58 protein-coding genes, 1 tRNA gene and 2 riboswitches (2 of these 61 cut by a window edge) are annotated in these 55,743 nt (G+C 52.2%); of the genes, 24 read left to right on the plus strand and 35 right to left on the minus strand.

Features of this window, described 5'->3' with window-relative positions:
- Positions 1–372 carry the 5' end (the start) of an asparagine--tRNA ligase gene (gene asnS, locus DTHIO_RS01095; RefSeq protein ID WP_008868515.1) on the minus strand. Its footprint begins 1,008 nt before the window's first position, so only the first 372 of its 1,380 coding nucleotides appear in the window; it begins with the start codon at positions 370–372; its stop codon lies off the left edge, out of view.
- Between the two features lie 682 nt (positions 373–1,054).
- Between asnS and pgi the strand changes: the two genes are divergently transcribed.
- Positions 1,055–2,701, plus strand: coding sequence for a glucose-6-phosphate isomerase (gene pgi, locus DTHIO_RS01105; RefSeq protein WP_008868517.1), 1,647 nt, complete (start codon positions 1,055–1,057; stop codon positions 2,699–2,701).
- 95 nt (positions 2,702–2,796) lie between these two features.
- Here pgi and priA read toward each other — a convergent pair whose 3' ends face one another.
- The 7 genes from priA to ftsH all read right to left on the minus strand — a co-directional run bounded on the left by priA (position 2,797) and on the right by ftsH (position 12,159).
- Complete coding sequence (gene priA, locus DTHIO_RS01110) at positions 2,797–5,133, minus strand: replication restart helicase PriA (RefSeq protein ID WP_008868518.1); 2,337 nt, start codon at positions 5,131–5,133, stop codon at positions 2,797–2,799.
- A 121-nt stretch (positions 5,134–5,254) separates the two neighbouring features.
- Entirely contained in the window at positions 5,255–6,124 is an 870-nt protein-coding gene (galU, locus tag DTHIO_RS01115; protein ID WP_008868519.1) for a UTP--glucose-1-phosphate uridylyltransferase GalU, read from the minus strand.
- 78 nt (positions 6,125–6,202) lie between these two features.
- On the minus strand, positions 6,203–7,558 hold the full coding sequence (glmM, locus tag DTHIO_RS01120) for a phosphoglucosamine mutase (protein WP_008868520.1): 1,356 nt from the start codon (positions 7,556–7,558) through the stop codon (positions 6,203–6,205).
- Positions 7,559–7,577: 19 nt separating this feature from the next.
- Positions 7,578–8,477: a CdaR family protein gene (locus DTHIO_RS01125; RefSeq protein WP_008868521.1), complete on the minus strand. Its 900-nt coding sequence runs from the start codon at positions 8,475–8,477 to the stop codon at positions 7,578–7,580.
- Between the two features lie 81 nt (positions 8,478–8,558).
- Positions 8,559–9,311: a diadenylate cyclase CdaA gene (gene cdaA, locus DTHIO_RS01130; protein ID WP_008868522.1), complete on the minus strand. Its 753-nt coding sequence runs from the start codon at positions 9,309–9,311 to the stop codon at positions 8,559–8,561.
- Positions 9,302–10,138: a dihydropteroate synthase gene (folP, locus tag DTHIO_RS01135; protein ID WP_008868523.1), complete on the minus strand. Its 837-nt coding sequence runs from the start codon at positions 10,136–10,138 to the stop codon at positions 9,302–9,304. Before folP ends, cdaA begins: the two co-directional genes overlap by 10 nt.
- A gap of 86 nt (positions 10,139–10,224) precedes the next feature.
- A complete protein-coding gene (gene ftsH / locus DTHIO_RS01140) occupies positions 10,225–12,159 on the minus strand; it encodes an ATP-dependent zinc metalloprotease FtsH (protein WP_008868524.1) in 1,935 nt (644 codons plus the stop codon).
- 74 nt (positions 12,160–12,233) lie between these two features.
- Here ftsH and DTHIO_RS01145 point away from each other — a divergent pair.
- Positions 12,234–12,327, plus strand: a tRNA-Sec gene (locus DTHIO_RS01145).
- On the opposite strand, the gene argH is transcribed toward DTHIO_RS01145, so the two are convergent.
- The 3 genes from argH to argF form a co-directional block, all read right to left on the minus strand.
- Positions 12,312–13,721, minus strand: coding sequence for an argininosuccinate lyase (argH, locus tag DTHIO_RS20240; RefSeq protein WP_008868525.1), 1,410 nt, complete (start codon positions 13,719–13,721; stop codon positions 12,312–12,314). The genes DTHIO_RS01145 and argH overlap by 16 nt on opposite strands.
- Before the next feature lie 67 nt (positions 13,722–13,788).
- Positions 13,789–14,988: an argininosuccinate synthase gene (locus DTHIO_RS01170; RefSeq protein ID WP_008868526.1), complete on the minus strand. Its 1,200-nt coding sequence runs from the start codon at positions 14,986–14,988 to the stop codon at positions 13,789–13,791.
- Positions 14,989–15,068: 80 nt separating this feature from the next.
- Entirely contained in the window at positions 15,069–15,968 is a 900-nt protein-coding gene (gene argF / locus DTHIO_RS01175; protein ID WP_008868528.1) for an ornithine carbamoyltransferase, read from the minus strand.
- 471 nt (positions 15,969–16,439) lie between these two features.
- On the opposite strand from argF, the gene DTHIO_RS01180 reads away from it, so the two are divergent.
- On the plus strand, positions 16,440–17,084 hold the full coding sequence (locus tag DTHIO_RS01180; protein ID WP_279614611.1) for a class I SAM-dependent methyltransferase: 645 nt from the start codon (positions 16,440–16,442) through the stop codon (positions 17,082–17,084).
- Between the two features lie 164 nt (positions 17,085–17,248).
- Here the strand turns inward: DTHIO_RS01180 and DTHIO_RS01185 are convergent, their stop codons facing one another.
- The 3 genes from DTHIO_RS01185 to DTHIO_RS01195 form a co-directional block, all read right to left on the minus strand.
- The gene (locus DTHIO_RS01185) at positions 17,249–18,325 is read right to left on the minus strand and encodes a class I fructose-bisphosphate aldolase (RefSeq protein ID WP_008868530.1); all 1,077 of its coding nucleotides are present in this window, start codon (positions 18,323–18,325) and stop codon (positions 17,249–17,251) included.
- Between the two features lie 67 nt (positions 18,326–18,392).
- The gene (locus DTHIO_RS01190; RefSeq protein WP_008868531.1) at positions 18,393–20,441 is read right to left on the minus strand and encodes a ribonucleoside triphosphate reductase; all 2,049 of its coding nucleotides are present in this window, start codon (positions 20,439–20,441) and stop codon (positions 18,393–18,395) included.
- Positions 20,442–20,454: 13 nt separating this feature from the next.
- The gene (locus tag DTHIO_RS01195; RefSeq protein ID WP_008868532.1) at positions 20,455–21,093 is read right to left on the minus strand and encodes a radical SAM protein; all 639 of its coding nucleotides are present in this window, start codon (positions 21,091–21,093) and stop codon (positions 20,455–20,457) included.
- A 73-nt stretch (positions 21,094–21,166) separates the two neighbouring features.
- Positions 21,167–21,463: riboswitch (cobalamin riboswitch) on the minus strand.
- A gap of 150 nt (positions 21,464–21,613) precedes the next feature.
- Here DTHIO_RS01195 and DTHIO_RS01200 point away from each other — a divergent pair.
- From DTHIO_RS01200 to DTHIO_RS01235, 8 genes are all read left to right on the plus strand, one after another.
- On the plus strand, positions 21,614–22,960 hold the full coding sequence (locus DTHIO_RS01200; RefSeq protein ID WP_008868533.1) for a sigma-54 interaction domain-containing protein: 1,347 nt from the start codon (positions 21,614–21,616) through the stop codon (positions 22,958–22,960).
- A 195-nt stretch (positions 22,961–23,155) separates the two neighbouring features.
- A complete protein-coding gene (locus DTHIO_RS20245) occupies positions 23,156–23,749 on the plus strand; it encodes a NifB/NifX family molybdenum-iron cluster-binding protein (RefSeq protein WP_008868534.1) in 594 nt (197 codons plus the stop codon).
- A gap of 32 nt (positions 23,750–23,781) precedes the next feature.
- Entirely contained in the window at positions 23,782–24,024 is a 243-nt protein-coding gene (locus DTHIO_RS21555; RefSeq protein ID WP_161598609.1) for a DUF5320 domain-containing protein, read from the plus strand.
- Between the two features lie 105 nt (positions 24,025–24,129).
- Positions 24,130–24,510: a CGGC domain-containing protein gene (locus tag DTHIO_RS01215; protein WP_008868535.1), complete on the plus strand. Its 381-nt coding sequence runs from the start codon at positions 24,130–24,132 to the stop codon at positions 24,508–24,510.
- Between the two features lie 17 nt (positions 24,511–24,527).
- Positions 24,528–24,887 carry a NifB/NifX family molybdenum-iron cluster-binding protein gene (locus tag DTHIO_RS01220; RefSeq protein WP_008868536.1) on the plus strand — a complete coding sequence of 120 codons (360 nt, stop codon included), beginning with the start codon at positions 24,528–24,530 and terminating at the stop codon, positions 24,885–24,887.
- Between the two features lie 21 nt (positions 24,888–24,908).
- Positions 24,909–25,772, plus strand: coding sequence for a P-loop NTPase (locus tag DTHIO_RS01225; protein ID WP_008868537.1), 864 nt, complete (start codon positions 24,909–24,911; stop codon positions 25,770–25,772).
- 5 nt (positions 25,773–25,777) lie between these two features.
- Complete coding sequence (locus DTHIO_RS01230) at positions 25,778–26,671, plus strand: ATP-binding protein (protein ID WP_008868538.1); 894 nt, start codon at positions 25,778–25,780, stop codon at positions 26,669–26,671.
- Complete coding sequence (locus DTHIO_RS01235; RefSeq protein WP_008868539.1) at positions 26,664–27,944, plus strand: iron-sulfur cluster carrier protein MrpORP; 1,281 nt, start codon at positions 26,664–26,666, stop codon at positions 27,942–27,944. The genes DTHIO_RS01230 and DTHIO_RS01235 overlap by 8 nt, the downstream gene beginning before the upstream one ends.
- A 50-nt stretch (positions 27,945–27,994) precedes the next feature.
- Here DTHIO_RS01235 and DTHIO_RS01240 read toward each other — a convergent pair whose 3' ends face one another.
- Positions 27,995–28,999, minus strand: a complete 1,005-nt coding sequence (locus DTHIO_RS01240; RefSeq protein WP_008868540.1) for an Lcl C-terminal domain-containing protein — start codon at positions 28,997–28,999, stop codon at positions 27,995–27,997.
- A 508-nt stretch (positions 29,000–29,507) separates the two neighbouring features.
- Here DTHIO_RS01240 and DTHIO_RS01245 point away from each other — a divergent pair.
- Both DTHIO_RS01245 and DTHIO_RS01250 read left to right on the plus strand, forming a co-directional pair.
- A complete protein-coding gene (locus DTHIO_RS01245) occupies positions 29,508–31,232 on the plus strand; it encodes an ATP-binding protein (RefSeq protein ID WP_008868541.1) in 1,725 nt (574 codons plus the stop codon).
- 283 nt (positions 31,233–31,515) lie between these two features.
- Positions 31,516–31,767, plus strand: coding sequence for a ribbon-helix-helix protein, CopG family (locus DTHIO_RS01250; RefSeq protein ID WP_008868542.1), 252 nt, complete (start codon positions 31,516–31,518; stop codon positions 31,765–31,767).
- 74 nt (positions 31,768–31,841) lie between these two features.
- Here the strand turns inward: DTHIO_RS01250 and DTHIO_RS20250 are convergent, their stop codons facing one another.
- Together DTHIO_RS20250 and DTHIO_RS01260 are read right to left on the minus strand one after the other, a co-directional pair.
- Positions 31,842–32,138 carry a HEPN domain-containing protein gene (locus DTHIO_RS20250; RefSeq protein WP_083803898.1) on the minus strand — a complete coding sequence of 99 codons (297 nt, stop codon included), beginning with the start codon at positions 32,136–32,138 and terminating at the stop codon, positions 31,842–31,844.
- Entirely contained in the window at positions 32,135–32,452 is a 318-nt protein-coding gene (locus tag DTHIO_RS01260) for a nucleotidyltransferase domain-containing protein (protein ID WP_008868543.1), read from the minus strand. The genes DTHIO_RS20250 and DTHIO_RS01260 overlap by 4 nt, the downstream gene beginning before the upstream one ends.
- 856 nt (positions 32,453–33,308) lie before the next feature.
- Between DTHIO_RS01260 and DTHIO_RS01265 the strand changes: the two genes are divergently transcribed.
- Positions 33,309–34,433, plus strand: coding sequence for a metallophosphoesterase (locus tag DTHIO_RS01265; protein ID WP_008868544.1), 1,125 nt, complete (start codon positions 33,309–33,311; stop codon positions 34,431–34,433).
- A 441-nt stretch (positions 34,434–34,874) separates the two neighbouring features.
- Here DTHIO_RS01265 and DTHIO_RS01270 read toward each other — a convergent pair whose 3' ends face one another.
- The 5 genes from DTHIO_RS01270 to DTHIO_RS01285 form a co-directional block, all read right to left on the minus strand.
- Positions 34,875–35,585, minus strand: a complete 711-nt coding sequence (locus tag DTHIO_RS01270) for a TVP38/TMEM64 family protein (protein ID WP_161598610.1) — start codon at positions 35,583–35,585, stop codon at positions 34,875–34,877.
- A gap of 58 nt (positions 35,586–35,643) precedes the next feature.
- A complete protein-coding gene (locus DTHIO_RS01275; protein WP_008868546.1) occupies positions 35,644–35,928 on the minus strand; it encodes a nucleotidyl transferase AbiEii/AbiGii toxin family protein in 285 nt (94 codons plus the stop codon).
- Complete coding sequence (locus DTHIO_RS01280) at positions 35,925–36,656, minus strand: type IV toxin-antitoxin system AbiEi family antitoxin domain-containing protein (RefSeq protein WP_008868547.1); 732 nt, start codon at positions 36,654–36,656, stop codon at positions 35,925–35,927. The genes DTHIO_RS01275 and DTHIO_RS01280 overlap by 4 nt, the downstream gene beginning before the upstream one ends.
- A 188-nt stretch (positions 36,657–36,844) precedes the next feature.
- Positions 36,845–37,018, minus strand: coding sequence for a glycosyltransferase family 1 protein (locus DTHIO_RS20905; protein ID WP_008868548.1), 174 nt, complete (start codon positions 37,016–37,018; stop codon positions 36,845–36,847).
- 259 nt (positions 37,019–37,277) lie between these two features.
- Positions 37,278–37,811 carry a glycosyltransferase gene (locus DTHIO_RS01285; protein ID WP_083803899.1) on the minus strand — a complete coding sequence of 178 codons (534 nt, stop codon included), beginning with the start codon at positions 37,809–37,811 and terminating at the stop codon, positions 37,278–37,280.
- A gap of 24 nt (positions 37,812–37,835) precedes the next feature.
- On the opposite strand from DTHIO_RS01285, the gene DTHIO_RS01290 reads away from it, so the two are divergent.
- Entirely contained in the window at positions 37,836–38,177 is a 342-nt protein-coding gene (locus DTHIO_RS01290; RefSeq protein ID WP_208596357.1) for a glycosyltransferase, read from the plus strand.
- On the opposite strand, the gene DTHIO_RS01295 is transcribed toward DTHIO_RS01290, so the two are convergent.
- The 10 genes from DTHIO_RS01295 to DTHIO_RS01340 all read right to left on the minus strand — a co-directional run bounded on the left by DTHIO_RS01295 (position 38,174) and on the right by DTHIO_RS01340 (position 45,112).
- Positions 38,174–39,337, minus strand: a complete 1,164-nt coding sequence (locus tag DTHIO_RS01295) for a Fic family protein (RefSeq protein ID WP_008868550.1) — start codon at positions 39,335–39,337, stop codon at positions 38,174–38,176. The genes DTHIO_RS01290 and DTHIO_RS01295 overlap by 4 nt on opposite strands.
- A gap of 1,136 nt (positions 39,338–40,473) precedes the next feature.
- Positions 40,474–40,704: a hypothetical protein gene (locus tag DTHIO_RS01305; RefSeq protein WP_008868551.1), complete on the minus strand. Its 231-nt coding sequence runs from the start codon at positions 40,702–40,704 to the stop codon at positions 40,474–40,476.
- On the minus strand, positions 40,688–40,969 hold the full coding sequence (locus DTHIO_RS22840) for a BrnT family toxin (protein ID WP_008868552.1): 282 nt from the start codon (positions 40,967–40,969) through the stop codon (positions 40,688–40,690). Before DTHIO_RS22840 ends, DTHIO_RS01305 begins: the two co-directional genes overlap by 17 nt.
- A gap of 149 nt (positions 40,970–41,118) precedes the next feature.
- Positions 41,119–41,610, minus strand: coding sequence for a hypothetical protein (locus DTHIO_RS01315; RefSeq protein ID WP_008868553.1), 492 nt, complete (start codon positions 41,608–41,610; stop codon positions 41,119–41,121).
- A gap of 545 nt (positions 41,611–42,155) precedes the next feature.
- Positions 42,156–42,581: a PIN domain-containing protein gene (locus tag DTHIO_RS01320; protein ID WP_008868554.1), complete on the minus strand. Its 426-nt coding sequence runs from the start codon at positions 42,579–42,581 to the stop codon at positions 42,156–42,158.
- On the minus strand, positions 42,571–42,801 hold the full coding sequence (locus DTHIO_RS01325; protein WP_008868555.1) for a hypothetical protein: 231 nt from the start codon (positions 42,799–42,801) through the stop codon (positions 42,571–42,573). Before DTHIO_RS01325 ends, DTHIO_RS01320 begins: the two co-directional genes overlap by 11 nt.
- Positions 42,802–42,997: 196 nt before the next feature.
- Positions 42,998–43,135, minus strand: a complete 138-nt coding sequence (locus DTHIO_RS21770; protein ID WP_008868556.1) for a hypothetical protein — start codon at positions 43,133–43,135, stop codon at positions 42,998–43,000.
- Positions 43,136–43,149: 14 nt separating this feature from the next.
- Positions 43,150–43,473 (minus strand): ArsR/SmtB family transcription factor, encoded by a 324-nt coding sequence (locus DTHIO_RS01330; RefSeq protein WP_008868557.1) that lies wholly within the window; start codon positions 43,471–43,473, stop codon positions 43,150–43,152.
- A 74-nt stretch (positions 43,474–43,547) separates the two neighbouring features.
- Positions 43,548–44,486, minus strand: coding sequence for a nickel/cobalt transporter (locus DTHIO_RS01335; protein ID WP_008868558.1), 939 nt, complete (start codon positions 44,484–44,486; stop codon positions 43,548–43,550).
- Positions 44,483–45,112, minus strand: coding sequence for a DUF1007 family protein (locus tag DTHIO_RS01340; protein ID WP_008868559.1), 630 nt, complete (start codon positions 45,110–45,112; stop codon positions 44,483–44,485). Before DTHIO_RS01340 ends, DTHIO_RS01335 begins: the two co-directional genes overlap by 4 nt.
- 288 nt (positions 45,113–45,400) lie before the next feature.
- Positions 45,401–45,633: riboswitch (cobalamin riboswitch) on the plus strand.
- A gap of 132 nt (positions 45,634–45,765) precedes the next feature.
- Here DTHIO_RS01340 and DTHIO_RS01345 point away from each other — a divergent pair.
- From DTHIO_RS01345 to DTHIO_RS01385, 9 genes are all read left to right on the plus strand, one after another.
- On the plus strand, positions 45,766–47,751 hold the full coding sequence (locus DTHIO_RS01345; protein ID WP_008868560.1) for a TonB-dependent receptor: 1,986 nt from the start codon (positions 45,766–45,768) through the stop codon (positions 47,749–47,751).
- A 41-nt stretch (positions 47,752–47,792) separates the two neighbouring features.
- Positions 47,793–48,422 (plus strand): MotA/TolQ/ExbB proton channel family protein, encoded by a 630-nt coding sequence (locus DTHIO_RS01350; protein ID WP_008868561.1) that lies wholly within the window; start codon positions 47,793–47,795, stop codon positions 48,420–48,422.
- Positions 48,422–48,832, plus strand: coding sequence for an ExbD/TolR family protein (locus DTHIO_RS01355; RefSeq protein WP_008868562.1), 411 nt, complete (start codon positions 48,422–48,424; stop codon positions 48,830–48,832). Before DTHIO_RS01350 ends, DTHIO_RS01355 begins: the two co-directional genes overlap by 1 nt.
- Complete coding sequence (locus DTHIO_RS19370) at positions 48,829–49,674, plus strand: energy transducer TonB (protein ID WP_008868563.1); 846 nt, start codon at positions 48,829–48,831, stop codon at positions 49,672–49,674. Before DTHIO_RS01355 ends, DTHIO_RS19370 begins: the two co-directional genes overlap by 4 nt.
- Positions 49,675–49,811: 137 nt before the next feature.
- Positions 49,812–50,630 carry an ABC transporter substrate-binding protein gene (locus DTHIO_RS01365; protein WP_208596358.1) on the plus strand — a complete coding sequence of 273 codons (819 nt, stop codon included), beginning with the start codon at positions 49,812–49,814 and terminating at the stop codon, positions 50,628–50,630.
- Positions 50,620–51,627 carry a FecCD family ABC transporter permease gene (locus DTHIO_RS01370; protein ID WP_008868565.1) on the plus strand — a complete coding sequence of 336 codons (1,008 nt, stop codon included), beginning with the start codon at positions 50,620–50,622 and terminating at the stop codon, positions 51,625–51,627. Before DTHIO_RS01365 ends, DTHIO_RS01370 begins: the two co-directional genes overlap by 11 nt.
- Positions 51,624–52,415 carry an ABC transporter ATP-binding protein gene (locus tag DTHIO_RS01375; RefSeq protein ID WP_008868566.1) on the plus strand — a complete coding sequence of 264 codons (792 nt, stop codon included), beginning with the start codon at positions 51,624–51,626 and terminating at the stop codon, positions 52,413–52,415. The genes DTHIO_RS01370 and DTHIO_RS01375 overlap by 4 nt, the downstream gene beginning before the upstream one ends.
- Positions 52,416–53,003: 588 nt before the next feature.
- Positions 53,004–53,180: a hypothetical protein gene (locus tag DTHIO_RS21285; RefSeq protein ID WP_153305053.1), complete on the plus strand. Its 177-nt coding sequence runs from the start codon at positions 53,004–53,006 to the stop codon at positions 53,178–53,180.
- A gap of 12 nt (positions 53,181–53,192) precedes the next feature.
- Entirely contained in the window at positions 53,193–53,492 is a 300-nt protein-coding gene (locus DTHIO_RS01385; protein ID WP_008868568.1) for a DUF2325 domain-containing protein, read from the plus strand.
- 56 nt (positions 53,493–53,548) lie between these two features.
- On the opposite strand, the gene DTHIO_RS01390 is transcribed toward DTHIO_RS01385, so the two are convergent.
- The 3 genes from DTHIO_RS01390 to DTHIO_RS01405 all read right to left on the minus strand — a co-directional run.
- Positions 53,549–53,740, minus strand: coding sequence for a ribbon-helix-helix domain-containing protein (locus DTHIO_RS01390; protein ID WP_008868569.1), 192 nt, complete (start codon positions 53,738–53,740; stop codon positions 53,549–53,551).
- A 489-nt stretch (positions 53,741–54,229) separates the two neighbouring features.
- Positions 54,230–54,565, minus strand: a complete 336-nt coding sequence (locus tag DTHIO_RS01395; protein ID WP_008868570.1) for a hypothetical protein — start codon at positions 54,563–54,565, stop codon at positions 54,230–54,232.
- A 430-nt stretch (positions 54,566–54,995) separates the two neighbouring features.
- Positions 54,996–55,743 carry the 3' portion of an ATP-binding protein gene (locus tag DTHIO_RS01405; RefSeq protein ID WP_208596359.1) on the minus strand. 626 nt of this gene lie beyond the right edge of the window, so 748 of the gene's 1,374 nt are visible here — the last part of the coding sequence; the start codon falls outside the window, past its right edge; it ends in the stop codon at positions 54,996–54,998.

Genomic DNA, 55,743 nt, shown 5'->3' on the forward strand with positions numbered 1-55,743 from the left:
CCGCAGGTGTGCAATACCGCGCAAAAATTCATCAGAGTGGCGCTTTTTCTGCAAGGGATAACTTTCCTGGTCTGCGCTGCCTATAAGCTCCACCTGCTCTGCCTGAACCTCCCACTTCTGGCCTTTGCCCGGGGAGGCCTGCAGGTTGCCTGTCACCTTGATCGCGGCCCCGGTGCCTGTCCCGTCAAGGCTATCAATCCCGGCAACACCCGGGTCCACCACAATCTGCAGGTTGGTTCTGCAGGAACCGTCATTGAGCTCTAAAAAAACCACACCCTTGGATTCCCTCTTGGTCCGGACCCACCCCTTGAGCATAATGCCCTCAACAGGTGCTTCCGCGTTCAAGGCCTGCTTCACCCTGGTTCTTTTCATCTGACCTCCATAATTCCAAAGTGTCCGTGCTTACGCTGATAATCGGTGTCGGGGTCGGTATCGGGTTCGCAGTCAGAATCGAATCCGGAGGCAAAGTCAAGTGGGACGCTGCCCGGTATTTTCGATCCCGATTCCGATACCGACCCCGACAAAGGCAGTAGCATGAAAACAACAAAAACGGGGGCAACATTGTCAGTGCCATGAGCTGCCCCCCTGCCCGAGTCTTGGCTGCCCAATGGTGCTTTGCATTTCACGCTACAAAGAGTTAAGAACTGGACTTTGCCTGCAAAAAAATCGAGGCAGGCTCCGTGCTTAAATTGATGCTGCATTTTTAGATGATTTGCAACTATTCACCATCTGATAAAATTGGTCAATCTATGCGCACCGCTGATATCCAGGGTCCGGGGGCTTTGCAAACTGGGCGTAAACTGTCTGAACGACGTAGGAAGCGTTAATCAAAACCGTAAAACACCGAACTTTATTTAAAGCATGTTATCGAGGTTATTCTGGCTTAAAAACTCGTGTATAGGTTTTGATTTACGCTTCCTTGGAGTGAGTTTTTACGTCCTGTTTGCGAAGTCCCCGGACCCTGGTGAATAATTACGATGATTTTTATTTATTCAGGCATCCGGGGCATATGTCCTGTAAATTTTGCCTGCACCCACAAACCAAGGAGGCTCGAATGTCTGGACTTACATTAAGCCCTTACTGGACAAAACTCAAAGAACATTTTTCCAGGATCAGTGACATCCATATGCGGGACATGTTTACCGCTGACCCCGAGCGCTTTTCAAGCTTCTCCCTGCAGGCCGGCCAGATATTTCTGGATTATTCCAAAAACAGAATAGACCGGGAAACCATGAGCCTGCTCTTTGGCATGGCTAGGGACATGGGCCTTGAAGATAAAACCACAGCCATGTTTTCCGGCCAAAAGATCAACACCACTGAACAAAGAAGCGTTCTCCATGTGGCTCTTCGCAACAGGTCCAACAGGCCCACTTACGTGGACGGGGAAGACGTCATGCCCCAGGTAAATCAAGTCCTGGACAGGATGAAAGACTTTGTCCATGGTGTCCGGGAGGGGCACTGGCGGGGCTGGACCGGAGAACCGGTAAAGGACGTGGTCAACATAGGCATCGGCGGCTCCGACCTTGGCCCCAGAATGGCCGTCAAGGCCCTGGACGGCTTCAGCGGACCCGACCTCAGGGTGCATTTCGTATCCAACGTGGACCCGTCCCACCTGGAAAATACCCTGGCCCGGCTGGACCCCAGGACCACCCTTTTCATAGTCGCCTCCAAGACCTTCACCACCCAGGAAACAATGTTCAACGCAGCCAGGGCCAAAGACTGGCTCCTGGAAAGCGCAAAAAACCAGGAACACATTGCCAGACATTTTGTAGCCGTGTCCACAAACACCCCCAAAGTGCAGGAGTTTGGAATCGACCCCCAAAACATGTTTGGTTTCTGGGACTGGGTAGGAGGACGTTTCTCTCTGTGGTCCGCCATCGGGCTGCCCATAGCCCTGTCCATCGGCATGGAGCGCTTTGAGCAGCTCCTGGAAGGCGCCCACGAGATGGACGAACATTTCCTGAACACCCCGCTGGAAAACAACCTGCCGGTTATCCTGGGCCTTTTAAGCATCTGGTATACCAATTTCTTCAAGACGGAAAGCCACGCCCTCCTGCCATACAGCCAGTACCTGGAAGAGTTCCCGGCTTATATGCAGCAGGGGGAGATGGAAAGCAACGGTAAAAGGATTACCCTGCAGGGAGCGGAGGTGGACTATGAAACAGGCCCGGTGATCTGGGGCGCTCCAGGGACCAACGGCCAGCATGCCTTTTACCAGCTGCTGCACCAGGGTACCAGAATGATCCCCTGCGATTTTATTATATTCGCCCGGCAACCCGGCCATGATCCTGTTCAGCACAGGCTCTTGATGGCCAATTACCTGGCCCAGACCGAGGCTTTGATGCTCGGCAAAACCAGCGCCCAGGTCAGGCAGGAGCTTGAGTCCCAGGGCAAATCCAGCCATGAGATTGAAAAAATCCTGCCCCATAAAGTGTTCCCGGGCAACAAACCCTCCAATTCCATAATACTGCCGGAACTCACGCCCCGTACTCTGGGAGCGCTCATTGCTCTCTACGAACACAAGGTTTTTGTACAGGGAGCACTCTGGGATATCAACTCCTTTGACCAGTGGGGAGTGGAACTGGGCAAACAGCTGGCCAGAAAGATCGAACCGGAACTGGAAGACGACTCAGAAGTCACTGACCACGACTCTTCCACCAACGGGCTGATTAATAAATGGAAAGCCATGTACTGGTCCTGAGGAACTTTCAAGTCAAGTCAGAGGTAACCATTCAGGGGAGCTCGGTGATGACTATTGGCACAAGGCCAAGGGACTGTCCCCCTGAATGGTTACAATCAGAGCATATTCACCGGATCCAGGTCCAGGCTGGCCCGGACCTGCCTGTAACGCTCAAACAGGGGGCGAAGCTCCAGGTACGCCTGCTTGATGCCGGCCCAGTCGCTGGATTTCACCAGAAACTGGTGCCGCTCCCTGTTTTTCAGCCTGGAGAGCACCGCGGGAGCAGGCCCAAGCATGGTCACCTTGCTGACTGCTGCCGCCTGCTTGGCCTTTTTGCGCAAGCCGGCCAGAAAGTCTGCCTTGCCCTCCCAGGTGTCCGGAAAGGAAAAGCGAATCAATCCCAGCCGAACAAAAGGCGGATAGCCGAACTTCTGCCTGCGGCTTATCTCCTGTTGAAAAAAGCCCTTGTAATCGCAGTCGCGGATATATTGCCAGCAGAAATGTCCCGGGTTGCGTGTCTGGATAAACACCCTGCCTGGTTTTTCTCCGCGGCCTGATCGCCCCGAAAGCTGGACCAGCAGCTGAAATATACGCTCGCTGGAGCGATAATCCGGCAGTCCCAGCCCCAGGTCCCCGTCCAGGACTATGGCCAGGGTAACTTCCGGAAATGAGTGACCTTTGCTGAGCATCTGCGTGCCCACAAGAATCCGGGCCTGTCCTTGTGCAAAGTCCTGCAGTATCTTTTCAGCTTTGCCCGGACTCCTGGTGCTGTCGCGGTCTAAGCGCAGAACCTGGGTGTCAGGAAGGTGTCTGGCCAGAAACTCCTCCACCTTCTCAGTTCCCTGGCCCACGGGTATAAATTCCGAGCCCCGGCAATGCCTGCATACAGGCGGAAAAGAAACTGATATGCCGCAGTAATGGCAGACTAAGCGGTTTCTTTTTTTATGGTATGTAAGTCCCACCTGGCAGTTTGCGCACTTCACCGTCTCAGAGCACGACTCGCACATGAGCACCGGGGAGTACCCCCTGCGGTTGTGCATGATCACGGCCTGCTCTCCACGCTTGACTGTCTCCTTCAGGGCCTCGGCGCAGGTCTTGGCCATGGCTCCGAAAACAGGGGGATCATTTTTAAGATCCACAAAATCCACCTGAGGCAGAGTGCTTTTGCCGATGCGGCTGTGCATCTCCACCAGGCTCACATGTCCTGCTTGAGCCGCATGAAAAGTCTTTACATCCGGAGTGGCCGAACCAAGAACCAGCAGGGCCTCTTCCCTGGATGCCAGGTACCAGGCAATCTCCTTGGCCTGATAAATAAGGGTCTGGTCCTGCTTGAAAGATTCGTCGTGCTCCTCGTCCAGGACTATAAGCCCTGTATCCTGCACCGGCATAAACAGCGCAGACCTGGTTCCAATCAAGAGAACAGGTTTTTTTTCCTGACCAAGCTCCACAAATGTCTTTTCTTTGCTGCTGGGGCCTTTGCTGCCATGGTGCAGGTAAATGGCCGCACCGGGAAGATATTGCCTGGCCTGCTGGTAAAGCTGCCTGGCAATGGCTATTTCCGGGGCGAGCAGTATCGCAGATCTCCCCATTTCCAGGCTTTGCCGGGCCAGATCTAAGTAAACAAGGGTCTTGCCGCTGCCGGTTATCCCGTGCAGCAGGCAGGCCCCGAAGCCCTGCCGCAATCTTGGAGACAGATGTTTCAGGGCTTCTTTTTGTTCCGGGCTGAAACAAAAATCCTGCCCTGCTTCCAGGCTTCCCCCCTCTGGTTCATCCCCGGGTTTGCAGGGACACACCAGTTCCTTGTCCTGCAGGGCCTGCAGGGCCTTTGTACTGCCCTGGCCGAGCTCCGCCCTTATACTGGAAGCGGTTCTGGGGCCGTGGGCGTAAAGAAGATCCATTACAGCCCACTGTACCCTGGCCTGTGGTCTTATGGGCCATGGGGGGTCACTGGAGACGGTCAAAGCAGGTTCTTTGCCGCCTGGACTTTTTACATCCAGTTCTCCCTGCATCCAGAACTCAGCCAGTCTGGAAAGAAACTCCCTGTTATCCCGGCCGCTGGAAAAAGGAATCTTCTTGTTTTTTCTGTCCCGCCAGCCGTCAGGAACCCTGCGCAGGGAAGCAGGCAAAACAGATGCCAGCACCCGGCCCAGGCTGGTCAACTGCCGGGCGGCCACGTTTTCCAGCATTTCCAGGTAGTCGGCACTAAGTACTGCCTCTTTTTCCAGAGGCCAGAATATGCTTTTAAGCTTTTTTTCTGTGGGAAGGGCGGGGACACTGCGCTCCAGAACAGCACAGCAGAGCTTGTTGCTTTGTCCCATGGGCACAAGCACCCGCATGCCCGGGTGCCAGACGTGCACGGGCAGATAAGGGGGCAGAGCATAGCTCAGGCTGGAGTAAGGCTGGCAGAGTATTGCAGCGGACCAGACTGAAGCGCGGGCATCTTGTGTTTGCATACGCGGGTTGCATAGGAATTGAGTAACCATTCAGGGGAGCAGATACCCTGGAGACCTCTGACCTCTCCCGGGGGACAGTCCCGAAGCCGGGACAGCCCCCCTCTGACATCTGACTTCTGACTTAGCGCCGGGGAAGAAATTCCTCCAGGTTTTTCAAAAGATCGGATTTAAGCTCATCATCCTGCAGTGCGAAATGTATGTTCGCACTGAGATAGTCCACCCAGTTGCCGATATCATAGCGCTGGCCCTCCAGCTTCACCGCCAGGAGCCTCTTGTTGCGGGCCATGGACTGCAGGGCGTCAGAGAGCTGATACTCCAGGTTGTGACCGGGTTCCAGGGTTTCCAGGTGTTCGAATATCTCCGGAGTCAAAACATAGCGTCCCACTATGGCCAGACGGGAAGGAGCATCTTCCACCCTGGGCTTTTCATAGACATTGCGGATGCGGTAAAGGCCGGGGGAAATCTCCTCTCCCTGGATGATGCCGTAATTGGAGACGCTCTCTCTGGAAACCTCAACCACGCCCACCACCGACATATGCTCGGTCTTGGCTGCTTCCAGAAGCTGCTTTATGGCCGGGCGACGGCTGAACATGAGGTCGTCCCCCACCATGACAGCAAAGGGTTCTTTTGAAACCACCTCCCGGGCGCAAAGTACAGCATGTCCAAGGCCCAGCTGTTCTTTCTGACGCACGGAAATGATATTGGCCATTTCGGCCACCTGGCGCACTTCCCGCAGAAGATACTCTTTGTTTGTCCGCCTCAGGACTGCTTCCAGGGCCAGATTGTAATCAAAATGATCCTCAAGGATCCTTTTTTGCTGGTTGGTCACAAACACAACATTGGTCAGATCCGCCTCGATAGCCTCTTCCACTACGTGCTGCACCGCCGGCTTTTTATATATGGGGAGCATTTCCTTGGGGATGTTCTTGGTTGCAGGCAAGGACCTTGTTCCCCAACCAGCTACAGGAATTACAACTTTTTTGGCTTCCATGATCATGCTCCTTGTTTGTCTTAAAAAATAATTCACAGGCAGAGCCGCCACCTGAAGCAGGCTCTGCTCCATATCCCCCTATGCACGAAGACCTTCCTCCACAGCCCTGGCCAGTTTTATGGCCATGTCCTCCACCAGGGTATCATCCTGGCCTTCCACCATGACCCTGGCTACGGATTCGGTGCCGGAATACCTGAGCAGAACCCGGCCCTTGCTGCCCAGCTGAGCCTCGGCATCTTTGACCGCTTCCTGAACCTGCTGCACCTCTTCAAAGGGCATTTTCCTTTCCACATGCACATTGATAAGTCTCTGTGGAAACGGTGTCAAAAGCCTGGAAAGCTCGGACAGGGGCCTGTTCTTCTGCAGCATGATCTTTAAAAGCTTGATGCCGGCCAGGATGCCGTCCCCTGTGGTTGCGTAATCCAGGAAGATGAGGTGTCCTGACTGCTCTCCGCCAAGGACGGCTCCTTCCTTGCGCATGGCCTCCACCACGTAGCGGTCCCCGACCTTTGTGCGCAGCAGCCTTCCTCCATGTTCCTGCATAAAGACTTCAAGGGCCATATTGCTCATGACCGTACTCACCAGCAGGTTGCCCGGCAACGCATCACGTTCCATGAGATCCATGGCGCATATGGCCATTATCTGATCCCCATCCAGAATCACCCCGTTTTCATCTATGGCGATAAGCCGGTCCCCGTCCCCGTCCAGGGTCAGGCCCAGATCCGCTCCGTGCTCCAGGACCATGGAGGCTGCCACTTCAGGATACAGTGAGCCGCACTTCTTGTTGATGTTCACTCCGTCGGGCTCTGTACCGGCCATGATTACCTTGGCTCCCAGTTCTTCAAAGATAAGCGGGGCCACCCTGTAAGTGGCACCGTGGGCACAGTCTATCACTACCTTCATCCCCTGCAGGGACATGGTGTTGGGCAGGCTGTTCTTCAGGTGAACAATATATCTTCCAGGACTGTCCACGATTTTTCTGGCCCGACCTATGGCTTCGGGCTGGGGATGCTTCCAGTTTACATCCGGGGACAGAACCAGTTCGGATATATCCTCCTCCACCTGATCTGAAAGCTTGAATCCCTTGTGATCGAAAAACTTGATCCCGTTATCCATGAAGGGATTGTGCGAGGCGGAAATGACCACTCCCAGGTCGGCGCGCATGTTCTTGGTCAGAAAAGAAATGGCCGGGGTGGGCATGGGTCCCACCAGAAAGACATCCATGCCCGAAGCACAGAAGCCGGAGGTCAGGGCGTTTTCAAATACATATCCCGAAAGCCGGGTATCCTTGCCGATGAGCACCCTGTGCCGCCTGTGTCCGTTGCGGAAATACTGGCCTGCTGCCAGGCCAAGCCTGAGCACTATCTCAGGAAGCATGGGAAAAATATTGGCTTGCCCTCTCAGGCCGTCTGTACCAAACAACTTTTTACGCATGCCGGATTCTCCTGTCTGTTTAATCTATTGAAATTTCAACTTTTTCTGGACGCATCTCCAGGACTTGTCCATGCTCGGGCAACTCTGCATACACTTGCAATTCATGTACCCCCGGACCTGCCCCTGGATTTTTTTCCACGTAGTAATGAATTTTTTCACGCCAGCCATCCTCCTGGAGCAACTCCCGGGGGAGATCAAGGTAGGCCCTGACATAACCAGGGTCCAGGCTGTAGTTTACCCCCTGTGCACCTCTGACCTCAATGGGTTTTCTTACCCAGATATCCTCCAGCACCGGCCCGAAGACAAGTTCCACGCGCACGTCAGAGGGAGTGCTTTCCAGTTCCGGGCGCAGATCAAGCCCCGCCTTGCGCTGAAACCTGTCCGGCCTGTCTGAATCAACAGCCACAGGTCTTGTTTTCACAGTATCCATATTTTTCAGGATCTTTTCGGGTCCGCGCACATGCAGTGCTGCCGGCTCAACCATCTTGTTTTTCAGCTCGTAATAAGGACTTATTGCCCCTGTCCAGACAACCTCTACAGGCAGCTCGCGGCTTACAATCCTGTCCACCTCCAGTTCCAGCCTGGCAGGTGTGATTTCCACCGCCTGCACCGCCCGGGGCAGGTTTATTCTTTTTGGGTCCAGGACAATGGTGTTTTCTCCCTGCTCCAACCCTGACAAATCAAGATTATAAGCCAGGCGGGCCATGTCCATACGGCTCAGCATGGTCTTGGTGGCCCTGCACCTGACAGTGACCTTGCTGACCATGCCGGAAATCACTGTATAATCCTCCGAAAGATGCGAGACCTCCACCGGGACATCCACCCACATCTCCACCTTTTCCTGGCCGCTTATAAGGTACCAGAAAAAAACAGCCATAACCACGGCCAGTATCCTGTACTGCCAGTTGCTTTTGAGCATGCTTTTATTTTAACTGTAAAAAATCATTAGTAAAAGCCACGTTCCTGTCCTCTGTCATTCTGTCATCCTGTCTCTGTCCACTTATTTTTCCCAGGCCGATGTGAGTACTCTTCTAAGGCGTACCTCATCAAGTCCAGGAATCAGTTTGCCTGACATGGCCACTGAAATCATCCCCTTCTCTTCCGAAACCACCACTGCAAGGGCGTCGCTCTCTTCTGTTATGCCAATGGCCGCCCTGTGCCTGGTGCCGAAGTTCCACCTGGAAGGCACGCCCACGGCCAGGGGGAGGATGCAGCCGGCATAGGCGATTTTGTTGGCCCTGACCACAACAGCCCCGTCGTGCAGTCTGGTACTGGGATAAAATATGGTCTCCATAAGTTCCCTGGAAAAATCGGCATTGAGTTCCACACCGGACTCCACAACATCTCCCAGCGGAGTTCTTTTTTCCAGGACAATAAGGGCACCGATTTTTTTCTCCGCCATATGCACCGCTGCCAGAATCAGTTCGTCCAGAACTTTATTCGTGGGCCGGGGATTGAACCACAGCCTGCCCGCACCCATTTCCGCCAGTGCCTTGCGGATATCGCTCTGAAAAAGGATGATCACCACCAGAAACAGGGACCCCAGAAAATTGGTCAGCATTCCATGCAGGGTATACAGGCCGAACTCATCCGCAACGTAATAAACCACCATGAGAATAAGCAGGCCGTAAACCACGGAAACTGCTCTGGTACCTTTCAGAAAGAGCATGACCCTGTAAGCGATGTAGGCCACCACCGCTATGTCCACCAGATCTCGCCAGCCGATCTGAACAATACCCAGGTCTAAGAGCATATATTTTCTACGATTTTCAAAGTGTTTGCGGTATCCGCAACATCATGCACCCTGTGTATGCCCACCTGCTTGGCGGCCATGAGTGCCGTCCCCACCTGGGTGGGCATCCCTCTACCCTCAAGTTCCACCTCCAGCAGACCGCTCCACAGGGACTTGTAGGACAGACCCACATACAAAGGACGTCCCAGAATATGGAAGCATTCCATGTTTCTCATTATTTCCAGGTTGTGCTCTAAGTTCTTTCCAAAGCCGATCCCGGGGTCAAGGACTATGTGGCTTTCAGGAATCCCGGCCTGCACCAGCCTGGCAAGGTGGGTTTCAAAAAAGGACAGAATTTCCCGGGTTACATCCCGGTACCGCGGATCCGTCTGCATGCTCTCGGGACGGTCCAGGGTATGCATCAACACATAGCCCGGCTTGTATTGCACCAGAACGTCCAGCAGCTGTGGATCAAAACGGCAGGCTGAAATATCGTTTATGATACACGCCCCGGCCTCCAGACACCTGGCAGCGACACTTGCCTTGTAGGTATCAACTGAAATGGTGGCTTCAGGGCGGGCCTTTAAAATTTTCTGCAGGACCGGCATGACCCTGTCCATTTCCGTGTCAGCCTCAACCCGCTCGGAAAAGGGCCTGGTGCTCTCTCCGCCCAGATCCAGGATATGCGCCCCCTGGCTGAGCAGTTCCAGTCCGTGATGCGCAGCAGCCTCCAGTGAATAATGTCTTCCACCATCGTAAAAGGAATCCGGAGTAATATTCACCACACCTGCAATCAAAAAAGGGGCGGGGCCAATCACCCCGCCCCCTCTTACAGACCATCTTACCATGTTTTAGCACCCTGGCTGAATGTAATATGGTTGACAATCAGGCTTCTGCATCCGGAAAATAAAGATTTGCCGGATGAAGAAGCCATTCAAGACTCTATCTTGAAACCTGAATCTTCATCCTGGTCTGCGGCGCTGTCCCTTTCACTGTCACCTTTATCGCCACCGTCGTCGGACTCCTTACTGTCTCCGGACTTGCTTTGATCCTTCTTGAGCTCCTCTTCTATGGGAGGCAGATCCTCGCCCTGCATGAGTTTATCCACTTCCTTACCTGAAATGGTTTCTCTGTCCAGAAGAGCTTCTGAAATGCGGTGCAGGGAGTCCATATTTTCCTTGAGAAGCATCTTGGCCCGGTCATATCCGTCCTGGACTATCCTTTTCACCTCGGCATCGATGAGCTTGGCCGTATCCTCGCTGTATTCCTTGTGCTGGACAAACTCCCGGCCCAGAAAAACCTCGTCTCCCTTGCCCCCGAAGGAAAGCGGCCCCAGGGTCTCGCTCATGCCCCACTCACAGACCATCTTCCTGGCCATCTTCGAGGCCCTCTCAATATCATTGCCCGCGCCGGTGGTCATCTGGTTGAAGACCAGTTCCTCGGCCACCCGTCCTCCCAGAAGAACAGAAAGGTTGTTTTCTAAGTAGGTCTTGGAGTAGTTGTGCCGCTCATCCTCGGGAAGCTGCATGGTCACACCCAGTGCGCGTCCCCTGGGAATAATGGAAACCTTGTGAATGGGGTCGGTCCCGGGCAGAAGCTTGGCCACCAGTGTATGACCGGCCTCATGATATGCCGTGGTCTTCTTCTCTTCATCGCTTAAGATTATGCTCCTTCTTTCCTTGCCCATGAGCACCTTGTCCTTGGCCTCCTCGAAATCCTCCATGCCCACCTGTTCCTTGCTCTTTTTTGCCGCCTGCAAAGCCGCCTCGTTGACTAAGTTTTCCAGGTCGGCCCCGGAAAATCCCGGGGTTCCCCGGGCAATGACTTCCATATCCACTCCGGTAGCCAGCGGAGTTCTGCGGCTGTGCACTTCCAGAATATGCTTACGCCCGGCCAGGTCGGGATTGGGCACCACCACCTGCCTGTCGAAACGCCCGGGTCTTAGAAGCGCTGGATCCAGCACGTCCGGACGGTTGGTGGCGGCGATTAGTATAACCCCTTCGTTGGACTCGAAGCCGTCCATCTCGACCAGAAGCTGGTTCAGAGTCTGTTCGCGCTCGTCGTGTCCACCGCCAAGGCCGGCACCTCTCTGGCGGCCAACGGCATCAATTTCGTCGATAAATATCAGGCAGGGGGCATTTTTCTTGCCCTGCACAAAAAGATCCCGCACCCTGGAGGCTCCCACGCCCACAAACATTTCCACAAAGTCCGAACCGGAAATGGAAAAGAAGGGAACTCCGGCCTCACCGGCCACCGCTCTGGCCAGCAGGGTTTTGCCAGTCCCAGGGGAACCCACCAGGAGCACTCCCTTGGGAATACGCCCGCCCAGGCGGGTGAATTTCTTGGGGTCGCTTAGAAAGTCCACCACCTCGGTGAGTTCGTCCTTGGCCTCGTCCACCCCGGCCACGTCGGAAAAAGTCACCTTGCTGTCTTCCTGGGCCACCAGCTTGGCCTTGGACTTGCCGAAGGACATGGCCTTGCCTCCACCACCCTGCATCTGGCGCATGAAGAAGATCCAGACCGCTATGAGCAGCAGGATGGGAAACCAGGAAATAAACACGGTCATGAGCATGGACCTTTCTTCCTCAGGCTCGGCCTCCACCTGGACGTTGTTTCTTAGAAGCATGTCCACGAAATTGGGATCCTCTGGATGAAAGGATATAAATCTCTGTTCGTCGAAAGTGACCCCGGAGACCTCCTGCCCCTTTATCTTGACCGCCATGACCTCGCCCTGCTCAATTTTGTTCAGAAGCTCGGTATATGTTAACTTTTCCTGTTGTTCCTGGGGCTGGTTGAACATGTTGAAAAGCATGATCAACACAATTGATATGGTCGCCCAGAGCAACAGATTCTTGGAAAAAGTGTTCAATATATTCCCTCCGAAAAAAGGACCAGTTTTTAACCCTTGCCTAATCCCGTAATGATTGTTAGTTATCTGTCTGCGGAAGCGTTACGTCACCGGTGTGGCGCCTGGACTTCAAATCCAGTGGAACGGTTAACCCCGTTCGGTAGGTTCGACTCCTATACGCTTCCGCCATTTTTTCTATCCATCCACCCTTTGATATCCCTTATCTGCTCATCCACCGAATCCGGCCCGGTGCCTCCGGGAGTCACTCTGCGTTTTACAGCCTGCTGATAATCCAGGACATGGTAAACATCGCTGTCAACAATTTCGGAGAAAGAACGGAAAGTATCCAGGTCAATATCTTCAAGTCCCAGGCCCTTTTCTTCTGCAAAGGCCACCAGCCGTCCTGTAATATGATGCGCCTGCCTGAAGGGCATGCCCCTGGCAACCAGGTAATCCGCCAGTTCGGTGGCATTGAGGTAGCCATCTTTTAAGGCCCCAAACATCCTCTCCCGGTCAAATTCCGTTTGCGCAATCATCCCGGCCATGACCCGCAGAGATGAGCTCACACTCCTGTGGGCCTCGATAAAAGGCTCCTTGTCCTCCTGCATGTCGCGATTGTAGGTAAGGGGAAGGGCCTTCATGGTGGTCAGAAGGGCCATGAGGCGGCCATAAACGCCGCCGGTCTTGCCCCGGACAAGCTCAGCCACATCCGGGTTCTTCTTCTGGGGCATTATGGAAGAACCAGTGGAATATGCGTCCGGAAGTATTATAAATCCGAAACCCGGGTTTGACCAGAGGATAATTTCCTCTCCGAGACGGCTTAAATGCATCATTATCATGGAAGCAATAAAAAGCCCCTCCAGCACAAAATCCCTGTCACTGACCGCATCCATGCTGTTTTTAAATACATATTCAAAGCCCACATGTTCGGCCACCTGCTCCGGCTGCAAAGGATAGGTTGTCCCGGCCAGGGCTGCAGCCCCGAGAGGAGAGACTTTTACCCGGGGCAGGGCATCTTCTATTCGCTCGTGGTCTCTCATGAACATCCGGGCATAGGCCAGCAGGTGCTGGGCCAGACATACCGGCTGGGCCGGCTGCAGGTGAGTATAACCCGGAATCAGGGTGTCCCTGTGGGCTTGTGCCTGCCGGGTGAGGGCCTGGATAAGCTCTTTTAAGACCTGCTGCCATTCCTGCAGGGCAGCTGCAGTATAGAGCCTGAAATCCAGGGCCACCTGGTCGTTGCGGCTGCGCCCGGTATGCAGCTTCTGTCCCGGAGCGCCTATGAGGTCTGTCAGGCGCTTTTCAATATTCATGTGCACGTCTTCCAGACCGGGATCCCAGGTGAATTCATCCTGCTCCAGCTCATTTTCAATGCGGTCCAGACCCGAAAGAATCTGTTGCAGCTCATCTTCTGAGATTATCCCGGCATGGGCCAGCATGCGGGCATGGGCCCTGGAACCCTCCAGGTCATGCAGGGCCAGGAAGCGATCAAAATCCAGAGACTGGGTAAAATCTTCCACCAGCGAGGAGGTAGCAGAGGTGAACCTTCCCCCCCAAAGCTTTTGTTTTTCTTGTCCTTTCATTGTCCTGTTTTTACAGCACGCGATATAAGCTGTGCCCTTGCCGGTATTGCAGAATAAGCGGCCCTTTTCATTTCCTGACTTTATTAACGGACATAAGCCTTAAACCCTGCAGGCGGATAAAACCGGCCGCGTCCTGCTGGTTGTACACCTGGTCCGCCTCAAAGGTGGCCAGTTCAGGGTTGTACAGGGACAAGGACGAGCGTCTGCCTAAGGGGTATATTCCGCCCTTGTAGAGCTTGAGGCGAACTTCTCCGGTGACGTTTTCCTGGATTTTGTCCATCATGGCCTGCATGGCCTCCCGCTCCGGAGAAAACCAGAAACCGTTGTATACCAGGCGGGCATAACCCGGAACCATTTCATTGCGTGCGTGCAGGCTTTCCCTGTCCAGGCACAGGCCCTCCAGGTCCCGGTGGGCGGCATAAAGGATCGTCCCCCCGGGAGTTTCGTAGACACCTCTGGACTTCATACCGATAAAACGGTTCTCCACCATATCCAGACGCCCGATGCCATGTCTGCCCCCAAGGGTAATGAGCCTCTTGAAAAGCTGCACCGGGTCCATTTCTGCACCGTTGATGCTCACCGGATTACCTTTTTCAAACCCCAGGGTAATAACCTCGGGCTCATCCGGTGCCTGTTCTGGGGGCACAGCCAGGTGATAGCTTCCCTTTTCGGGTTCCAGCCAGGGGTCTTCCAGTTCCGAGCCCTCAAAGGAAAGGTGCAGGAGATTACGGTCGCAACTGTACATTTTCTCCTGGCTTACAGGCACAGGTATATTGTTTTGTCTGGCGAACTCCAGAAGTTCGGTCCTGGAATGCAGATCCCACTCCCTCCAGGGGGCTATTATACGCAGAGACGGTGCCAGAGCCATGGTGGAGAGTTCGAAGCGCACCTGGTCATTACCTTTTCCCGTGGCCCCGTGGGCCACGGCCTGGGCGCCTTCAGCAAGGGCTATTTCCGCCATGCGCTTGGCGATTAGAGGCCTTGCAATGGAAGTGCCCAGCAGGTATCTGCCCTCGTAAACAGCAGCCGCCCTGAACATGGGCTGGATGAAATCTGTTACAAACTCCTGCTGCAGGTCTTCGATATAGGCCTTGGAGGCACCCGTGGACAACGCCTTCTTTTCCAGACCATCCAGTTCTTCCTCCTGGCCCAGGTCGGCGGTAAAAGCAATTACTTCGCAGTCATACGTCTTCTGGATCCATTTTAGTATAACCGAGGTGTCCAGCCCCCCGGAATAGGCCAGGACTACCTTGTCAATCCCGCTCATGAAATTCCCCGTTGCTTTGTATTTTAAGAATGTAATTTATCCCCGATCTAGAATCCTTCAATCCCAAAATCCCAAAATCCCTACCCATATATCCACTCCAGGATAGCCTTTTGCATATGCAGCCTGTTTTCCGCCTGGTCCCAGACAATGGAGCGCTCCCCTTCCATGACCGCATCTGTAATCTCCTCTCCCCTGTGGGCAGGCAGGCAATGCAGCACCCTGGCCTCGGGATGGGCTGCTTCCAGGATTCTGTCGTCTACGCGAAAACCTGCAAAGGCATCGGCCCGGGATTTCTTTTCTTCTTCCTGGCCCATGGAAGCCCAGACATCGGTATTGATATAATGCGCCTCCCGGACCGCCTCCAGGGGATCATGGGTAAAATTAATATTCGCCCCCAGGTCCTTTGCCTCCTGCAGAATATCCGCCCTGGGCTCAAAACCCCGGGGAACCGCAATGTTCAGCCGGAAAGGAAAATGGACCGCTGCATTTATCCAGGAATGGGACATGTTGTTGCCGTCTCCCACCCAGGCGATATTCAGGGCTTCAAACTCCGGAGTCCGCTCAAAAATGGTCAACAGGTCGCTCATGACCTGACAGGGATGAAAATCGTCAGATAAGGCATTAATAACCGGTACGCTGCCGTGCCTGGCCAGTTCAACCAGCTTGTCCTGGCCGAATGTGCGCACAACCATGCCCTGGGCATACCTGGAGAGCACCCTGGCCGTGTCCCGCAGGGGTTCGCTCCGGCCAAGCTGTGACTCTGCCGGGGTCATGAATACATGATGCCCCCCCAGGTGATTGATGCTCACCTCAAAGGAGACCTTGGTCCGGGTGGAGGCCTTTTCAAATATGAGGATCACTGTCTTGCCTTCCAGCAGGTTGGAACGGAAATCCTCGGCCTTCATCCAGTGAGCTCTTTCTACCAGTTCATGCGCCTCTTCCCGTGTCAGGTCCCGGATGCTTAAAAAATCCTTTTTCATATCCCTATCTTCCTGGAGAATTATATAGCAGGCCTCAAAAAAACCAAAAAATCCCGAATCCTCGCCTGAAAAGCACCCTTGAGGGGCGTAAAAAAAGGCATGCAGATACGGGGTAAAAGAGTAACTTTGCCTCATCAGCCCCGAGATGTAAAGATTTAATAGCCTGGAACAGACCCTGACAAGGATAAAAAGTCAGACCCGCTTTGGAAATACTGTTTAAAAAGTCAAAAACAGGCTGCAGCCTCAAAATAATCCCTGCAAGTGACTGGCGCGCGGCACTCTGTCCTGCACCTGACTGGAATTATTCAGTAATTGAGTTGAATTGACTGGCACCGTGAAGCAAGTGCAGGAAAAAGACTTTTTGCAGGTGCATCAGTGAAGCCTGTTTGCCAAGACGGTTTTTTTTGTTAGATTTTACCGGTCAATTACGTAACCGCCCGGAACATAAGCAAAAGCTATTTTTTCCAAACAATTACGGAGCAAACCATGGTAAACAACCTCTACAACCTCATAATCAGCGACGTCACCAGACTATGCTACAAAAACTGCATGAATTACTATCCAGACAACTCGGTCATTCTGGATGTGGGCATAGGCAACGGGGTGATGCTCAAAAAAAATCACGAACTCATCAAAAAGAAAAACCTGCAAATAACCGGCCTGGACATTAATAAGTACTACCTGGAGCACTGCAGAAAACTCATTAACGCATATGACCTTCAGGACCAGGTCCAGGTCCTGCACCAGTCCGTAACCACGTACGATCCCCCCCATGAGGGATACTTTGACTATGTTTTTTTCGGGATGAGCTTCATGCTCATGGAAGATCAGAAAGCAGTCCTGGACAGGGCCAAAAAGTGGGTCAAGCCCGACGGAGAGGTCATATTCTTTCAGACCATGTTCAAAAACAGGTCCAAATTCATGGAATTCGTCAAACCCAGACTCAAATTTATCACCACGGTTGACTTTGGCAAGGTCACCTATGAAAACGATTTCTATGCTTTGCTCAATGAAGAAAACCTCTCCCCGTGCAAAGACATGCTGCTCAAGAAAAACGTCTTCAAGGGGGAATGCCGCATGATAGTCACCCAGCCCGAACAGAGCGTGGGCAGTTAAAGGCTGAAAACCAGCTAAACAGGGCGCATCCAGCTGCAAGAACATTAGTCTTTATAACTGGCCGGAAAAATATCCACTTCAAAAGGGGACGAAAGGTTATCGCCCCCTTTTTTATTCGTCTCAGTGCAGCCTGATGGCCTGCAAAAAGCCATGTGGCAGGCCCATCAGGCTACAGTTATCTTATCGTCCAGATAGACGTCCTGGATGAGATTTAAGAGTTTTGCCCCTTCATCCATGGGCCTTTGAAAGGCTTTCCGACCGCTGATGAGCCCCATTCCTCCGGCCCGCTTGTTTATAACCGCTGTGCGTACAGCTTCGCCGTAGTCGTTTTTGCCGGAGGCCCCTCCGGAATTAATCAGCCCGGCCCGGCCCATATAGCAGTTGGCCACCTGGTAACGGGTCAGGTCTATGGGGTGATCCGTGGTCAGGTCACTGTAAATACGTTCATCCAGCTTGCCATAAGAAGAATCCCCGGTATTCAGGGCCTTGTAGCCGCCATTCACCTCAGGCAGCTTCTGCTTGATTATGTCCGCCTGCAGGGTGACTCCCAGGTGATTGGCCTGCCCGGTGAGATCTGCTGCCACGTGATAGTCCACGCCTCCTGTCTTGAAGGCACTGTTTCGCATATAGCACCAAAGAATCGTGGCCATACCCAGCTCATGAGCATAGGCAAAGGCCCTGGCTACTTCCACGATCTGGCGGTCCGAATTGTCCGCCCCGAAATATATGGTCGCCCCCACCGCGGCGGCCCCCATGTCGCTGGCCTGGTCAATGGTTCCGAACATGATCTGATCAAAGGTGTTGGGATAGGTTAGCAGCTCGTTGTGGTTGATCTTGACCACAAAGGGTATTTTGTGGGCATACTTGCGCGCCACCGCCCCCAGCACCCCGAAGGTGGAGACCACGGCGTTGCATCCGCCTTCCATGGCCAGCTTTACAATATTTTCCGGATCAAAATATGCAGGGTTTTTGGCAAAGGATGCCCCGCCGGAATGTTCCACCCCCTGATCCACGGGCAGGATGGACATATATCCTGTGCCACCCAGACGCCCATGGCTGAAAAGGCGCTCCAGGTTAACCAGCACCCGGTTATTCCTGTCGGAGAGGGCATACACTTTATCCACAAAGTCCACCCCGGGCAGGCAGAGCTGATCCCTGGCAATGGTCCGGCATTGATGGTTCAGCAGAAATTCCGCTTCGTCTCCCAGCATCTCGGTTAATTCACTATGATTATGGGCCATAACAGTTCCTCCTGAGGAATATGTAACAGTTTAAAATTTTGCAGCCACCCGGCTTTAACAGCCAAGACTAAACCGCCTCTACCTGGTAAACCTCCCTGTCCTGGTACTCGGACTGTTTGCCCCTGTTCCACAGCTTTACCGGGCGGTAATAGCCCACTACCCTGGTATAGACTTCTGCTTCCCGGCTGCAGTGCAGGCACAGCTCATGCTCGCCCGGGAGGTATCCGTGGTCTTTGCATACTGAAAAAGTCGGGGTGATGGATATGTATGGAACTTTAGTCATGGTCATGGCCTTGACAATGAAATTTTTCAGGGCATCCAGATCTGAGACCGCCTCCCCCAGAAAGGTATGAAAAACTGTGCCCCCGGTATAAAGGGGCTGCAGGCCGTCCTGGTGCTCCAAAGCCCTGAATACGTCCCGGGTGGCTCCCACCGGCAGGGTTGTGGAGTTGGTATAGTACGGTGTGCCGTTGCCCGAGGCGTAAATCTGTCCGTACAATGTCTTGTCGGTCTTGGCCAGACGGTAGCTGGTACCCTCGGCCGGAGTGGCCTCCAGATTGTACAGATTCCCGGTTGTTTCCTGATAATCCCTGGTCAGGTCCCGAAGGTGATTGAGCACTCTCTGCATCAGCCTGGTGCCGGCATCACTTTCTATACCCTTGCCCAAAAGATTGATGCAGGCCTCGTGTCCGCCGATAAGGCCGATGGTGCTGAAGTGGTTGGTCAGGCCGTTTTTAAGGTACCTTCTGGAAAAAGGAAAAAGACCTCGCTCCATATTATCCTGGATGAGCTTTCTTTTGAATTCTAAGGAATCTCGGGCCAGCCCGGCATATTCAGTAATGATGTCCAGGAAGTCCTCCTCCCCCTGGGCCAGAAAGGCCAGCTTGGGCAGGTTCAGGGTGACCACCCCTATGGATCCGGTAAGATCCCCGGCCCCGAAAAGCCCGCCGGTGCGTTTTTTTAACTCGCGCAGGTCCATCTGCAGACGGCAGCACATGGAGCGCACATCTTCCGGGCTTAGATCGGAATTTATAAAGTTTTGAAAATAGGGAGCCCCGTACTTGGCTGTTAGCTCCAGAAGAAGCCTGCCCACACTGCTGTCCCAGGGAAAATCGGAAGTGACATTGTACGTGGGTATGGGAAAAGAAAAAATGCGGTCGTGATAATCACCTTCAAGCATGACCTCCAGAAAGGCCCGGTTGATCATTTCCATTTCCGGCTCAAAGTCCCCGTAGGCATCATCGGTTATCCTGCCCCCGATGATGGCTCCTTCTCCTGCAATGTGCTTTGGCGGGACCAGGTCAAAGGTCAGGTTGGTAAAAGGACTCTGACCGCCCCACCTGGATGTGGTATTCAGGTTGAAAACAAATTTCTGCATGGCCTGTTTTACCTCGTGGTAATTCAGGCCGTCATGACGGATAAAGGGGGCCAGATAGGTATCCACGTTATTGAAGGCCTGGGCCCCGGCCCATTCGTTCTGCAGAGTCCCCAGAAAATTTACCATCTGCCCCAGTGCGGAATCAAAATGCTTGGCCGGCCCTGAGGAGCACTTGCCCTCTAAGTTGAAGCCCTCCAGCAAGAGATCGCGCAGGCTCCATCCTGCGCAGTACCCGGCCAGTCCAAAGGACAGGTCGTGGATGTGAAAATAGGCATGCTCATGGGCCATGCGCACTTCTTCCGGATACTTTTCCAGGGCGTAGCGGGCCTGGACCGAACCTGAGAGATGCAGCATGAGTCCCTGGAAAGAATGGGTCATATTGGCGTTTTCATTGACCCTCCAGTCGGACTTGTACACGTAGGAATCAATGATCTCCCCGATATTCAGATAGGCCTGATCCTGGCAGCGCAGTTCCCTTCTCTTCTCGCGGTAGATGATGTACTTCTTGGCCGCGTCATAAAGCCTGGACTCCATAAGCACCATTTCCACCATGTCCTGGACGGTCTCCTGCTCCGGAATATCCTCGTGCAGCTTGCCCTCCACCTTGCGGGCCAGCCTGGAAGCCAGCAAAGGGTCCTTGATTCCGCTGGCCTTGAGGGCCTTTAAAATGGCATGGGCAATCCGGTCCGTGGACCAGGATTCCATACAACCGTCTCTTTTCTTGATCTGTTTGGGCATATTAGTGTCCTTTTTACTGGTTTGCTGTTATTCTGGACGGCCGGTAATCCTGAACTTTGAGCTCGAACCCGGGCGGCAGCCAGGCTTTTACGTTTTCAATGTCCGGATCACTTAAACCAGGCACCCGGGTGATCCTGAACATGAACCTCTCCGGGCTATCTGCAGCAAGCTCCAGAATCTGCCCCAGACAATCCCTGGCCTGCCCGGGAGCGGCCCGATCACCGGTAAGCCCCGGATACATATGCCACGGCCCCTTGATATCCACTGCTATCATTTTTATTGAGCTATGCTCAAGAGCTAGTTTTACACAATCCGGGCTGAGTCCGTTGGTGTCCAGTTTAATGGGAATGTTCAGGCTGGACAGATCATGCAGCAAAGAATCAAAACCTGGCAGAATGGTGACTTCACCGCCGGTCAGCACCAGCCCTTCCAGCCAGTTGCGGTTGCGCTGCACCTGCTCCAGCACTCCCAGGCAGTCCAGGACCGGAAAACTTTCCGGGTGCCAGGCAAAAGAAGCATTGTGGCAGGTGGGACAGCGCAGATTGCAGCCCCCGAAAAAAAGAACCGCGCTTATCCGTCCCGGCCAGTCGCAGAGGCTGAAGGGCTCATATCCCTTGAGCATGTCCCAGGCACTATAGTCTAAATCCTGCATGATATATTGCTCCGCCGGATAAAAGCACCGGAGCCCGTGGATCTTTACCCGCTGTCCTCGCAGGGGAAAAAGTTGATGGATAAGACTTCAGGCAGGTCTTCTGGCTCGCCCCTTCCTTTGTCGGCCTTCCCAACCCCGCACTTACTTTTTTCAAAAAAGTAGCACTACAGCGAAACTTATAAAATTTTATAACCTGCCTCACGGAGGTCAAAAAATAAGTTTCTCTTACTTTTTTGAAAAAAGTAAGTGCGGGGTTAGTGACCCAGATACGACAAAAAGATTTACAGGGCTCACAGCGGCGGGACCGCCCCGGACTTGCACCGGAGTTCCCTTTTAAGGCCTGACGGCCGCCTGAAGCAGACTGTAAAGAATTTCAGAGTATTATTATCAAATAAGAACCGACACAATAACACCGGTGCCCAGGGAGTTCAACAGTAAAAATCAGCAAAACAATAAAGACTTACTTTCAAGCTGCCTGCAAAGACTTGCCCCATCCCCTGAATTCGTTATATCAGAACATATGAGCGGCAAAACAACAAAAGATGAACCCTGGGAAGGCTTTACCAAGGCCATACTTGAAAGCATATCCGACGGCGTCTTTACAGTAAACCGGGAGTGGATGATCACCTCCTTCAACCGGGCCGCGGAGCAGATTACCGGCATTTCCAGAGACCAGGCCCTGGGCCGGCCCTGCTGGGAAGTGCTCAGATCCAGCATGTGCCAGTCCCAGTGCGCTCTGGGATATACCCTTGAGTCAGGAAAACCAGTCATCGGCAAAGCCTGCTATATCATAGACTCCCAGGGTGGACGCATCCCCATAAGCGTATCCACTGCCATGCTTCGCAACTCCAGGGGCGAACTGGTGGGAGGAGCCGAGACCTTTCGCGACCTGAGCGAAGTGGAGAGATTACGTCTGGAACTCAAGGGTGGTCTGTCCACCGGCAATCTCGTAAGCCACAGCCCGGCCATGCAGAAGGTACTGCAGATCATCCCCGCGGTGGCCGCAAGCTCCAGCACGGTGCTCATCCTGGGGGAGACCGGCACTGGAAAAGAACTGGCAGCAAAAACCATTCATTCCTTAGGGTCCAAAAAGGACGCTCCTTTTGTGCCCGTAAACTGCGGTGCACTGCCTGACACCCTTCTGGAGTCCGAGCTCTTCGGATACAAGGCCGGAGCTTTTACTGGTGCAGAACGGGACAGGCCCGGCCGCTTCGCCCAGGCCGGAAACGGGACCCTGTTTCTGGACGAAATCGGAGAGGTCAGCCAGGCTCTCCAGATCCGCCTGCTGCGAGTACTCCAGGAAAAGGCCTATGACCCCCTTGGCTCCTCCAGACCGGAAAAAACCAACGCTAGGATCATAACCGCCACCAACAGGGACCTGGAAGAAATGGTGCGGCAGAAACTCTTCCGCCAGGACCTGTACTACCGCATAAATATCGTGCGTATAGAACTGCCTCCCTTGAGACACAGAAAAGAAGATATCCCCCACCTGGCCCAGCATTTTGTAGACAGGTTCAACCGCCTCCAGAGAAAAGAGGTCCAGGGCCTTACACCCGAGGCCGTTTCTCTTTGCATGGCATACGACTGGCCGGGAAATATACGGGAACTGGAAAACATCATCGAAAGGGCCTTTGTGCTGTGTTCCCGGGGCAAAATCGGCATTGAACACCTGCCCGCGGAACTGACACTCAAGGATACTGAAATACCTGCGGACTTTCAGACCGCAAAACACATCCTGGAGGCCAGGAGTATTGAAAAGGCCCTGGAACAGACCGGCAACAACAAAACCAGAGCCGCCAGGCTTCTGGGCATGCACAAGAGCACCCTGCACCGCAAGCTGAAAAAACTGAACATCCACACTCCATGACCTTCTCCCGCACACCCTGGAAACCACACCTACAGTAGCAAAAAAGCTACTATGATACCGCCCGACAGGCGCACTGATGCGACCATACATTTTGCAGATCAACCTGCCTTTATTTAAAAAACAAATTTATTTCAATATGTTAAATAGCTCAGCACCATAAAATCCAGTCGGCATATTAAATGCAACTCCCTGGACATGAAAGCGGCTGTAAGCACATGGCAGGACCGGGTGGCCCCGGTTTTTGATGTTTCCAACACTATTGTGGTGGTGGATATTGAATCCGGCGCAGTCAGCAACAGATGGTCTGAATACCTGGACGAAAACGACTCTTCAGCCAAAATACTCAGACTGGCCGGGCTGAAAATAGACATGCTGGTTTGCGGAGCCATCTCTAAGTCCCTTTGCCATCTTATCGCCGCCAGCGGAATTACAGTTGTGCCTTTTGTATCCGGGCGGGTTAACGAAGTCATACAGGCACTGATGGATGACAGACTGAATGAGGAACGCTTTGACATGCCCGGGCGGCGCAAATGCTTTTTCAATCCTGAAAAATGTTCTTTCAAAAAAAAGGAGGCCCATATGCCGGGCAGAGGAAAATCAGGTCAAGGTGCAGGACAGCCTGGTGGATGTGCCGGAAAAACCGGTCCAGGCCGTGGACAGGGCGGAGGCATGAACACCAGCGGATTTTGTGCCTGCCCTCAATGCGGACACAAGGTGGAACACGTAAAGGGCCACCCCTGCTATGAACAGACATGCCCCAGTTGCGGGGCGGCCATGAGCAGGGGGTAATTTTTGGTCTACCAGAAAAGGAGGTGTGCAAGATGCCGGGACTTAATGGAACAGGACCCATGGGACATGGTCCGGGAACAGGAAAAGGACTGGGGCGTTGCCGGGGCAGAATAAGAGCAGACGTTGCCGGAGAATCCCCTGCCCCTGAAAAGCCAGCTGTGACCACATTAGCTCAAGACGGACAAAGGCTTTGCTTGAGAGGCGGACAGAGAACCGGAAGATGCCGGGGCCGGGGCCGGGGACAGGGTAGATGCCCAGGAAGTTTTGAAAGATAAAAAAAACAGCAAAGAGCCGTTGCCGGGTATTTCAGGGGAAAACCTGCCAAACTGCCCGGCACTGGATTGCCTGACTGAAGCACAAACAACCAGGAGGAAGCCGGTATGAAAAAAATAGCTCTTATCGCCTGCAGCATGATCAGAGGCAGCAACCTGTGCCCTGGAGATGCCAAATGTTTCGTGGCCCTGGGCAGGAAAGAGGGCGAGTTCAAAAGATATGAAAACCAGGACGTTTCCCTGGTGGGCATTGTTGACTGCGGGGGATGCGAAGGCAACAAAAACCGTGTGGTCTGCAGCATGGCCCTTTTGAACATGCACCTCAAGGCCCTGAATGAAAAAGTGGACACAATCCACGTCAGTACCTGCATCATGAAATACTGCAAAAGAAAGGATGATCTAATAGAAGCCATCAGGCAAAAGGCCGGGGTGGAAGTGGTGGAAGGCACCCACGACTATATCCCTCCCTCCATATTCGAGCAAAGCTGAAAAACAAGGAAAAACTGATGATTATTGCTGTATCCTCACAGGGACAGGAGTTGAAATCCCCGCTTGATCCACGTTTCGGCAGGGCTGCTCATTTTATTTTATACGACACAGAAAACGATAGCTTTGCAATCCTGAACAATGAGCCCAGTCTAAACGCTGCCCAGGGAGCGGGCATCCAGGCCGCTCAGGCCGTATCCCGGGGCAAAGCCGAAGCGGTAATCACCGGGCATTGCGGACCCAAGGCCTTTTCCGCCCTCCAGGCAGGAGGCATAGCGGTTTATCTGTGCAAAGAAAATACCGTTGAAGAGGCCATCCAGGCTTACAAGAAGGGTCGCCTGGAACAGGCTGAAGAAGCTGACAGGTCCGGACACTGGTAAAAAGCGGGAGGCAATGATCTGATGCGCCTGGCCATAATCAGCGGAAAAGGAGGTACAGGGAAGACCACCGTGGCGGTGAATCTGGCCCTTTACCTGCAAAAGGAAGGGCAAAAGGTCTGCCTTGCCGACTGCGATGTGGAAGAACCCAATGCCCATTTCTTCCTGGATGCTGCCTGGTCCCGGGAGAACAGACAGACCGTTGCGGTCCCTGAAATAGACAACACAAAATGTCTGGGAGAATCGTGTCTGCAATGTGTCAACGAATGCCGCTTCAATTCCCTCATCTGGATAGCGGACAAGGTCATGGTCTTCCCGGAACTCTGCCACGCCTGCGGTCTCTGCTTTTTTTTATGCCCTGTGCAGGCCGTAGATGAAAGCACCAGGGAAATAGGTCTGGTGCGCCACGGCAAAGGCCGCGGCGTGGAGGTCTGCGGCGGCTTGCTGCGCATCGGGGAAGCCATGGCGCCCCCGCTTATCAGGCGTGTACTAAAAAGCACTCCAGGCCAGGGGATTGTCATTGCAGACGCACCCCCGGGAACTTCATGCCCGGTAATGGAAACCCTTCGCGACGTAGATTATGTCATCCTGGTGGGAGAACCCAACCCTTTCGGGCTGCACGACTTCAAAATCGCAGTGGAGCTTGTACGCAAGCTGGGCCTTGCATTGGGCACAGTGATCAACAGGGACGGCATGGGAGATGATCAAATGGAAAAATATATACGGCATGAAAGGCTCCCGCTACTGGCCAGACTCCCCTACAGCAGACAGGCTGCAGCGGCCTGCTCCAGGGCAGAGCCCCTTCTGGAGGCCATGCCTGAATTCAAAGAAATATACAGGAATATGTGGGAAAACTTGCAAAAAGAAATGCAGGCCGGGGGCAAATAAGCATCATGCAGGAAATCGTAGTCATAAGCGGCAAGGGCGGCACCGGAAAAACCAGCCTGGTGTCCGGGCTGGCAGCAACAGGTACCCGGCAGGTACTTGGGGACTGTGACGTGGATGCAAGCGATCTGCATCTGATTATGGCCCCGGAAATACTTGAGGCCCACGAGTTCATCAACGGACAGCAGGCTCAAATAGTCCCGGACCTGTGCACAGGTTGCGGTCTGTGCCGCGCATACTGCCGATTTCAGGCCATTTCGGAAGATTACCGGGTCATGCAGGAACATTGTGAGGGATGCGCCCTTTGTCTCCACGTCTGCCCTGAATCCGCGGTAAGCATGCATGACAGGCATTGCGGCCAGTGGTTCAGTTCCAGCACGAGATTCGGCCCCATGATCCATGCCAGCCTGGGCATTGGACAGGAAAACTCCGGCAAACTGGTATCCATTGTCCGAAAAAAGTCGCACCAGACGGCACAGGAAGAAGCCGCGGAAAACGTGCTTGGCGATGGCGCTCCCGGGGTGGGCTGCCCGGTGATAGCGTCCCTGACCAATGCGGACATGGCCCTGCTGGTTACTGAGCCCACCAGAAGCGCCTTTGCTGATTTGCGCCGGGTGTTCGACCTTACCAGACATTTCAAAATCCCCTGTCTGGCAGTAATCAACAAGGCTGACCTCAACCCGGACATTACCGTGGAAATTGAAAGATTCTGCCTGGAATACGGCCTGGGCGTCCCTGTAAAGCTACCCTATGATCAGGATTTCACCAGAGCCCAGATTCAGGGCCAGAGCATTGTGGAGTACCATCCTGAAAAATGGACCCGGCCCATGCAGGACATCTGGAAATCGGCAGCAAAAATTTTAAAGCATAAAAACAACCCAGGGAGAAACAAAAATGAGTGATAAGGCATGCGGCAGCTGCAGCACTGCATCAGACTGTCAGAGCAGGTCAAAGGAACAGGAAAAGAACCGGAAGCTTGCCCACAGCCTCAGCCGGATAAAACACAAGGTAGTGGTCCTGTCCGGCAAAGGGGGAGTGGGCAAAAGCAGCGTAGCTGCCAATGTGGCAGCAGAACTTTCCCTGTCCGGCTGCAGGGTTGGCCTTGTGGACGTGGATGTTCACGGCCCGAGCATTCCCAGACTTTTCGGCCTGGAAGACTCCCGTCCGGTAACCAGGGACCAAAAACTTGTCCCGGCAATGTGGAACGGTCAACTTTTGGTCATGTCCCTGGGCTTTCTGCTGCAAAGCAAGGAAGATTCGGTCATCTGGAGAGGTCCGGTAAAGATGGGGCTGATCAGGCAATTCTTAGAAGACGTGGACTGGGGAGACCTGGATTACCTCATTGTTGACTGCCCCCCGGGCACCGGGGACGAGCCCCTGTCCGTGGTTCAGCTTCTTGGTCACGAGGCCCACGCCCTGATAGTCACCAGCCCCCAGGACGTGGCTGTTGACGATGTACGCCGTTCAGTGAATTTCTGCCGCCACACCGGCAACCAGGTCCTGGGCATAGTGGAAAACATGAGCGGTTTTGTCTGCCCCAGATGCGGGGAAGAAGCTCACATTTTTTCCAGTGGAGGAGGCCAGAAGCTGGCTCAGGAGATGCAGGTGCCCTTTCTGGGCGGCATCCCTTTGGATCCGGACATGGTCAAGGCTGCCGATGAAGGCATGCCCTTTATTGCCAGGCAGGCCGAAAGTCCGGCCCTGTCCGCCCTGCAAAAAATCCTGGAACCCATAAAACAACTGCAGGGACAAAAAGATTTTTTCCAGGACCAACTGTCCAACCTACAGGCATCACCTTCAAACACACCGGATTCAGTCAGGCCTCAAAACGGGGCCGTAAAAATTGCCATCCCCCTGGCCCAGGGCAGACTGTGCCAGCACTTCGGTCATTGCGAACTTTTCGCCCTGTTTAGCGTAAATACCGAAGATAAAACCATCCTGCACCAGGAGCAGCTCACCCCGCCGCCCCACGAACCCGGGGTTCTGCCCAATTGGCTGGCCGAGAAGGAAGCAGGCCTGGTAATTGCCGGGGGGATGGGCTCAAGAGCCCAGGATCTGCTCAGGGAAAAAGGAATCAGGATTATCACCGGTGCACCGGAAGGTACTGCTGAAGAAATCGTCAAATCCTGGCTGGATGGAAACCTGGTCACCGGTCAAAACGCCTGCGATCATTAAAAATAAAACCTGCGCCTGCGGCATTTCTGCAGGCGCAGGCTATGGAAACCCTACCCCCTGTCCAGACTGCGCACCGGCCAGACATAAAATCCGGAGTCCGGCTTGAAGCCCACCCCCACAGCCCCTTTCTTCAGGTATAAGGCGTAAGCCCAGTCCGGCTCAAAAAAACTGGTGGTTGAAGACCAGTACCCGTCCAGCAGATCCGTAAACGGATGTTCCTCAGGCAGGGCCGGTGAATGGGCGGAGGCATCCACCAGGGATTCCAGTTCGTTGATATTGGGCAGCCGCCACTCACTGTCCCCTTTTAATTGTTGTACAGTATCCAGAGCCTGTTGCCAGCTTACGGCCCTGCCTGCAGATTCTCCCGGATCAAGCCAGATCAATCCCGTCAGGTGATCCGTTATCTCCCGGCCCTGCCTGCTGAAGCGCGGCACAGGCCAGGGCTGCCCGGCTGATATATCCGGGTCCTGCCCGGTCCCGGCGCATTCTATCACCTCTCCCCGGGTGTTAAAGCACTCTGTCTGCCCGGTGCAGGGAATGTGCCGGGAGTTGCCCCGCACCGGCCAGGCCAGGTAGCGCTGCTCTTTGCCACCGTAAAACATCCTTGCCCCTTCCAGATGCACATACCAGGCATATGCCGGGGCCAGGGCCGAAGAGGTGGAAGTCCAGTACCACCCCAGGAATACATCAGTAAAAGGATGGCCTGCCGGAAGGGCCGGCTTTCTTTGTCCGTGGGAAATAACGGAACGTATCTCTCTTCTGTTGGGTAGTCTCCAGTCATTGTATCCGTCAAAGCCCTCCCTGTTCATCTCCTTTACTTCATCCAGGGCCTGCTGCCAGGTCAGGGGAAAATCAAAAAAATTGGCCTTGAGGGTCCATTCAAGGTTGGTCAGTTCATCGCGTACACGGTTCTTGCTTAATGAAACAAACCTGGAAGATGGCCACGCAACCCCGAGTCTAAAGGCCGCGTCCTGTCCGGTGCCATGGCAGGGTATTTCCCTGCCGTAAACATCATAACATTTTCCCAGGCCGGTCCGAATTATATTCAAAGTCATTTATTCTCCTGTACTTTATGAAGTCTGAACCATGCCTTACGCGATACGCCACTATTTTATTATATCTGCCAAATACGGCGGTTGGCAAGCTCTCAACAGACAGACAATCAATGTGTCCCGCTGACAATCTTCCAAAGCGCAGGCCCCGGGAAACCCAAGGAAAAGCCGGCATCACTTCCTTTAAATGTAACCCTTCAAGGAGGAGGTATGCCAATTTGCCTGTCTGCCAGGCGGGTAAAGCCTTGCTGGGAATCTTTATTCTTCAAAACCGTGTGTGCGGAGCACCCGTGTGTAGCCTGAAGGCTTCCCGTGCCTAAGAAGATTTTTTTGGCACGGGCAACTTCGTTGCTCACGGGCGGCTTTGCCGCTCACGGTTGGGGAGTAACGCCTGAAGTCTATTCTCGGTGGCGATTGCTGGCACCCCCTGAATGGTTACCTTTAAATTTGTGCTTTACCCTGAAGCAGCATGAGCCTATACATATAACAATCTTTTCAAACGACTTTCAAGATGAAGGCTTATTTCATATCCATGGAACACACCAGCAATAACCAGAACTCTGCTGTGAAGCAGCAACCCCGGCTCAGCAGGCTGAACCCCGCCAACTGGAGCTTGCAGAACAAGTTTATGCTGGGCTCGGCTGTAATCATGCTCATGTGCTGCCTCGTGGCGGCCATTGCCATTTATTACCATCAAAAAAAGGAACTGGAAGCCCAGGCCCTGGCCCGGTCCGAACTGGTCATGGCCGGGGTGGAAGCCAGCAGGAAGTATGTCCGTGAAGAACTGCGGCCCAGAATGTATGAACTCATGGGGGAGGATCATTTCGTACGCGAGGCCATGTCCACCTCCTACGTGGGCCGTGCGGTCATGGACAGATTCGCCCCGGAACTGCCGGGGGTGCGCTACCGCAGGGTGGCCTTGAATGCCCGCAACCCCGAGTACGAAGCCAATATTATTGAACAGGACATGATCGACTATTTCCGTAAAAACCCTGAAGCAGAAGAGTGGCAGGGCATTGTTGATCATGACGGATACGCCCATTTTCAGCGTTTCAAGCCGGTTGTATTTGAGAGCGAATGTCTGCATTGCCATGGTCGGCCTGAGGATGCTCCCAGAGAACTACTGGAAATGTACGGCTCAGAACATGGCTTCGGTCGGAGTCCAGGGGAGATTGCCGGTGTAGTTTCCATTGACATGCCGGTGCAGGAAGCCCTTTCCCAGGTAAAGGAGAGGGCGGTTTCAGTTTTTGTGGTGGTCTTTGTAGCCCTGTCCCTGATATTTGCAGCCATGGGGATACTTTTCAACCGCATAGTGATAACCAGCCTGCGTGGTCTGCTGAAGGACTTTCAGGAAGCAACAGGAACCCAGCCCGGAGATCACGGCCGGGACGAACTGGGCAGGCTGGGTGCCGGATTTGACAGCATAATGCAGGAACTTCACGATTCCCGGTCCAAACTGCAGAACTGGAACAGGACCCTGGAGGAGGAGATCGCCAGGGTCAGACAGGACCTGGAAAACACCCAGGAACGCCTGGTGCACAATGAAAAACTGGCTGCCCTGGGCAGGCTTACCGCCAACATCACCCACGCCATCCGCAATCCCCTGACCGCCATGGGCGGATTTGCCAGGCGGCTGGAAAAGACCGCCCAGAAGGACAAAGAACGCGAGTACGCTGGAATTATACTAAAGGAAATGCGCCGTCTGGAAGAGATCCTGAACGATATAGTGGTCTTTTCCCAGGACAGGTGCTGCACGGACTTTGAACTGCACAATCCCCGGGAGGTCCTCCAGGAATATCTGGAAGAACACCGGGACCAGATCACCGGACAACATATTGAAGTCCTTTTTGATATTGCACCAGACCTCCCCCGGATTCTCATGGACCGGAAAAAAATCCATCTGATCCTGGACAACCTCATCAGCAATTCCATGCACGCCATGCCTCAGGGAGGTCAAATCCACATCACCGCCGGCAGCTCCAGGGCACAAAATGGTCAGGACCTGGTGAAAATAAGCCTGACCGATACCGGCCCCGGCCTGCCTGAGCAGGTCCTGGCAGTACTCTTTGAGCCCTTCACCACCACCAAGGACCACTCTCTGGGCACCGGCCTGGGCCTGCCCCTGTGCAAAAAAATCATGGAGGAACATGATGGTTGGATAGAAGGCGAAAACCTCCCGGACAAAGGCGCGGCCTTTTATCTATATTTTCCATTGCCCCCGGAAAACCAGGCCTGAGCATATACCAGAAAAGCTGGCTTTGCAGAGGTATATCTGCAATTTTCCCTTGTGTTTTGCACAATCCTTTTTCTGTGCTTACGCCGATAATCGGCATCAAGTCACAAGCAAAAAAGCTGGAACAGTTCCAGTGCCAAACGCTGCACCCCCGCCATAACTCAAGATTTCCTTTTTTATGACAGGGTTTCAATGGTAAGTCTGATAGCGCCTTGACATACTCCAACCCCTGCAATACAACACGTATTGCAGAATAGACATTTCGCCAGCGGGAGGGATTAATACCATGACGTTAAGCGTTCGGCTGGACGAAAACACCAGGCACAAACTGCAAAAGACAGCTGAAGCTCTGCGTGTTACCAGGACCGAAGTAGTTCGCAGGTCGCTTCAAGAATACTGTGAAAGAACTCTCAAAGAAATCGAGCAAAGCCCCTACGAACTGATCAAAGATCTGGCCGGATCTGCAGCCAGCGGGCAAGGCGATCTTTCTACCCGGGGAGAGGAAATTATGCGCAGGCGCTTTGGGAGAAACCAATGATTCTGATGGATACTGGACCGCTGGTGGCCTTTTTTGATCGTTCCGATGCCTGTCACCACAACTGCCTGGACATTCTAAAAGAGGTTAAGGGCCCCCTGATTTCTGTCTGGCCGGTTCTTACAGAAGCCTTTTTTTATTCCTGTCTTGACATATTCGCGATCAAAATAAGATATAACTCCACTATGCTTTGACAACTTGACCTTGTTTTGTGTTATAAGAACCTGCAATGCATAAAACATAGCATAATAGGATCTGTTCAAAGCTCCACGGCAATATCCAGAATCAATCAGAATTCTAGCCTCTGAAAGTGTTTCTTCAGCTTGTTGCAAACGATACCTGCAAAGTTCCATAATGTTTTTATCATTGATCATGCAGCTATTCCTTCAGTGCGAATAGTTTCCACCAATGGACTCGATGAGACCGGTCCTTCTTCAAAATTCCTTTCCGATACAACAATTGTAGAAACATGCACATCGCAGTCAAAACCAATTTCCCAGGCCATATCACTGACAGCAAGACGATCATCCGGATGAACCTCTGGAAGAACCACACATATATCCAGGTCTGATTCCTTGGTTGCAGTACCTCTGGCATGAGAACCAAAGAGCCAGACACGGGCCTGAGGATATTTATTGCGTACTTTTTCTGCTAATTTCATCAATATTGATGTACCATCACCTTGCATAAATCCTCTACTTGTACAGAGCACTAAACGTGTAAAAAGACAGCTTATTTGCCCTGTAATATATTGAAATATACTTCAGGACAGGGCTTCACTGCATCCCCACTGTAACCATTCAGGGGGAGCCAGCAATCGCCACCGGGAATAGACTTGAAGCGTACCCCCCAGCCGTGAGCGGCAGAGCCGCCAGCCTGTCCCGTGAAACACCCAGCACTCACTTTAATAATTTCGGTTTCATCACAAGCAAACAAATGGAAAAGTGAGTGCTGGGTCAGCGTAGCTGGTTTCACTGGGATGTGCAACGAAGTTGCCAGCCTGCCCCGTTGAATAGCTCAACGAGCTAGCCCGCAGGGCATTCAACTGGGGTGCCAAAAAAATCTTCTTAGGCACGGGAAGCCTTCAGGCTTCACACAAATTGGCATACCTCCCCCCTGAAGAGTTACTCCCCACTGATCTGTTGACTGACTGACCGAAATCTGTTTTCAGCATGTTTGCGCCTTAATTGATGCGCATTAAAAAAACAGTCAATTAAAAATTCAGGAACAAAGCAATTATATAACTCTTTGATTTTACTGGTTCCCGTCACCTGTCTCCTGACTCCTGCAACTGAAAAAAGGGCTTTTTGTAGTCGCGTCTTAATTCCTGGCAAGGATTAAGGACGATCCAGACAGAGCCTCCCTTGCCCCCACCACCTCTCACAATTTTTTCCTGCTATCTCAACAATTCTTCACTGAGGCAATGGCATGTTAGCTGCTTAAGCGTCAAAATTCAATCCCCAATTGTCCTTGCTATGTGTAGCTGATCAAAGTAAAGGACTTGATCACCCTAAATCTTCAGTCTTTGCAGCACGAACCAAACTATGCTTTTCATCCTGGCCTTTTTCCTGGTCTACCTGGGCATGCACTGCTTCACCTGGGCGCGCTTCGCCGCGCAGTTCGAATTCTCTTCAAGAGTCAGGCGCGGTGGCTTCCGGCTTTGCCTGCTACTGGCGCTCAGCCCCATAGCCGCCCATCTCATCCCCTTGTCCTGGCCCGAACCACTGGTATATCTTATATGGCAGATTGTCTTTACCTGGCTGGGAGTGATATTTTACCTCTTTTTGCTCCAGCTTGCCCTTTTTGTTCTGCAGCTTATGGTCTGGCCTGTAAGGGTCAGGATCAGCCCCGGGCTTTCCCGGGCAGCAGCCTTTGCAATCATCACCGTAACCATTCTAACCGTGGGCTGGGGATTTATGGAGGCAGCAGGTCCGGTGCGGGTAACAGAGTACGAAATATCTTCGCCAAAAATTGGCAATGATCTGCGGGTAGTCTTTCTGTCGGACACCCATCTGGGGGTGCAGAAGTCCATGCAGCGGGTCAAGGACCTCAAAAGCCTTGTCCATGATCAGGACCCGGACCTGATCATCCTGGGCGGGGATATATTAAACGACCACCTGGAATGGCTGCAGGAAGAAGCCCGCATCATGCAGGGCATGCAGGCCGGCCTTGGCAAGTACGCAGTCCTTGGCAACCACGAATTTTATGCCGGAGCGGATGATTCCAGGGACTTTTTTGCCAGGGCCGGGTTCACCCTGCTGGAGGACGAGACAGAAAAGCTCTCAGAGACAAATATAGAAATCATCGGGGTCAGCGACCCGGCACCCCACGGGAGATTCAGGCAGCACCAGGAAAACGTCACTAAGCAATTGACCAGAAGGCTGGACCCGGACAAATACAACATCCTGGTCAGTCACCGTCCCTGGGGATTCGAAATCGCCCGGGACGCCGGGGTGGACCTGCACCTGGCCGGGCATACCCACAAGGGGCAAATTTTTCCTTTCCGCTTCTTTGTCCGGCTCAAGTACGATCACGTCTACGGCATTCGCCGTTCAAACGACTCATCCCTGATAGTCACCAGCGGGGCCGGCAGCTGGGGTCCGCCCATCCGCGTCCTGGCCCCGCCGGAAATCGTCCTGGTAAAAATAAGCCCCGGCGTATCTGTTTAGCGCTTTGCATGTGGCATGGGGACTGGCTCTTCCGGGACCCACTTGTCCCAAAAAATGAGATATTTTAAGCACAAAATGATGCTCAAGTGGGTCCCGGAGTGCCTGTCCCCTGCTTTCCTTAAAAGCGCTAAACAGATACGCCCCGGCAGTGAATACTGGCGCAAGGCACCCTGAATGGTCACCAGCAAGAGAGGCAATGCTCATGCCAAAATCATCAAGAACTTTTTACCGGAAGGGATTTACACTTTTTGCAGAAAAGCTGGCACAAAAGAGGAAATATACCCACTGCAGCCAGGGTAACCATTCAGGGGGGCAGGTACCGGCCAGGGGGACAGTCCCCGCGACACTTGTCCTGCACAAATACACAAATTACAGACGCAAAATTTTGTGAAGCTGCACAATCATTACTTAGCGGGGGACAGTCCCCCTTGCCTTGTGCCATTAGTCACCACCGAGTACCCCCTGAATGGTTACAGCCAGGGAAAGCATAACTCCGGTGCTCATTAAACACGACATTGCGTCAATCTGTGCAAGACGGCTGCCGGCATTGGCGAAAATAAATATACCGGGCAGAAATCCAGCCAGGCTGACCAGGAAGAAGGTCTTGACCCTCATATCAGTGAAGGCAAAAACAGAATTTATTACAAAAGAGGGTGCCACTTCGATGATTCTGAGCATAAAAAGAAAACCAGTACCGTATTCCTGCATGCCCTTTTCTATGTATCCGGTATAACTTTCAAATCTACTGCGGACATAATCTTTGAGGGCATATCGGCTCATCAAGAAAACCACTGTCACCCCGCACCCCACTGCAAGGGCTGCAAGCAGGGATCCCAGCCATACGCCGAAAACAGCTCCTCCGGCAATCGTCAGCACTCCGGTTCCAGGTATGGACACCACGGCAAAAACAAAGCGCAGGAGCACAAATAGCAGAATGGAAGCCAGAAAGTATTCGCTGCTGAGAGCTTCTATGGTTTTTTGATTGGCCTGGAGCCACTCCAGGTCAAAAGGCAGGCCCTTGAATATAAAAAAGAGGTTCCCAGCCAGCAATACAGCCAGCAAGGCCAGTATGATGATTTTGTTCTGCTTGCCTTCATGGTGCACCGATAAAACGTAACCATTCACGGGATCCTCGGTAGTGATTACTGGCACCAGGCCCGGGGACTGTCCCGCACTTATTTTTCCAACGCCGACAGCTGAAAATGGTTCTTCAAAAAATAAGTGCGGGACTGTCCCCATGGCCGGTATCTGCCCCCTGAATGGTTACAAGCGCCAGATCCACATCTTCAGAAAACCTGTCGATAATCCCATATACCTTTGACAAGGATGTTCCGCCCTTGAAGACAACACTCTCCTTGACCGGTGATGTAAATACATTTTTCAAGGCATACGTTGCCCAGTAGTCTTTTTCGATATACACTGCACGCATGGCATACTTCCAGGCGCTGGCCCTGACCACATCGACAAACAGGTCCTTGTCCTCATGCAGTCTCATGATATGGACCACTCTGCCTTGTTCGGCAGCACATCAGCGCTGACCCCGATCTTGTATGCAGTGGAGGGATTCAGGCGTGACTTCAGCTGCATTGCCAGGTCGTCCCTTCCAATATCTTGCAATATGGCACCCAACAGGGCTTTTACCCGAGGCCCATACTTTTTCGCCAACAGAAAAACACGCTCCCTATCCTTGTCAGAATAGTCAGCCAGGATTGCGATCATCTTTTTCACCGCTTCATCAATATCCACATCCGGCACCTTCCTTATCCGGCTCATGGCATCCAGGAGCTGCAGCTTGGGGATATCGCCTTGCTGTATGGTCTTTACTCTGCTCTGGATAAAACGAATGGACAAACCTTCCAGTTCGACCCCCCTGCGATTTCTGGGAGTGGCGATGGTGACGGTATTGGCGACCTGCGTGGTTATCCCCAGGGCGCGAAAAGCGTCCGGACCGGAAAGATACCCTGTCAAGCGGCCGTCTTCAAACATGAACTGCCTGAGTATTTCCGACTCTTGCAAGGCTAACGGCCCAAACCGCCCATGTTCGGGCTTGTAAAAGACCCCAGGCCTTTGCCGAACCAACACCCCTTTCCGCACCAGGCGTTCCATGCCCTTGGCAACCGCGCTGGGACAGGCATCATGCAAGTCCGACAAGTTCCTGTAGGTAATGATTTTTCCTGGCGCAACCCTGTCAATTTTTTTCTGGATTGACTGCTGTATGCTCATATAATTCACCTACGACCAAGGAAAACTTCTGTCAAGTTTATACATGCAAAAACATGACAAAAAAATATGTAACCCATTGGTATTTTTAATGCGGGCCGTGCCCGCAAGCCAAATAGGAAAAAGTATTTTTTTGCAATCATTTTTTACACATTGCGTCAAGCGCGAAGAGTGAAGATGATTTTCCTGTTTCACCCTTGTCTTTTCTTTTCCAGTACCTGCTGGAACAAATCCTCATATTCCCGGACCATCCGCTCCAGGGTAAACATCTGCTCCACTTTGTCCCGGTTGTATTCGCCTATTTCCCTCGCTTCGCAACTGTGGGTTTCGGCCAGGGTGTTAATCCTTTCGGCAAAGGCATCCACATCGCCAAATGGACAGAGATAGCCTTATTGAACATGATTGATGAATTCCTTCACACTTCGCATCAAGCGCAAAATGTAAACATTATCTTCACATATCGCGTCAAGCGCGAAGTGTAAAGATGATGCCGATCGAAACTTCCATATAGAAACTGGCTGCCCTATCCACGGTGAAGTCCTTGGCCTTGATGAGGACATTGGGCAGGCCAGCCCAAAAATCGGGTTGTGGCATTGATAAGATTTACCTCAAAGATGATGGGGGTTATATTTTGCCAAGTAGGGTGTCCATATACTGCTTTGCGGCATTTTCAACGATGAAATCCTCGGCCCAGGCCTTGGGCATTTTGGGGGGCACATGAAAAGTACCGTTGAGGGTGCGCAGCATGGCCTGGGCCAGGGCTGTGGGGTTGTCCACCGGTACGAGTTGGCCGTGTTTGACGCCTTCCAGGATCTCCGCCGAGCAGCCGGGGCAGTCCGTGGCCACGATCTGGGTGCCGCAGGCCAGGGCCTCGATGAGTACAGTGGGCAGCCCTTCATGCCGGGAAGGCAGGGCCAGCAGCGTTGCCTCGCGCATCCAGGGCAGGGGGTTCTCCTGGAACCCGGAAAAATGCACCCGCCCGGCCAGCCCCAGCTCCCGGGTCATGGATTCCAGCCTCGGCCTGAGCGGGCCTTCGCCCAGCAGGACCAGGTGCGCCGCGGTCTTGCCCGTGATCTGCCGGAAGGCTTCCAGGAGCAAGTCCAGCCCCTTGGCCGGGACGAACCGGCCGACAAAGACGATCCACTGCAGGCCAGTCATCCAAAAATCTGGGCAATGGAGTTTATGTCATTGGCCGCAGAAAAGAACGACGATCATCTTCACATTATCAGGGCAAAAAGCGGCGACCAGGAAGGCCTGGGCCTGGTCATTGTGGAGGCCATGGGCTGCGGATGTCCGGTAATTGCATCAGATATCCCGGCTGTTCATGACACGGTTATCCATAACCAGACCGGCATTCTGGTCCGACTGGGAGATCCGGAGGTCCTGGCCCGGACAGTAGCTGGAATACTTGATCATCCGGATCAGCGTTCGAATATGGCCAAAACAGCCATATTAAAAGTTCTGGAGAAGTTTGACCGGGATATTACGGCTGGTAAATATCTAGAACTATTTAGTAATCATTAAAACATCCCGATTTCATCATTCAGGATTTTGCAGGTTCGAATATAATGATAACGGGTGTTTCTCTGACGCCCGGTTGATTCCTTCACAATAGCCAATGATTCCAGCACGCGCAGGGCTGTCATGACCGAGGGCTGGGACAATCCGGAAAGTGCGGCAATTTTTTTGGGATTGGCCGCCTGGCGCTGGAGAATGCATTCATGCACGCGCATGACCGCCTTTGTTGATTTTCCCTGGTCAAGGATATGGCCGCGATCTTCATGATAAATCGCCATGATCCGTTCTGCCGCCGACACAGCATCACGAGCCGAGGCAATTACGCCTTGAAGAAAAAACTTCATCCAGCCTTCCCAGTCGCCCTGCATGCGCACTGCCTGCAGGCGGGCATAGTATTCCTCTCGAAACCTTTTCAAATACAGGCTGAGATAAAGACAGGGTTCATCAAGAATACCCTCCTGCATGAGCAGAAGCGGTACCAGCATCCGGCCGATTCGCCCGTTGCCGTCTAGAAAAGGATGGATGGTCTCGAATTGTACATGGGCCAATCCGGCTGTAACCAGTGTGTGCAAGCCATGGCCCCGGTCGTGAATGAACTTGTCCAGCTCACCCATGCATCTCTGGATTTCGTGCGGGGGAGTCGGGACGAATGCGGCGTTGCCGGGGCGTGTCCCCCCAATCCAGTTCTGAGTACGCTTGAACTCACCCGGCGTCTTGTCGCTGCCGCGCCCCCCGGTCAACAAAACAGCATGGATTTCCTTGATAAGCCGAGATGATACAGGAAACCGGTCTTCCAGCAACCTTTTCTTCCCGTACTCCACAGCCTTGACATAATTGCTGACCTCCAGCACGTCATCCAGAGGGACGCCTGGAATATCATCATCCTCATGAGCCAAAAGGTCGACCAGGGTGGATTGCGTACCTTCGATCTTCGAAGAAAGGACTGCTTCCTTACGCACATACTGGTACAGGAAGAGATTGTAATCCGGGGCAAGGCGCAGGTTGCTCAAACGTCCCAGAGCAAGGGCTGCGTCCGCCATAAGATTGAGGGTCTCGCCATCCATGGACAAAGGAGGAAGCGGCGGCAGCGGGTCTGGAATAAAGGCGCGGACCTTTTCTCCACCTGCTGCTGTGGAATAGTATGTTCCTGTGAGATCACGTTTCATGCGCAATCAGTATGCGCAATTTAAAAAAAAGTCAATTTTTTAAATTACACGTGCAGTTAGAAAAAAATCTTAACTTACTGTCAACAGTGTCCAAATCGCCCAGGAAGCAGGGAAAGCCTCATTGAACATGAGTGATGAGTTCCGGCAGGGAGAAGCGCTTCATGTCCAGCATGGGCAGCCAAGGCCTTTGTTGCAGATATTGGAAAAAGTTTACACATCGGGTCAAACGCGAAATGTAAACATCATCTTTACATATTGCGTCAAGCGCGAAGTGTAAAGATGTTTGTCTGTTAATCACAATGAGAATTGAGAATATTGTATACTGACCTGCGTGAAATCCCCAGACGCCCGGCTATCTCGGTCTTCTTCGCGCAGTTCATGGTACGGCGGCAGCGCTGCGGTTCTTAGTTCCTGGTTCATCGTTCTTGGTTCTGCGGCTTCGCCGCTGCTCCTGGTTAGCGAAGAACGAAGAACGAGGAACGAAGAACTAATTCGTGAGCCAGGTTGAGCCAGGTCTCTGAGACCAGCAACGTGCTGTTATACTGCTCAGGTCTCTGAGACCAGCAACGTGCAGGTCTCTGAGACCAGCAACGTGCTGTTATCATTATATTTCATCTCAAAAAAACCCATTTTTTGGGTCTTACAGACAACTTTTACCATCAAGAATGTATAGATCTATATGTAACCATTTAAAATCATTGCCATTCAATTTACAAACTCTCTATGATCAAAAACATCCCAGTTATAACCAATGGAATCTTATCCACCCTGCTCCCTGGTTATTATCAGAAAAGCCCTGTCTAAAAAGCCTCGTCTTATCAAATTCCAGCCAAGTAACCATTTTTTGGTGGGGGTTACAAGGGAAAACTTGTGGCTTTGGGTCTGGGCCAGGGTCCTTTGTCGCCAAGAGGATCTCACCCCACTCTGCTTCTGATTGATTCAGGGCAGGCAGAGCTTGGGAGAAGAGAGAAGTCATTATTTCATTCCTGCGAGTTGCAGTAATGAAAAAGGTTCTACCGCCCCAGGCGGGAGCTTGTTATTCATATCCACCGGCTCGGTGGATATGAATAACAAATCTCTTCCTCCTGCTTTACTCTGTGTCTCAGTTACATAACCCTGGCATGAGGTACGCGAGTTTAAGAGTGCTCTCCATGCCCTGCTTCGGCCCTCTTCTGCCTTTTTATGATTGCTGTCAGTCCTCGGAGAGCCTCGTTGACTGATTCATTATCCGGAAAATACTCAGCCACATCAGGATCAATAACTACGACGTTGGTTCCCTGCGCATATCTCTTGGAATATTTTCCCTGCACTCCACCAGAGAAATCGTATTCCTCCAGCATATCCGGATCGTTATTCATTCTCTTCATACCTTACCCTCTCGTTGTTTGTAGCCAATCTGGCGCTGATGATTTGTATTCGCTCCCCCCTGTCCATATGGACGATAACCAGGAGCCGCCCTTGAATTGATCGCCCAATCAGGACAAAGCGTTCCTCGTTTCCAGGATGCAAGGGATCTTCAACTGTCTGTGATAAAGGGTCGTGGAATGCCGTGCTTGCTTCGTCAAAAGACACGCCGTGCCTTTTGAGGTTCAATCGCGCCTTCTTTGAATCCCATTCGAATAATAACCCCATAACGCGCTACATCTCTCCTTTGGCAGCGCCAAATGTTGGATAGGCCATGGAACCCTGGATATGTGGTGGATCCCCTCGTTCGTTGCCATAAAAAGTCAGTTACCGGTCAAGTAATGCAAGACATATCTCGTTGTTGAGGCTCAGTCTGCTTATTCATCATCATCAAAGGCACTGTAATAATCGTCAGCAAGAGTATCATGATATCCCCATCCTATATTGGAAGAGGAAGTCATGATCGCTTTTAGTCTTTGCCTGAACTCATTTTGCTGTTCATCAGGAAGCGCAAGGACTTTATCGATTGCTCGTTTATACATCCGGTTCAGGGCGTCATAGTATTCCTGATACAGATCCCCAAAAGCCAAAGTAAATTTGTTTCCACACTCTACAAAGTAGACCATTAATTCCGCCTGGCCCAGGTCGTCTCCCAGGGCCTTGGAATAGCTGCTGATGGCTTTTTTGGCTTTTGCTACCTGAATAGGCTTGTTACTGAAAACATCAGGAGAAAGACATTCATCAATTATTTTCTTGTATGGTCCAAGCTGATCTTCACCAACACTGAGCCTGGTGTGCAAAAATGTTTTATTTTCATCCGAAAACTTATAAAGATCTGCAACCAGTTTGAGCAACTGCTTCTGGTCCATATTTACCAGCACCGCTTTTATGTCTGTCCATGATGGAGCTTTTCTTTTTTTCGCAGTCAAGCCGTTCACCTCTTCATAATCAAAATTCAGGGCCGCTAGCTTTCCAGGGGCGGACCTGCACAACTTATTCAGTAACCATTCAGGGGGCAGATACCGGCCAAGGGGACAGTCCCCGCGACACTTTTACTGCACAACGGAAAAGTACAGACGCGAAATTTTGTGATGCATCATAATCATCACTTAGCGGGGACAGTCCCCTGGCCTTGTGCCATCAGCCAACACCGAGGTCCCCCTGAATGGTTACCTTATTCATATCTCGAGAAAAAATGCCATAACAGGCTGTTTTCAATCACGCGTTTTGCTGGCCTGCCACGCGTCCTGCCACGCTCCTCGCGTGGTTATTGTTTTTTATGACAGGGTTTCAGGAGCAAGTCTAACTGCAACAACACTCACATCGCCCAGGAAGCAGCAAAAACCGCACTTTCCAAAGACCTCATCTTAACCCGGGAGTTAAAAGTCCTTGGTTTTTCGCTTTTGTTTGAACGTTAAGCAAATGGATTGATGATTTTTACGCCGCCGACTTCCGAGCCATGCTGAAGATCTTCAGAAAGAAGGAAATAGCAGCCTGATACCTGGGCTGACTGGATAATCATGGCATCCCAGAATGACATCTGATACTTTTTTACTTTTCGTGCCGCTGCAAAAACCATATTTTCATCAGGATATACAATCTCTAAAACTGAAATACAGCGCATATACTCCAGAGCCTGGTCCACTGAAAGTTTTTTAGTGATCTTGCATGTGGCAACAACAAAAAACTCCTGCATCACCTGGGTACTGATGACCCCGTTCATGTTGGCCACATACTCATTTATAACCTTTCTGGCCTTTTGGCTCTTGGCTTTTTCTCTGCCAGACGAGTCAATGGCGTATACAAAAATATTTGTATCCAGGAATGTCTTATCTTTCATGTAGTTCATCCCTGGTCCATGATCCAGTACCTATGGCAGCATCGCACTTTCGGTAGAAATCGTCCAGACTGTCGATTGCTTCCTGAACTTTGGCATCAGAATTCACAAAATCACGGAGCATTTTTCTAACAACCGCATTAAGAGAAGTATTTTTACGTCCAGCCAGACTGCGAGCCTTTTTCAAAAGTTCATCCTCGACCTTAAGAGTGATATTTGCCATGGCGACCTCCTTAAACAACAACTTAGCACATAAACTGTGCCAAGTCAACAGACCACAATCTTAACCGATGCCAGAACGCACCTTAAAACAAAATATTCCAGCACCTGCAATAAGGTCATTTAACCGAACTGGTAATTTCTTCGAACAATAAAATAAGGCCGGGCCATGCAGGCTGACCCGGCCTCAAGTCTGCTGTTCAGCTATCCTGGTTTTTGTCGGTTGTCTCTTGTTCTTTGGACTCTCCGTGACACTCCCTGATCTGCTCAGGGGTGCAGTCTTCCGGCCTGTCTTTAAGTTTTTGCGGAAACTCGCATTTCTGACAATCACATCCCATGACTTACCTCCTTATTATTTCTGGTTTGAAATTTTACTCTTCAGCTCAGGCATTCTATCCAGTGGGGCGGTTAAAAACAGTTGTGCCGATGTTTTCCACCTGTGCAGGTTTTCCATGTCTACCTCATAGTGCACATAATAACCGTGTTTTCTCCCCCGTACCAGCCCGCTGTCCCGCAGGACCCGCAAGTGCTGTGATACACTGGCGGGAGTGATTTCCAGCTCCCTGGCCAGCGCATTAACGCACAGACATTCATTTTTAAGTAGCTGCAAAATACGCACTCTGGCAGGTGTTGCCAGCACTTTGAACATATCTGCAAGTTCCTGGGGGTTGGCCATAACTGATCCTTTATCCGATCTATTTAGTATCTGCGCATGTACCTAATTAAAATCTTGGTGTCAAGGAATACTTTTTACAGTATTGGATTAAAATAAAGGGCAATGCCCAGAAGGGAGATGAGAACAGCCCCAATCATGGCCGGCAGATGATAGAGCCTGGGGCTGATAATGCTTCCGGCCGTAGTTGCTTTGGCCAGCAGATTGCGGGCGAACAGGGCGGCCAGGGCAAAGGAGGCTGTGACCAGGGTCAGGCCCGCCGCCAGAAAAACCATGGCCACCAGGCCGGCGAACATAATATCCAGGGTGATGGAGAAGAAAAGTATCAGTGCAGCACCGGGACAGGGCACCAGGCCCACGGCAAGGGCCAGGGAAAGCAGGCTTTTGTTGTCCGCCCGGGTAGAGCAGCATCCGCATTCACCGGCATTTCCGTGCAGCATGGCCCGGCCGGATTTCCAGGCCAGAAAAAGACCCACCAGAAAAATAAGCCCCGCACTTATCTTTTGCATGCGGGCCTCGGCCTGATCCAGCGGTCCCATGCCCCCGGTCTTGAAGATGAAATACACCCCCATTACCAGGATAATGGCTGAAAGTACATGCAGAAAACTCATAACGCTGCCCACCATGAGCCCCTGTTTTATCGAGGCCTTGCGGCTTAAAAAATAAGTACCCACAAAGGCCTTGCCGTGTCCCGGGCCAAGAGCGTGGACCACTCCATAGGCAAATGCCAGTCCCAGGTAGGACCAGAAGGCACTGCCCCAGGGATCTTCACGGATCTGCCGGGCATAACCCCCGGCATTCTGGCGTATTTGATGCTGCCAGGCCATTATTCTGGCCATGCTTGCCTGCCCCTTTTCTTTTACCCAGTCCGGAACAAGGTCTCCTGGTTGAAAACCTTGTTCCTTTTTTTCTTCGGGTTTTTCCGGGGGAGCCTGAAAAGGACTCTGGGCAAAGGATGTCCAGGGCGAAAAAAGTATCAGGCTTAAAAGAAGTAATGTAAATATTCGGGAGGTCATAGGGGAGATATACTCAACTTGATTGCTTCAGGGGTTATCATTCCAAAATAAAATGTCAGGGATGACTTTTTCTGGGTGGAGTAGTCGATTTCCCAGGAGGACAGATCGCCCTTGAAGCCGATGTCATCGGGCGGGAAAAATACCTGACAGAAATAGCTTTCATCGTAAACCAGAATAAAAAGTTCCTGCTTTTTCTGGTTTATTTCGATGTCAAAAGGTACAAAAAAAGAGTATATTGCAAGCCCGTCCTGAACTTTTACGGAAAAATCCTCGATTTTCGTAGCCGGAATCTTTTCATCCCCCAACATTAACAAGGTAAAAAAGTCGTAATGCTTGAGGTTTTCAAAGGTTTCCCGGTAAAGGCGATCCAGTTCCTGACTGCTTATCTCTCCTTCCTGATCAATATTGTACTGATTGATTATCCAGGAACTCTGGTACTCGTCGAATGTCCACTCCTGCCATACTCCCTTTAGTCCCTGCTCATTGAACTCGATTTCTATTTCCGTTTCCAGGAAGACATGCGGATGGGCAAGAGCCTGGCTGGCGGGTGAAACCTGCAGGCCCAGGAACAGCAGCCCTGAAACAATCAGGCAACATCTAATGTAACAGTTTATGATTGATAACATAATTTCAATAAATTAAACGATGCTTTTGATAAAAGTCAAGCTGATACTATTCCTTCAACACAGTCAAATTGTTCGAGCATTCGCAGCTTCCTTCAACCTGTTGAGACTCCTGATTCCCCTGGACTCACTGAAAGATCCAGATTGATTGTTTGAACATGAGAACTTTTGATTTTTGCCCACTCAATCTGATAAACAAAGGGACAAGCTGTCAGCTTGACTTTGCATTTTCTTTTGTATAAAGATTTTTTCAATTGATTCAGACTGGTTGCTGAATCTGTGTTCTTTTTGGCTTTTTAAAATTACTCAGGTGCCCGCAAGGGCTTGAAAGGGAATCCCGTGCAAGTCGGGAACGGACCCGCCGCTGTAATCGGGGACGAACAGCGCATTATGCCACTTTCTTCCCGCACTTACTTTTTCTTAAGCTAAATCTGCATGATAGAAAAGTAAGTGCGGGGGTTGGGAAGGCGCGCCTATTAGAATGATCCGAGAGTCAGAAGACCTGCCTGGGTGAGTTGTGCAACCCTCGAGGACCGGGGTAATGCAAATAAGATTCTGTGGGGAAAATCAGGGACCCCCGGATCGGTATCAGTATCGATCCGGGGGTCTTTTTTTGATGTGGTGCCCGGTCCAAAAACCGCAAAAGGAGGAAAGGTATGAAAAAGGCTCTTGTTTTCCTGATGATGGGCGTGTTTCTGGCCGGGACCACTGCAGCCTGGGCCCAGGAGGAACCGGCCCAGGCAGAAGAGGTCATGATGGATGAAGTGGTGGTTACCGCTACCAGGTTCGAGCGGGAAACGGAAAAGGTGCCGGCCAAGGTGACCATCATTGACCGGGAGGATATTGAAAAAAGCGGGGCGCATAACGTGCCGGAAGTTTTGCGTAATCTGGGAGGAGTCCATGTCCGGGACATGGATGGCAACCGTATGAATCAGACCCTGGACATGGGCGGATTCGGCGAAGGGTCGCAACACCGCACAGCAGTACTCATCAACGGCCGCAGGCTCAATCCCGTTGACCTGAGCAATGTTCGCTGGAGCACCATTTCCCTGGACATGGTGGAGCGTATCGAGGTCATGCACGGGGGCAACGCAGTGCTTTACGGGGACAACGCCATGGGTGGTGTGATCAATATTATTACCAGAAGGCCGGAAGAGGGAGTCCAAGGGGATGTGGAAGCAAGCGTGGGCAGCTTTGACACCTTCGGGACCCGGGCTGCAGTGAACATGGGTCGAGACAGATTCGGCATGGTGGTTGGGGTGAATCACTATCAGAGCGACGGCTACCGGGACCGCTCCGAGGTGGAGAATTATGGCCTGTTCACAAGGCTGGAGGCTGATCCGACAGATGCTTTAAGAATTTACGGCGAAGTAGATGCCAACAAAGCAGAGTATGAGATTCCTGGAGCCCTGACCAGGCAACAAAAACGTGATGACCGAAAACAGGCACAGCCTGATGATCCGGCTTGGGGGATTTTTAGAGAAGACGACAAAACAAACGACCAGGATCTTGCCCTGTCTTTCGGCCTGGAATCGGATGTATCTGAATACGGAATTCTGGATATGCAGTTCACCTATCACCAGCAGGATCGAGAAAGAACTATGGATGGGCTGTATTCTGAATTCGATATCAATACCTGGGGTTTTACTCCCAAGTATATTCTGGACAGACCGTTGGGAAAAATGGACAACAGGCTTACACTGGGGCTTGATTTTTATCGCACAGAATATGACGCAGACTTTGTCGATATGGGTAATGAGTTCGATCATGTTCAGAGAAGCTGGAGCGGTTATCTGCAAAATGAACTGGAGCTGCTTGATAATCTGGTGCTGAACCTTGGAGCCAGGTATCAGGATACTGACTACAGGCTCAAGAAGAAAGGACTCAGCAGGGAAACAACAGGCGATCCAGAATGGGCCTGGAATGCCGGCCTGGCCTATTCCTTCTGGGAGCACTCCAAGATCTATGCCCGGGCATACCAGGCCTTCCGCTATCCCCTGGTTGATGAATACATGATTCTATCCACCGGGGATGTTAATATGGATCTGGAGCACGAAACACAGCAGGGCTATGAAGCAGGAGTAGGCTGGGATTTTCGGAATGTGCTTCAATTAGATCTGCGAGGATTTTATTTCACTGTTGATGATGAGATAGTTTACGACAATATAAAAGAAATGAATATTAATCTTAACGAAACTGAGCATAAGGGGGGCGATCTGGATATAACCTACAAAGTCATGGACAAAGTGAGACTTTTTGCCTCTGTGGGATATATTGATGCAAAAATCACCTCAGGCGATCATGATGGCAATACCATTCCTTTAGTTCCTGAATGGAAAGGACATGCAGGTGTTGAACTTGGAAGGTTTAACGGAATACTGTTCGGGCTTCAGAGCAATTATGTAGGCGAAAGATATTATGGAAATGACTATGACAACGTGTTAGATAAAATGTCATCTTACAACACCTGGGATGCATATCTGTCTTATAAGCGCAATCAATGGGAGTTTTTCGGACATGCCAAGAACCTTTTTGGCGAAACGTACTCAGATGAAGCCTTCTATAATGAGTGGGATGATCGGTACAGCTACTATCCTCAGCCGGAAGAGGAATACATGGTTGGAGTACGGTATAAATTTTAGATCAATAATTTCAAACTCTTGAAGGGTAAAGCCTGACAGCCATGTATGATTACTTTGTAAGCGGCGGGCCGGTAATGTATCCATTGCTGGCCTGCTCCATCATAGCTCTCACAGTGACCATAGAAAGGGTCATTTTCTGGACCCTGGTGCACGTGCGCCGTGATCCGGCCCTGGTGGACGAGGTCCTGGATCTCTACCGCCTGGAGGACTGGGAGTCCATCAAACAGAAGGTGTCCGGTTCCAGAGATTTTGTAATCCGGGTACTGGTAAGCGGCATCCTGCACCGGGACTTTTCCATGGGCAAGGCCATGGAGTCGGCCGCCGGGGAGGAGATCAAGCGCATGCAGCGTTTCAACGGTGTCCTGGATACCATGATCACCGTGGCTCCCCTTCTGGGTATCCTGGGTACAGTGATAGGCATTATTCATTCCTTTGATATTCTGGGGCAGACCGGTGGCATAGAAGAGCCAAGGGAAGTGACCGCAGGCATCGCCCAGGCGCTTATCACCACAGCCACGGGGCTGGTCATTGCCATCCTGGCCCTTTTCCCGTTCAAGTTTTTCAGCAGCCGGGTTGAGGATGCAGCCGCCATCATGGAAAGATACGCCACCAGCCTGGAGATCGTGCATGAAAAACAGCAGCAGGGGGCAGCGAGGCAGGAGCAGGTCTGATGAAGCTGAACCGTCCCTTGCTGAAGCAGGCGCGTATCGAGATGCTGCCTTTAATTGATATCATTTTCCTGGTCCTGGTGGTATTCATCTATGCCATGCTGTCCATGGCCGTGCACCGAAGCCTCCCTGTGGATCTGCCTCTTTCTTCAGCCGTGGAAATCGATCCTGATGTACGCCTGACCATTACGGTCCAGGCGGACAGAAGCATTTACCTGGATAAGGAACCCGTAAACCTGGATGAACTAACGAGTCTGCTGCAGGACAAGGTGGCTGCCGGAAAAGACCCCGAAGTCACCCTGGTGGCGGATCAGGACTTAGTTTATCAGCAGCTTTTTGCTGTACTGGACCGCATCAAGGAAGCAGGCATTGCCAATATCTCCCTGCAGGCGGAGGAAGCCTCACAGCCATGAAAAGACTTGCCGTGGCAGTCCTTCTGGCATTATTTGCCCATGGCCTGCTTTTGTTGACTGGAGACTTTCAGATGAAGCAAAGAGCCGGCCGGGACGCGGATGAACCAAAGCGTATTTCAGTCAGCCTGGAGCACTATACGCCTCATGAACAAGGGCAGACAGAAGAAGTCTCTGACCATGAGTTTGAACTGCCAGAAGAGCCAGATGAGTCAGAAGATCCAGAGGAATCAGAGACTGAAAAAAAGCCCCCCCAGGAGCCGGTGGAGGAAGAACTGCCCCGGCAGCCTGAGCCGGAAAAAAAGCAGCCTGAGGAAGAGACCCGTGTAAAGCAGGCTCAGGCATTGCAGGAGGCAGAGGCTGCTCATGAGGCTGAATCCGGGCCTGAGCAGGAGGAAAAGACCCGGGAAGCAGACGTACAAAAACCTGAAGACAGAACTTCCGCTCTAAATGCCAGCCCGGTTCCCCAGGAGCCGGCCGGTGCTCCCAGAATGATAAGCCAGGCAGCTCTCGAGGCCCATGAAGCCTTAGATGAATACATATCCGAGGCAGGCCGGGAAGATGAAGAACTGCAAATGGCCCGTCCCCTGTACCGGGAAAATACGCCTCCAGAGTATCCGCGCCGGGCCAGGCAGAGGAACCAGCAGGGAAAGGTAATCCTGGAGGTCCTGGTCAACAGCCGGGGACGGGTGGAGGAAATGGAAGTGGCTGAATCCAGCGGTTACTCCATTCTGGACCGGGCAGCCAAAGATGCTGTCCGGGACTGGGTTTTTGAACCAGGACGCAGGGGGGAGCAGTCGGTAGATACCCGGGTCAGGGTGCCGGTTAGATTTGAACTGCAGTAATGTATCTTAAACTGGAATAAGGTTTGACATTGAAGACTGTAAATTATTTCAACACATTGATCTTCGCTTTATTCCTTCTGGCTTTGCATATCATATTGTCGGGGCCAGCCTTTGGCCAGCCCAGGGAACTGACCGACATGGCCGGGAGGACAGTGCTGGTCCCGGAAGAGCCGGAGCGGATCGTGGCCCTTGCTCCGAGCATCACTGAGCTCGTCTTTGCCCTGGACAAGGAAGAAAATCTCAAAGGGGCAGTCCAGTACAGCGACTATCCCTCCAGGGCCGAAAAACTGCCCCGGGTGGGATCTTATGCCCGCCCTGACGTAGAGCGCATCGTCCGCCTGGAGCCGGACCTGGTCCTGGCCATTCGCGACGGCAATCCCAGGCAGACCATAGACCGCCTGGAAGGGATGGATATTCCGGTGTTCACCCTGGACTCGGACAATCTGGAGGAGATCATGCAGAGCATTTCCGCCCTGGGCCTGGCCCTGAACGCTGAAGGCCGGGCCGGGGAGCTTGTCCGGGATATGCAGGAGCGCCTGGACCAGGTGCAGGAAAAAGTCGCACCAGCTGAAAGCAGGCCTTCGGTGTTTTTTCAGGCCGATGCCGGACCCATCATAGGGGCCGGGGCATCAACTTTTATCGACGAGATGATCCATCTGGCCGGAGGAACAAACGCCCTGGCCCACAAAGAGCGCTATCCCCGTCTGGGATGGGAGGATATCCTCAGACTTGATCCTGATGTGGCGGTGATAGCCTCCATGTCCGGAGGCAAGGACGCCCACGAGTTGACCGCCGCATGGCAGAGATGGCCTCAGCTTAGGGCTGTGCAGCAGGAAAGGGTGCATGTGGTGGATGCTGACGTGTTTGAGCGTCCCACCCTTAGACTTCTGGACGGCCTGGAAATCCTGGCCGGGCTTATCCATCCTCAACTGTTTCCAGATTATAATGCATACTGAGTTTACCCCGGTTGCCCGGAAACTGCTCCTTTCAATTCTGATTCTGGGGGGCATGCTGATAATTAGCTCCTCCCTGGGACTGGGTTTCGGATCCACAGGCAGCATGCTGGGCTCCCTGGGAGAGGTGTTTTTCCGGCCGCAGGAGGCGGACCAGGTGGCTGCGGCCATTATCAAAGAGATCCGTCTTCCCCGGGTGGTCCTGGCTGCAGCGGTGGGAGGGACCCTGGCTCTGGGCGGGCTGGTCTTTCAGGCTCTGCTGCGCAATCCCCTGGCTGAGCCGTATATCCTGGGCATTTCCGGAGGCTCGGCCGTAGGGGCCATCCTGGGCATGTTCGCCGGGCTGGCCGCTTTCCCCGGAGTATCCATGAGTGCTTTTGCCGGAAGCATGCTTACCCTGGGCCTGGTCTTAATCCTGGCCGGGGGGCGCTCTCCTTTGCGCAGGGATTCCCTGATCCTGGGCGGAGTAATGATGAACGCCTTTTTCGGGGCCATGATCATGTTTCTCATCTCCCTGTCCCAGGATGCCCAGATGCGCAGCATCCTGTTCTGGCTCATGGGGGACCTGTCCATGATCAGTCCGCAGCAGCTGCCGGTGCTGCTGATGGTGCTGCCTGGCATGGCGGTGATCTTAGTGCTGGCCCGGCCCATGAATCTTTTGCTCATGGGCCGGGACACGGCCGCTTCCATGGGGGTCAATGTCCGCCTGGTCACCCTGGCCCTTCTGGTCTTTACCTCGCTCATGGTCAGCGTGGCTGTAAGCCAGTCCGGGCTTATAGGATTTGTAGGCCTGGCTGTGCCGCATATATTCCGGCTCATCCTGGGACCGGACCATCGCCTGCTCATACCGGCCTGCCTGCTGGGCGGGGCTTCCTATCTCATCCTCTGCGATCTTCTGGCCCGCACCCTGCCCCCTGAAGGAGAGATGCCCGTGGGCGTGGTCACCGCCCTTATCGGTGCTCCCCTGTTTATCTATCTCCTGTGGAGGTCCAGGAGATGAACGCGGTGAAAATTTCAGGAGTCAGTTTCAGCCGGGCCGGACAGCATATCCTGCAGGATATCAGCATGGAAGCCGGGGAAGGAGAATTCCTGGCCATAATCGGACCCAACGGCGCAGGCAAGACCACCCTGCTGCGCCTGGCTGCCGGCCTGGAGCAACCGGACAGTGGATGCGTGCAAATGCTGGGCAGGGCCGTATCCTCTTATACGCGCAGGGAGTTTGCGGCCCAAGTGGCCCTGGTGCCCCAGGAAGTGCCCTTAGAGATGCCATTCAAGGTGGCCGAGACCGTGCTTCTGGGGAGATCGCCGCATCTTGGACTGTGGGAGATGGAAGGGGAAAAGGACCGCCAGTTGGCCTTGCAGGCCATGCAGAACATGGGGGTGGAGCATCTGGCCGGGCGGCGTCTGGATCAGCTGAGCGGGGGGGAACGCCAGAGGGTGTTCATTGCCCGGGCCATCTGCCAGCAGCCCCGGGTGCTTCTGCTGGACGAGCCCACCGCTTCCCTGGATCCGGCGCACCAGGTGGGCATAATGGATCTGCTGGAAGGATTGTGCCGGGAGCAGGGCGTGAGCGTAATCATGGTTTCCCATGAGCTGAACCTGGCGGCCATGTATGCAGACCGGATGCTTCTTTTAAGCAGGGGCAGGACCGCCGGGACGGGTGCGCCCCATGAGGTGCTCACCCGGGAACTCTTAGAAAAGAGCTACGGCTGCCGGATCATGGTGGATGAAAATCCCCTGGGCAAAGTTCCCCGGATGATGCCCGTGCCTGAAAAATACGGAAAGTAATAATCGTGTTTCACTGCAAGCATGGGATGTCCCTGGGATATGCAAAGGCCTCTTTTTCGGGATACAGCACTGCTAAGCGTCTCAGCATGGTCATCTGGCATCTGTTTTCTTCCTGGCGTCCTGCTACGCTTCTTAACATGGTTCGCGTGGCAGAACTGATTCCTCCAAGTGAACCCTGAAAGATTCACTCCCAAATGCTCTCGGCAAAACAACAAACCAACCTCAGGCATGATACTGAAAATTAAATTCAAAATAATTATTGACAAGTGCCCGGGACTTCATTAAACAACTTCTTATACCGTTAAGGCGGAGCTATCCGGGCAAGTACATTTTAGGGCCGGCTTAATTTGAACATCCTTTTTTAATGTCGGCTGTACAGTAGAACAGTTCAATTAACTGCCTGTTTCCCTGACCCGGTTATTTTTTGTTAACTTTCCCGTACTGTTTTTTTTAATCAGCTTATTGTCTTGTTGATAATAATTTTTATCTTCGACATCATTATATCTGAGCACTACCATTAAAGCAGTGGACAACAATAAAATGTACGAGATGCTGGCCCTGAAAATCAATTACAAAAGGAGGCAAGCCATGACCCTGAAATCAAGCATAAGCAGCCTGGACAAACAAACCCAGAGAGTGCTGCAACAAAAAATTGATTACCTGAACAGCAAAAACCCGGTTAACTTTGATGAATACTTAAGATGCGTCAGCATCATCAGGAAAAGTTTCCTGAAAAAGAAATGCGCTGAATCCGACAAATACTGAAAGGGGGACATCATGACCGCAGCAGTTATCGGAGGAATGGACAGGCTGCAGCCTCATTACCAGAAGACAGCCAGGAAGGCCGGGTACAAAATCAAAATGTTCACCGGGACGGAAAACACCATCACTGAGCGGCTTGGCAGCATAGACCTGATGATAATATTCACCAACAAGGTCTCTCACAGCGCCCGCAAAAACGCTTTTGAAGCGGCCAGGTCCGAAAATATCCCGGTTATAATGTGCCACTCCTGCGGGGTCTCCACTCTGCGGGACTGCCTGAATAATCCAAAGCCGGACTGTCCCATGAAGGGATAAAAAAGTAATTGATCTTCAATCCCGCACCAGGCAGAGCCTTTCCCGGCAATCTAATTCTAAGCAGAAGCACTGGTATTCCGGGTTTGCTCAACCAAAGCCCGGTAGACGTCTTTCTCTTGATCTTCCCTGAGCATTCTGAGTGCCCTGCGAACTCCTTCGGCCATGGATATTCCGTATGTCCTGCTATAGCTTTCAAGCCAGGTCCTGTCTTCATCCGGCAGGGTGATAATTGTTCTTTGACCGGCCATGCTCCTTCTCCTTTTTGACATCATCATATCTATCGTTATCATGCATCAAAGAGTATCTGTGACCGCAAGTCATAAGAGCCGGTAATTCAAGTTGATCAGATAAGATGCACCTGCAAAAAGTCGATAAAATGAATAATTCAGAAATAAACAATCTACATAACCCTTTGCTTTTACTGACACCTGCTTGCCCCGTGAAACCGGGATTCCTCCGGGGTGTTTCACCGGGGACCTCTGATCTCTGACATCTGTTCCGCGCCCTGCCACGCGCTTCGCGTGGTTCGCGTGGTTCGCGTGACAAAAGTGTCTTTTAGCAGTCACATCTGCCTATAGATGAATATGAGAGAATACGCGAAGTTGCTGATCTCATGAAGCACCTTCAGCTCAATACTAACTTGATAGTCATTAAAACATGCCGATTCTCATCATTCAGGATTTTGCAGGTTCGAATATAATGATAACGGGTGTTTCTCTGACGCCCGCTTGATTCCTTTACAATGGCATGTAGCGATTGGGATCGCGCTCCAGCACGAAAATATGCTGCCCCGGATTGGTAAGAATGATATCATTATCATAATGGTTGGGGTTTTCAAAAAGGACGATTTCTTCCATCTCCTGCCCAGGCTTGAGCACTACCAGGCTCAGGTTGGTCTTATCTCTTTCCTCGAGAAGATAGTCAGGATGAGCATAATACGCACGAACATTAAACTCCTGGTCCGGCTCAACCGTAAAAGGCACTTCAGTCCATATGCAGTGCGCCAGGGACACTGAGAACGAGAATAACACCATGCTCAGCGTTGCCCAAAAAACAGTAATGACACTTTTCATCTATGCCTCCTTTTTAGGCCTTAAAACAATCTAAACCAGCCTACAGCATTAGTTAATAATAAAACTGAAATCCAAATTCATCTTCAAGGTGATCGAACGTCTAAACCAGGCAAAAACAGGATGTCAATATATTTTTGATGTTAAATTTCAACATCAATTCCGATCAAAGACCTGGCCCTGCAAATAGCCAAAGGCTGCAACGCCAGCAGCATCCCCCAGAAAAACGGGATAAAAAATGACCTGATTTGACCAGAGCCAGCCTGTATGAGTATCGTCTGGATTGTAACCACTGATGGAGCAGTCAATGATGGTGCCTGGCAACCGGACCCTTTTCTGAATGGTTACGTCCGGATAGAAATAAGTGCGGGAGAGCCAGTCCCCTTCGAGTTCAAATAAAGTGTCGCGGTAGTGCTGAACTGCTAACCCACTCCTATTCCTGATTCTCACAATAATACGCTGCAACAGTCCCCAGACGTTCGATGAGGTACAGTGGTAGAGAGAGCAGCGGATATTGAACCCGCCTGAAGGTTTTGCCTGTGCTGATTTTGGTATCTATCCGGGTTACGGAAGGAAAAGATGCATCCAGTCGAACAGCTAAAGGCGCTTCTTTGCTGCCCATAAACTGGTGCAGTGACTTAAGTGACCCTGCAGCGCCGGCTTTGACTTCCACGGGAATAATATGCCCACCGGTCTGCACCACAAAGTCAAGTTCAGCGTTTGAAGACCGGCCCTGACGGAGCCAATAGGTCAATTCCTGGTTCAGCGCATCCGAAAACATGTTCTGTAAGTGCTGCCCTGCGAATTGTTCGGCAATGGCCCCTTCATTGATCAGCTGCGCATCATCCATTTGAGAAACCGCTCTCCAGTCAAGTCCGCAAACAGCATTCATCAAGCCGACATCCAGGAAAAGTGGTTTATATACTTTCTCATCAATATCTGCATGAAGCGGTAGTCCGGAACAATGACTGCGTATTACCTTGCCTATGACCCGGGCCATGGATAAAAGATCAATGTCTTTTTTCAAAGTACCGCTCTGGTCTTCAAAAGAGATATTACTGTACTTTATCTTTCTTCCGACATTTCTGGCAATAAAGTGAAATACTCTGCGCATGCGGTTCAAATTTCTTGAACCGATATATTTTGGGAAATCTTCAAGATAGGTTTCGAGAACGGAATTG

The sequence above is a fragment of the Desulfonatronospira thiodismutans ASO3-1 genome (assembly GCF_000174435.1).
Taxonomy (GTDB): Bacteria; Desulfobacterota; Desulfovibrionia; order Desulfovibrionales; family Desulfonatronovibrionaceae; genus Desulfonatronospira; species Desulfonatronospira thiodismutans.

Excerpts from the sequence above, each read along its gene's own strand:
- DTHIO_RS01225 (WP_008868537.1), top strand. The coding sequence starts at position 24,909 with ATGCGCCTGGCCATAATCAGCGGAAAAGGAGGTACAGGGAAGACCACC.
- DTHIO_RS19370 (WP_008868563.1), top strand. The coding sequence starts at position 48,829 with ATGAAAAGACTTGCCGTGGCAGTCCTTCTGGCATTATTTGCCCATGGC.
- DTHIO_RS01330 (WP_008868557.1), bottom strand. The coding sequence starts at position 43,473 with ATGGCCAACCCCCAGGAACTTGCAGATATGTTCAAAGTGCTGGCAACA.
- DTHIO_RS01220 (WP_008868536.1), top strand. The coding sequence starts at position 24,528 with ATGATTATTGCTGTATCCTCACAGGGACAGGAGTTGAAATCCCCGCTT.
- DTHIO_RS01125 (WP_008868521.1), bottom strand. The coding sequence starts at position 8,477 with ATGCTCAAAAGCAACTGGCAGTACAGGATACTGGCCGTGGTTATGGCT.
- cdaA (WP_008868522.1), bottom strand. The coding sequence starts at position 9,311 with ATGCTCTTAGACCTGGGTATTGTTCAGATCGGCTGGCGAGATCTGGTG.
- DTHIO_RS01240 (WP_008868540.1), bottom strand. The coding sequence starts at position 28,999 with ATGACTTTGAATATAATTCGGACCGGCCTGGGAAAATGTTATGATGTT.
- DTHIO_RS01265 (WP_008868544.1), top strand. The coding sequence starts at position 33,309 with ATGCTTTTCATCCTGGCCTTTTTCCTGGTCTACCTGGGCATGCACTGC.
- DTHIO_RS01395 (WP_008868570.1), bottom strand. The coding sequence starts at position 54,565 with ATGAAAAGTGTCATTACTGTTTTTTGGGCAACGCTGAGCATGGTGTTA.
- DTHIO_RS01350 (WP_008868561.1), top strand. The coding sequence starts at position 47,793 with ATGTATGATTACTTTGTAAGCGGCGGGCCGGTAATGTATCCATTGCTG.
- argF (WP_008868528.1), bottom strand. The coding sequence starts at position 15,968 with ATGAAAAAGGATTTTTTAAGCATCCGGGACCTGACACGGGAAGAGGCG.
- priA (WP_008868518.1), bottom strand. The coding sequence starts at position 5,133 with ATGCAAACACAAGATGCCCGCGCTTCAGTCTGGTCCGCTGCAATACTC.
- DTHIO_RS01335 (WP_008868558.1), bottom strand. The coding sequence starts at position 44,486 with ATGACCTCCCGAATATTTACATTACTTCTTTTAAGCCTGATACTTTTT.
- argH (WP_008868525.1), bottom strand. The coding sequence starts at position 13,721 with ATGAAAGGACAAGAAAAACAAAAGCTTTGGGGGGGAAGGTTCACCTCT.
- DTHIO_RS01260 (WP_008868543.1), bottom strand. The coding sequence starts at position 32,452 with ATGCAAGGTGATGGTACATCAATATTGATGAAATTAGCAGAAAAAGTA.
- DTHIO_RS01290 (WP_208596357.1), top strand. The coding sequence starts at position 37,836 with ATGTCATTGGCCGCAGAAAAGAACGACGATCATCTTCACATTATCAGG.
- glmM (WP_008868520.1), bottom strand. The coding sequence starts at position 7,558 with ATGCGTAAAAAGTTGTTTGGTACAGACGGCCTGAGAGGGCAAGCCAAT.
- DTHIO_RS21555 (WP_161598609.1), top strand. The coding sequence starts at position 23,782 with ATGCCGGGACTTAATGGAACAGGACCCATGGGACATGGTCCGGGAACA.
- DTHIO_RS01390 (WP_008868569.1), bottom strand. The coding sequence starts at position 53,740 with ATGGCCGGTCAAAGAACAATTATCACCCTGCCGGATGAAGACAGGACC.
- DTHIO_RS01365 (WP_208596358.1), top strand. The coding sequence starts at position 49,812 with ATGGCCGGGAGGACAGTGCTGGTCCCGGAAGAGCCGGAGCGGATCGTG.
- DTHIO_RS01285 (WP_083803899.1), bottom strand. The coding sequence starts at position 37,811 with ATGACTGGCCTGCAGTGGATCGTCTTTGTCGGCCGGTTCGTCCCGGCC.
- DTHIO_RS01385 (WP_008868568.1), top strand. The coding sequence starts at position 53,193 with ATGACCGCAGCAGTTATCGGAGGAATGGACAGGCTGCAGCCTCATTAC.
- DTHIO_RS01315 (WP_008868553.1), bottom strand. The coding sequence starts at position 41,610 with ATGGACCAGAAGCAGTTGCTCAAACTGGTTGCAGATCTTTATAAGTTT.
- DTHIO_RS01215 (WP_008868535.1), top strand. The coding sequence starts at position 24,130 with ATGAAAAAAATAGCTCTTATCGCCTGCAGCATGATCAGAGGCAGCAAC.
- DTHIO_RS21770 (WP_008868556.1), bottom strand. The coding sequence starts at position 43,135 with ATGGGATGTGATTGTCAGAAATGCGAGTTTCCGCAAAAACTTAAAGAC.
- DTHIO_RS22840 (WP_008868552.1), bottom strand. The coding sequence starts at position 40,969 with ATGGGGTTATTATTCGAATGGGATTCAAAGAAGGCGCGATTGAACCTC.
- DTHIO_RS01320 (WP_008868554.1), bottom strand. The coding sequence starts at position 42,581 with ATGAAAGATAAGACATTCCTGGATACAAATATTTTTGTATACGCCATT.
- DTHIO_RS01230 (WP_008868538.1), top strand. The coding sequence starts at position 25,778 with ATGCAGGAAATCGTAGTCATAAGCGGCAAGGGCGGCACCGGAAAAACC.
- galU (WP_008868519.1), bottom strand. The coding sequence starts at position 6,124 with ATGGAAGCCAAAAAAGTTGTAATTCCTGTAGCTGGTTGGGGAACAAGG.
- DTHIO_RS01340 (WP_008868559.1), bottom strand. The coding sequence starts at position 45,112 with ATGTTATCAATCATAAACTGTTACATTAGATGTTGCCTGATTGTTTCA.
- DTHIO_RS01325 (WP_008868555.1), bottom strand. The coding sequence starts at position 42,801 with ATGGCAAATATCACTCTTAAGGTCGAGGATGAACTTTTGAAAAAGGCT.
- DTHIO_RS01200 (WP_008868533.1), top strand. The coding sequence starts at position 21,614 with ATGAGCGGCAAAACAACAAAAGATGAACCCTGGGAAGGCTTTACCAAG.
- DTHIO_RS01235 (WP_008868539.1), top strand. The coding sequence starts at position 26,664 with ATGAGTGATAAGGCATGCGGCAGCTGCAGCACTGCATCAGACTGTCAG.
- DTHIO_RS01275 (WP_008868546.1), bottom strand. The coding sequence starts at position 35,928 with ATGAGACTGCATGAGGACAAGGACCTGTTTGTCGATGTGGTCAGGGCC.
- DTHIO_RS01185 (WP_008868530.1), bottom strand. The coding sequence starts at position 18,325 with ATGGCCCATAATCATAGTGAATTAACCGAGATGCTGGGAGACGAAGCG.
- pgi (WP_008868517.1), top strand. The coding sequence starts at position 1,055 with ATGTCTGGACTTACATTAAGCCCTTACTGGACAAAACTCAAAGAACAT.
- DTHIO_RS20250 (WP_083803898.1), bottom strand. The coding sequence starts at position 32,138 with ATGATCAATGATAAAAACATTATGGAACTTTGCAGGTATCGTTTGCAA.
- DTHIO_RS01355 (WP_008868562.1), top strand. The coding sequence starts at position 48,422 with ATGAAGCTGAACCGTCCCTTGCTGAAGCAGGCGCGTATCGAGATGCTG.
- DTHIO_RS21285 (WP_153305053.1), top strand. The coding sequence starts at position 53,004 with ATGACCCTGAAATCAAGCATAAGCAGCCTGGACAAACAAACCCAGAGA.
- DTHIO_RS20245 (WP_008868534.1), top strand. The coding sequence starts at position 23,156 with ATGAAAGCGGCTGTAAGCACATGGCAGGACCGGGTGGCCCCGGTTTTT.
- DTHIO_RS01295 (WP_008868550.1), bottom strand. The coding sequence starts at position 39,337 with ATGAAACGTGATCTCACAGGAACATACTATTCCACAGCAGCAGGTGGA.
- DTHIO_RS01280 (WP_008868547.1), bottom strand. The coding sequence starts at position 36,656 with ATGAGCATACAGCAGTCAATCCAGAAAAAAATTGACAGGGTTGCGCCA.
- DTHIO_RS01170 (WP_008868526.1), bottom strand. The coding sequence starts at position 14,988 with ATGAGCGGGATTGACAAGGTAGTCCTGGCCTATTCCGGGGGGCTGGAC.
- DTHIO_RS01345 (WP_008868560.1), top strand. The coding sequence starts at position 45,766 with ATGAAAAAGGCTCTTGTTTTCCTGATGATGGGCGTGTTTCTGGCCGGG.
- folP (WP_008868523.1), bottom strand. The coding sequence starts at position 10,138 with ATGGTAAGATGGTCTGTAAGAGGGGGCGGGGTGATTGGCCCCGCCCCT.
- DTHIO_RS01190 (WP_008868531.1), bottom strand. The coding sequence starts at position 20,441 with ATGCCCAAACAGATCAAGAAAAGAGACGGTTGTATGGAATCCTGGTCC.
- DTHIO_RS01250 (WP_008868542.1), top strand. The coding sequence starts at position 31,516 with ATGACGTTAAGCGTTCGGCTGGACGAAAACACCAGGCACAAACTGCAA.
- DTHIO_RS01305 (WP_008868551.1), bottom strand. The coding sequence starts at position 40,704 with ATGAAGAGAATGAATAACGATCCGGATATGCTGGAGGAATACGATTTC.
- DTHIO_RS01195 (WP_008868532.1), bottom strand. The coding sequence starts at position 21,093 with ATGCAGGATTTAGACTATAGTGCCTGGGACATGCTCAAGGGATATGAG.
- DTHIO_RS01370 (WP_008868565.1), top strand. The coding sequence starts at position 50,620 with ATGCATACTGAGTTTACCCCGGTTGCCCGGAAACTGCTCCTTTCAATT.
- DTHIO_RS01245 (WP_008868541.1), top strand. The coding sequence starts at position 29,508 with ATGAAGGCTTATTTCATATCCATGGAACACACCAGCAATAACCAGAAC.
- DTHIO_RS01375 (WP_008868566.1), top strand. The coding sequence starts at position 51,624 with ATGAACGCGGTGAAAATTTCAGGAGTCAGTTTCAGCCGGGCCGGACAG.